Source organism: Geovibrio thiophilus (genome assembly GCF_004087915.1).
Taxonomy (GTDB): domain Bacteria; phylum Chrysiogenota; class Deferribacteres; order Deferribacterales; family Geovibrionaceae; genus Geovibrio; species Geovibrio thiophilus.
Map to the genome: position 1 here is coordinate 115,209 of NZ_CP035108.1, position 57,671 is coordinate 172,879.

The following is a 57,671-nucleotide window of genomic DNA, read 5'->3' on the forward strand; positions in this document are numbered from 1 at the left end:
CGAAGTGAAGCAATCTCATAACTCCACGGAGGGAGTTCCGCCGTGCGGAGCGAAGGCAGGTTTATCCTGCCGCGAGCGTGTATCCTGAATTTCCATGGAGGGAAATTCAGGATTATTAAATCAGGGCCAGCATGCTTCGTATTCAGTCCTGTCGGACTCGTTGCCGTCCGTGGCGGAGGAAACAGCAAACTTAACGCAGTCTATCGTGTTCTCCCCTACAGAATACATAAAGTAAGGCACATCAACCTTTGAAAGGAAAGAGTAGCTGTCGCCCTTCATTATATAAACATTATAAAGCCAAGCCCCCTCGGGCTCGTTCCATGATATAGTCAGAGTTCCCCTGCCGTAAACGCTTCTGAAACCGAAGGGCGCTCTGGGAACAACCTGCTTGACGGCGAGACGGATAATCTTCTCCTCACCGGCATTGCCGTATTTGTCAAAGGGGTACATGGTTACGGTGCGGTTCTCCTTCCCTTCCATGTTCACCTCGAAGCTTTCCCTTGAGGTGCGCAGTTCAAGTCCGCCGTCTATGAAAATCTCAAAGCGCTCAAAGGGCTTATCCGCCTTGAGTGTAAAGGCGAACCTGTCTCCTGTAAGTTCTTTTATCTGCACATCGGTTATCTTGACCGGTCGGGCATATATAACAGCCTTTTTCACAGGCTGGGATTTGTTGCTGTAAACCGGGTGCAGCGCTACTATGCTGTAAACATAACGCACGTCAGGCGTCACATTATCGTCCACGAAAGCGGCGGAAGGCGGAATTTCCGCTATGTCAGCATAATCGGTGAGGCAGCCGCAGGACGGATCGAAAACAGCTCTCTGAACATTCACGGCGAAGCGCTTGTCAGCATTGCGGATAACCACACCCTGATCATTATTGAAAATACGCAGGTTCTCACCCGGGGCGGGAACAGCCTCTGTGAGCACTACGGGGTCGGTCTTTTTGCCGCAGCCTGTAAACAGAGCCAGAACAGCAATAAGTGTCAGGATATACTTATAGAACCTCATCCAGAAACTTCCTCGCGCTTTCTATCTGCGCCTTTACGGATTCCCCTGCCGTGCCGCCCTTCGCCTTTCTGCTGCTTACGGACGCCTCGGGGGTTATATAGGAATATATATCATCATCTATCTTTTCGGAAAAGGATTTAAGCTCATCGATCGTCAGTTCGCTTATGTCAACTCTCTTATCCAGCGCAAATGCCACAGCGGAACCGACAATATGGTGCGCCTCCCTGAAAGGCATCCCCTTCCGCACGAGATAATCCGCCAAGTCCGTCGCGGTGGAGAAACCGAGCTTCGCAGCCTTCGTCATCTTCTCCGCGTTTATACCCATCTTCTCTATCATAGGAATGAATATGCGCAGGGAAGCCTTGATTGTGTCTACTGAGTCGAAAAGCGGCTCCTTATCTTCCTGCATATCCTTATTATAAGCCAGCGGAAGCCCCTTCATCGTGGTGAGAAGACTCACAAGGTTGCCGTACATGCGTCCGGTTTTGCCTCTGATCAACTCAGGCATGTCGGGATTCTTCTTCTGGGGCATTATGCTGCTGCCCGTGCAGAAATCGTCGCTTAAATCTATGAAAGCGAACTCCGATGTGGAGAAAATTATCAGTTCCTCGGAAAATCTCGAAAGGTGCATCTGACATATCGCCGCAGCGGAAAGAAACTCCAGAGCAAAATCACGGTCACTCACGGAATCCATGCTGTTTTCCGTCGGTGCCGTAAACCCCAGCTTTTCAGCGGTCATGTCACGGTTAACAGGAAATGTTGTTCCGGCAAGGGCGCCTGAACCGAGCGGAGAAAAATTCATCCTCTCCGCGCAGTCCGTCATTCTGCCGTAATCACGGCGGAACATCTGCACATACGCCATAAGCCAGTGGGAAACAAGCACAGGCTGCGCCGTCTGCAAATGCGTATATCCGGGCATCAGCACGCCCAGATGCTTCTCCGCCTTATCGGTCAGAGTCTTCACCAGCTCCGCCATATAACCCGCTATAACCTCTGTCTCCTCACGGAGATACATGCGCACATCCACAGCAACCTGATCGTTTCTGCTGCGCGCTGTATGGAGCTTGCCGCCCACAGAGCCCACTATCTCAGTCATGCGCTTCTCAACCGCCATGTGGATGTCCTCATCCTCCGTGCGGAAAACGAAACCGCCCGACTCAATCTCACCAAGCACGGCAAGAAGACCGTCCTTAATCGCCTCCGCCTCTTCAGCAGTAAGTATGCCGCATGAAGCAAGCATCTCAGCATGAGCTATGCTACCTCTTATATCATGACGATACAAACGCTTGTCGAAATGAATGGATGCGTTGAACTCGTCAACCAGACTGTCATTCTTTACCTTGAGCCTTGCCGCACTGAGTTTGGACATATAAATACCTCACTGCTGAATCTTTGCGAAGCAGTTTAAAATTTTTGAAGGGGTATGGGGAAAGCTTTTTATAAAAAGTTTCCCCATAAAGTTACAATACTCTTACTCTATTGATAAAAAACTCATGAGGAACCCTTTTTTAATGAAAAAAAACGGTTCCTCAAACTCTTCCCAAAAAACCAAACTTTTACCCGAGCATCTTCATCCGTGGAGATGTTTTATCCGAAAAAATCCTTTATTTTATCAACTTAATACCGGCGAACCTGCGTCCTGCGGTTCGCCTGAACCGCTCGCGCCTTGCGGGGCAAGTCTTCGCTCCGCACGGCGCATCTTCATCCGTGAAGATGTTTTATCCGAAAAAATCCTTTATTTTATCAAACAGGGATCTGTCGGTTTTGTAGGTGTCTTCGTTGGAATCCGCCTCGAATTTTGCCAGCAGGTCTTTCTGTTTTTTGGTGAGCTTGGTGGGTATGATTACTTTGAGCTCTATGTACTGGTTGCCCACGCCGTAGCCCTGAACATCTGCGATACCTTTGCCTTTGAGGGTTATGACATCGCCGGGCTGTGAGCCGGGTTTGATTTTTATTTCGTCCTTGCCCTCAAGGGTCGGGATCTCTATGGATTTACCGAGCATGGCGTCCACTGCGGAAAGCGGGAGCTCAAGATATATGTCACGTCCGTCACGGCGAAAGAATTTGTGTCCTTTGACAGAAACAGCAATATAGAGGTCGCCGGCGGGACCGCCGTTGCGTCCGTGGTTGCCTTCGCCGCTTATGCGTATTGTCATGCCGTCTTCGATTCCGGCGGGAACCTTAACGCTGAGTTTTTTGTGGATGCGTTTTGCGCCTTCACCCTTGCACTCCTTGCAGACATTCTTGATAACCTTGCCTGTACCGCCGCATGATGAACATGTGGTGGTGATGGCGAAAAGCCCCTGCCTGTTCTGGATAACGCCTGTTCCGCGGCATGTGGCGCAGGTTTCGATACCGCCGTCCTCTGCTCCTGTGCCGCCGCACTTGGTGCATTCCACTATACGGGGCACGCTTACTTCTATATCACAGCCGAAAACGGCCTGTTCAAATTCTATTTCATGGCGGAGCTTTATGTCTCCTCCTCTGGTGGGGCGGCTTTTCTTCCTTGAGCGCCCCGCGGAGCCGAAGAAATCGCCGAAAACATCGCCGAAAAATTCCTCGAATATAGTCTCCGCACCGGCTCCGCCGTAGCTTCCTGAGCCGCCGGAAAATCCGTTATTGTCGAAAACCCGCCCATACTGGTCGAACTGCGCCCTTTTCTGAGGATCGCTTAATACTTCATACGCTTCCGAGAGCTCTCTGAATTTGTCTTCGGCTTCTTTGTTGCCGGGGTTGCGGTCGGGATGGTACTCCATCGCCAGCTTGCGGTAAGCTTTTTTGATTTCTGCTTCCGAGGCGTTCTTATTTATGCCAAGGATTTCATAATAATCTCTGTTCAATGACTTATCCCCGTAAAAAGGTGTTATTTGGGAAGGAATTTAAAGGGAGCCTGTTACGGCTCCCTTCTTATAAGCAATGTTATTTCTTATCGTCTTTTACTTCTTCAAAGTCCGCGTCCACTACGTTTTCGTCCTTAGCGGACGCTGAGGGTTCCTCAGCCTGCTGCGCACCTTCGTCTGCCTGTGCGTTCTGCTGCTGGGCAGAGTTGTATATAACTTCCGCAAGCTTGTGAGAAGCTTCGGTGAGTTTTTCCACAGCGGCTTTAATCGCTTCAACGTCTTCTCCGCCCTGAACGGCTTTAAGTTCTTCCTTGGCGGATTCTATGTTCTTTTTGGTTGCTTCGTCAAGCTTATCCCCATAATCGGCGAGGGATTTTTCAGTGCTGTAGATCAGTGTGTCAGCCTGATTGCGGATTTCCACAAGCTCTTTTTTCTTTTTATCGGAATCAGCGTTAAGCTCGGCGTCTTTTACCATACGGTCTACTTCGTCATCGGAAAGACCGCTGCTGGGCGTTATCCTGATGGACTGTTCCTTGCCTGTGCCCTGATCCTTTGCGGCAACATTAAGAATGCCGTTTGCGTCAAGGTCGAATGTTACCTCGATCTGAGGCAGCCCTCTGGGAGCGGAGGGAAGACCCACAAGGTCGAAACGCCCGATGGACTTATTGTCCGCTGCCATTTCACGTTCACCCTGAAACACGCTGATGGTAACAGAAGTCTGGTTATCCGCCGCCGTTGTGAACACCTGACTTTTCCTTGTGGGGATTGTGGTATTTCTGGGGATGATTTTTGTCATCACGCCGCCAAGAGTTTCAATGCCGAGTGAAAGAGGTGTTACATCAAGGAGAAGAACATCCTTTACATCGCCTTTGAGAACCGCACCCTGAATTGCCGCACCGACAGCAACCACCTCATCGGGGTTTATCCCTTTGTGGGGCTCTTTTCCGAAGAAGGCTTTAACCTTCTGCTGTACAAGGGGCATTCTCGTCATACCGCCCACAAGGATAACCTCGTCTATGTCGGAGGCTTTGAGCCCTGCATCCGCAAGAGCTTTGCGGCAGGGCTCCAGAGAGTTGTCAACCAGATCCATAACAAGGGACTCCAGCTTGCTTCTGTTTATTTTAACCACAAGGTGCTTGGGTCCTGTCTGATCTGCGGTGATAAACGGAAGATTGATCTCCGTTTCGGTGGAGCTTGAAAGCTCGTGCTTGGCTTTTTCAGCGGCTTCCTTAAGCCTCTGAAGCGCCATTTTATCGTTTCTGAGGTCTATGCCGTTGTCTTTTTTGAACTGGTCAATGAGGAATTCCACTATACGCATGTCGAAGTCATCACCGCCGAGAAACGTATCGCCGTTGGTTGATTTTACTTCAAAAACGCCGTCGCCGAGTTCAAGGATCGATACATCAAATGTACCGCCGCCAAGGTCGTATACTGCGATTTTTTCATCGTGCTTCTTGTCCAGACCGTAAGCAAGAGCCGCTGCCGTGGGCTCGTTTATAATACGGAGAACGTTGAGACCGGCGATCTTGCCGGCATCCTTTGTTGCCTGACGCTGAGCGTCGTTAAAGTATGCGGGAACGGTTATCACCGCATCCGTTACAGTTTCGCCGAGGTAATCCTCCGCTGTTTTCTTAAGCTTCTGAAGTATCATCGCCGAAATTTCAGGCGGAGCGAATTTTTTATCCCTGACCTGCACCCATGCGTCACCGTTGTCAGAGGGTACTATGGAGTAAGGAAGAACTGTTTTCGCTTTTGCCACCTGAGGTGCGTCAACCTTGCGTCCGATCAGCCTTTTGATGCTGAAAACAGTGTTTTCCGGGTTTGTGATCGACTGTCTTTTCGCAAGAAGACCCACAAGCCTGTCCGAATCCGTAAACGCCACTACTGAGGGGGTTGTGTTCATGCCTTCCGCATTGGCGATAACTTTCGGCTGGCCGCCTTCCATTATGGCTACAACTGAGTTCGTCGTACCAAGGTCTATACCGATTACTTTACTCATAAAATGCCTCCTGAATATATCTTTTTCTTTTTAAATCCGTTCTTATCACCGTAATCTGAATGTCCTGTCAGATTACGGTACACGCGTCTGTCTTATTTATTGGTTCAAAAAAGACGCGTCCTGCGCTTTTTTTCACTCGCAGCCTGCGGAGTAAAACTCCTTGCTGCTCTCGTTACGTTTGCGCTGCTCGCATTCGCTGTGCTGCGCACTCCACGCACCCATCCATGGGTGTGCTCTCGTTATATTGCACGCATCTGTCTTATTTTGGTTCAAAAAAGACGCGTCCTGCGCTTTTTTTCACTCGCAGCCTGCGGAGTAAAACTCCTTGCCGCTCTCGTTACGTTTGCGCTGCTCGCATTCGCTGTGCTGCGCACTCCACGCACCCATCCATGGGTGTGCTCTCGTTATATTGCACGCATCTGTCTTATTTTGGTTCAAAAAAGACGCGTCCTGCGCTTCATACCATAACAAATTTGGTTTCTTTGGAAAGAGTCTGAGAAAACCTTTCTTTACCATAAAAGAAAGGTTTTTTCAGTTTATTTAAAAATATACCCCTCTTTAAAAAAACCGAATTTGCACCGAACTCTGATTTGTTATTACTTCTTATTTACCTTTACTTTAGCCGGACGTATCACTCTGCCGTTGAGAGTGTAGCCGTTTTGCAGAATCATGGTTACGCAGTTGTTGCCGTATTCATCCGTATTATCCAGCATAAGCGCTTCATGAAAAGCGGGATCAAATTCTGCCCCTACTTCCAGCATGATTTTCTCAAGCCCGTTTTTGCCGAGAGTCTCAAGCATCTGTTTCAAAGTGAGATCAACTCCCTGCTTCAGAGGGCTATCTTCTTCGGCATGAGCAAGAGCCATCTCAAGGTTGTCCAGCACGGGGAGCAGCCCTTCAAGAATCCGTGTGCCGGCGAATTTTATTCTGTCCTCTGCCTCTTTCGACATACGCTTGCGGAAGTTGTCTGCGTCTGCCACAGCCCTGAGGGCGTCATTCTTAGCCTCTTCCGCCTGCCTTATCAGCGCTTCGTTCTCTTCCTTCAGAAGCTCAAGCTCGCTTTTTTCCGCTGCGGGTATCTCTTCCGCGCAGATTTCGGCTTCCTGTTCATCCAAAGTCTTTTTCTCGTCCGAATTCATCTATATCCTCATTGTCGTTTATTACTTATTCGGAAAGCCTGTTGAGCATCTTGGTTATTATGTCCGACGTACAGTCAACTATAGACACAACCTTCGGGTAGCTCATCCTCTTGGGACCGATGATGCCGAGGCTGCCCACTATTTTGCCGCCTCTGGAATAGGTTTTGGAGACAAGACCGAGTTCGTTTATCTCCTCCTTGCCTATCTCTGAGCCGACAAAGATCTGAACTCCGCTTTCTGTCATGCACTTGTCCAGTATCTCGCTGATGAAATGTTTTTCCTCAAATATTCTGTATATCTCTTTTATCTTCTGCACGTCTTTGAACTCCGGCATATCCAGAACATTTGAGGTTCCCTCCAGATATATTTCATGACCGAAATTTTCCACGGCAAAAACCCTCTCGCCGAGGGTATACGCTCTTTCAAAAAGCCTGTCGAGATGCTCCTTTCTGTCCTCCATCTCGCTGAGGATGTGTGCTTTTATCTCTCCCAGAGATTTATCGCCGAAATGCTCGTTAAGATAGTTGCTGACCCTTGTGAGGTCGCTTTTATCCACCGGCTTTTCGGTTTCCAGCATGAGGTTGTGCACAATGCCGGACTTGGTGACAATCACCGCCAGCACCGTATATGCGTTAAACTGTAAGAATTCTATATGCTTCAGGTGCATTGTGTTCAGCTTGGGCGCAACAACAAAGCCCACGGCATTTGTGAGGGAGCCCATTTTACGGCTGAAATGCTGTAAGAAACTGTTAACGCTGGTGGTTTGGCAGCCTTCCTGAAGTGAGGAGATTATGTCATTGTCCGGTGAGCCGAAAACCACCAGCCTGTCTATATAATAGCGGTACCCGTTATCAGAGGGGATGCGCCCTGCGGAGGTGTGCGGCTGGGTGAGGTATCCCTTCTCTTCGAGATCGCTCATTATGTTGCGTATGGAGGCGGCACTCAGTTGGAGGGGTCCGCTTTTTGAGATATAGCGGGAGCCCACAGGCTCGCTGGTTTTTATGTATTCCTCAACTATAATTCTGAGAACCGACTCTTCCCTTTCGTTCAGCATTTTTGTTTTTTTACCTGCTTTATCAATGTCCGGCGCTTGCTGTTAGCACTCAATGCTAAAGAGTGCTAAATAAAGAATAAGAGTTGAGCTTCTCACTGTCAAGCAGTTTTTTAAGCTATACGCATAAGGAGTTTAAGCTGCGGAGAAAATGGCGTTTCGTGATTACGCGGGAAGGTAATATCAGCCAGATGCGGTTAAATGCAGGAAACGGGACTGCCGCGTCGCCTTGCTCCTCGCAGTGACGCTGAAAACAAAAACGCTCCCAAGGATGGGAGCGCACCGTGCGTAGTGAAGCCGCATTTCATGCGGCGCGAACGTGTATACGCCCCTGAAAACAAAAACGCTCCCAAGGATGGGAGCCCGCCGTGCGTAGTGAAGCCGCATTTCATGCGGCGCGAACGTGTATGCCAAATTCCCATGGATGGAGAATTTGGCATTGTTAAGTCGAGATTCCCCCCGAAAGCAGCCGACCGACTGCTTTCGGGTGATCTCTTAAATCCCCTGTGGTTTCAGTTCAAGCAGCGAACCGAATGCCGGAGTCTCCGGCTGTTCTATTATGGAATAGCAGTTAGTAGATTCAAGCAGTGTTCTTGCGAAAATATTATTGAGCATATGTCCTGATTTGTATGCCCTTACGTGACCGTAGAACCTGTAGCCTATAAGGGATATATCTCCGAGGAGATCGAGAATTTTGTGGCGCACGAACTCATCATCATACCTGAGACCTTCAGCGTTGAGAACTCCGCTTCCGTCAACAACGACAGCGTTTTCAAGGCTGCCGCCTTTGGCAAGCCCCATGGCGTGGAGAGCGTCAACATCCTTTTTGAAGCCGAAGGTTCTCGCCCTTGAAACATCCTCAATGAAGCCGCCGTCGGAGAAGTTAAAGTATGCCTTCTGCTCCTGCACGAAGTTATCGTCAAATGAGATGCCGAAAGTTACCTTAAAAAAGCGTGAGGGGATAAGCTCTATCCATTTGTCGCCTTTTTCGATGATGATTCTCTTTTTAAACTTGAGGTATTTCCTCTTTATATTGAGTTCTTTAATTCCTGCTTCTTTTATCATGCCGACGAAAGGATATGCGCTGCCGTCGAGTATGGGCACTTCCGTGCCGTAAACGTCAACGAGTGCGTTGTCCACACCGAGACCGTAAAGAGCGCTCATGAGATGCTCAATGGTGGAGATGCTTCCTTTCCCGCAGTTTATGCTTGTGGCGAGTTGTGTGGAGGTCACAGTATAGGGGCTGGCTTTTGTGTAAGAGGAACCCTGAATATCCGCACGGCGGAACATTACGCCTGTTTCGGAATATGAGGGGTTTACAACAACCTGAATTACTTCTCCGGAGTGGAGCCCTATGCCTTCAAATGAAATTTTATTATTGAGTGTAGTCTGAAACATTTATTCTGTCCTCCAACAACACAGGTTATTGAGCAATAACTGTGCCAATGGCTGGATCCCTTAATTTAAGGGATCCTCAGATCAGATCCTGTACACAATGTACAACAGATCAGAAAAAATGTATGATTTTTTATACATATCCCTGAACAACATCTCTGAACTTCATGTATTCGCCCACGAACTCAAGGTTCACCGTGCCGGTGGAGCCGTTCCTGTGCTTGGCGATGATAACTTCCGTTATACCGGTCTTCTTCTCTTTATTGTAAAAATCGTCTCTGTAAAGGAATACAATAATATCCGCATCCTGCTCTATGGCGCCCGATTCACGAAGATCGGAGATAAGCGGGCGTTTATCTATCCTGCTTTCCACACCCCTGTTAAGCTGTGAGAGGGCGATTATGGGAATATCCATCTCTTTTGCCAGCGCTTTAAGCGATCTGGAAATATCGGCGATCTGCTGCTCTCTGCTTTCGGTCTTGTGAGAACCCATGAGCTGGAGGTAGTCGATTATGACAAGGTCGATCCCGTGCTCCCTTTTCAGCCTGCGGCATTTGGCGCGCAGCTCCATGGCTGTGATAGCCGGAGTGTCATCCAGAAAAAGCCCCAGCTCGCTGAGTTCGCCCGCGGCCGCGGTGAGTCTTGTCCATTCGTCATAGGAGAACTTGCCGGAACGGAGCTTGTTTGAGTTTACACCGGCCTCGCCGGAAAGAAGACGCTGGATAAGCTGCTGAGAAGACATTTCAAGGGAGAAGAACGCCACGTTGAACTTATCCTTCCCCTCCCTGACGGATTTTGAGCTGTTGAGTGCTACATTCAGCGTGAAAGCCGTCTTACCCATACCGGGACGTCCGGCTATGACGATAAGGTCGGAGCGCTGAAAACCGTTTGTCATCTGATCCAAATCCATGAAGCCGGAGGGGATCCCTGTTGTATCCTCCTTCCGATGGTAGAGCTTTTCCAGCACCTCAAAGGTGCGGTGCATATGCTCGCCTATCGGGAGAATATCCGCCTTGAGTTTCTGCTCCGCAAGGGAGAATATCTTCTTTTCCGCCGCTTCCACAACCTCGGCTACATCGTCTGTCCGGGTGTAGCAGTCCTCCGTCATTTCAACGGCGACTCCGATAAGCTGGCGGAGGGTGGATTTATCCTTAACAATGTTGGCGTAGTACTCGGCATTGGCTGAATTGGGTATTATCTCCATCAGAGACGAGATATACTCCACGCCGCCCGCTCGGGGAAGTTCGTTTCTGTCATTTGCGTAATTAGCCAGAGATATTATATCCACGGGCTTTCCGCCTTCGTGCAGCTTGTAGATTATCGAATATATGTATTGATGGATCGGGGAATAAAAATCCCCCGGAGTCAGCATGTGCAGAACCTTATCCGCCGCCTTGTCGTCTATGAGGAGGGAGGCGAGAACCGCCTGCTCCGCGTCAAGACTGTGCGGCGGAATACGCTTTACATCACTCGCCATGAACCTCAACCTTGATTTCGGACTTGATGTCCATATATATATTGACTTTTACGGTATGCACGCCTGTTTCCTTAATGGGGTCATGCAGGTCAATGTCACGCTTATCAACTTCGAGACCTTCCGCTTTGAGGGCTTCGGCTATGTCGCCGGAAGTAATTGCGCCGTAAAGCTTTCCGGTTTCACCGCATTTTTTGCTCATTTTGATACCGACTTTTTTAAGTCTGTCGGCAAGCGCCCTCGCGTCATCCTTTCTTTTCTGTTCTTTCGCGGCTTCGTTTGCCTTCTGCTGCTCAAGCTTGCTCAGGTTCGCCTCGGTCGCCTCTATGGCAATATTCTGTTTAAAGAGGAAATTTTTGGCGTAGCCGTCCTTTGCTTCCTTTATGTCGCCTTTCTTCGCGACGCCTTTGACGTCTTTGAGAAATATCACTTTCATCCATCAACCTCCAATTTCCGTTAAGCACATTCAGTGCCTACCTGAAGTCATTCTCTTTGAGAATGGCTTCAAGACGTTTTTCCGCCTCATATATATCAAAACCGCGTCCCAGCATAAATCTGAGACACTTTGAACGGACAGATATTCTATCCTCATCCCCTGTTTTTGCAAGATACTTTTTCAGAGCGTTCTCCAGCAGGGCATCCGTGTCTATATCCCTCTTCTCCGCAACGGAGAGCACATAACCGCGGTTTACGTCCACGCCCTTCTCTCGGAGCTTTCTTATAACGGCATAGATCCCGAAGCCGGAAAGGAGTTTGGACACAACAAAATTTTCTGCGTAGCGGAGATCATCGATATAGCCCAGTTCCTTCAAGCGGCTGAGGGTTTCCTCCGCCTCCTCGCTGCTGAACCTTGAAATAAGCTTCTCCCGCATGCCGTACTCAGAGTAGTCCCGCATGGAAAGAATTCTGAAGGCGTAATCAAGGGGTGATCTATTCCTCTTCTTCTTTATTGAGCATTCCTCCGAGTTTCCACTCGTTTTCCTCGTTGTCGCTGGAGGACGATATGCCGCGCATCTTCAGCGCGAAATCGTCCGGCTTTTTCGCCCACTTCATAGCCTCCTCAAAGGTGACCTGCCCTGAGCGTACATGATCGATGAGCGACTGATCAAAGCTCTGCGAGCCGTAAACCGAGCGCCCCTGCTCTATGAAGTCTGTAATCTGGCGGGTTTTCATCTTATCCGTGATACATTCTCTGATTGTGGCGTTGGACACCATAACCTCAATGGCGGCAACACGCCCGTGTCCGTCTGATGTGGGAACAAGCCTCTGCGAAATAACGGCTTTTATGATGCCCGCGAGCTGTATCCTTATCTGCTCCTGCTGGTGCGGCGGGAAAACGGATATTATTCTGTTTATGGTCTCCGGAGCATCCAGAGTGTGGAGCGTGGACATAACAAGGTGTCCGGTCTCTGCGGCGTGCATCGCCGTTTCTATGGTTTCCAGATCACGCATCTCACCCACGAGGATAACGTCCGGGTCCTGCCTAAGGGCACGCTTGAGGGCTTCGGAGAACGAGTTGGTATCAGCGCCGACCTCCCTCTGAGCTATGATGCAGTTTTTATCCACGTGCATAAACTCTATGGGGTCTTCGACGGTAATTACGTTTACACGCTTGTGGGTGTTGATATAGTCGATCATCGCCGCCAGAGTGGTTGACTTCCCGCTCCCTGTGATGCCTGTCACAAGTACAAGTCCTCTGTTCTCCAAGGCGATCGTCTTTATGACTTCGGGGAGACTGAGCTTCTCTATGTCGGGAATATCTATGGGGATTGTCCTGAAAACCATGCTGATTACGCCGCGCTGGAGAAATGCGTTCACCCTGAAGCGCCCGACCTTCGGCACGGCATAGGCGAAGTCCGCCTCCTTGCCTTCCTTAAATCGGTTTTTGGCGCTCTGAGGCATTACGTCCGTGGCAATTTTGAGAGTGTCCTCCGCGTTGAGCTTGGGAAGCCCCTGAATGGACTCAAGTGAGCCGTGCAGCCTCACGGTGGGCGGTCTGCCGACTTTGAGGTGGAGATCTGACGCTCCCATTGCGACTGTTCTCTGAAGAATAGTATTAATGTCCACGGCATTAACCTCCGACTTAATAGTAAAAATTTGCCATCAATGGAAATTTTTACACACGCTCGCGCCTTGCAGAGCAAGGCTTCGCTGCGCACGGCTCAACTCCTTCCGTGGAGTTGTTATAGCATTATCATCATTGCGAACCCTGAGGTGTCATTCTGAGCAACTGCGTAGAATCTCTCAGTATTTATTCAGAGATCCTTCACCTCGTTCAGGAGACACATCAGCACCACTGACAGCAGCCCTCCTTATTACAAAGGAAGGGCAGGAAGGATTTAAGAATATCCCTTAAGCAAAAAGCCTATTTGAATTTTACCTTTATTCTTTTTCAGCGGCAACGGCGATTCCGTAGTGTCCCCTGATCTTAGCGTCTATTTCCTTAGTTATTTCCTGATTAGCGGTAAGAAAAGCCCTTGCGTTCTCCTTACCCTGTCCGAGTTTGGTGTCGCCGTAGCTGAACCACGCTCCGGCTTTGTTGATGATGTCAAGCTTAGCGCCGAGGTCTATAAGCACGCCGATTTTTGAAACGCCTTCACCGTAGAGAATGTCGAACTCGGCGACTTTGAACGGGGGAGCTACCTTGTTTTTGACAATCTTGGCGCTGCCCTGATTGCCTACCTGCTCCTCCTTCTCTTTGAGAGCGGTGCTTCTCTTAATCTCCATACGGATTGAGGCGTAGAACTTCAGCGCGTTGCCGCCTGTGGTTGTTTCGGGGTTGCCGTAAACAACGCCTATCTTCGAGCGGGTCTGATTTATAAAAACAAGTGATGTCTTCGATTTATTGACTATTCCGGCAAGCTTTCTCAGCGCCTGACTCATAAGCCTTGCCTGAAGACCCATGTGAGAGTCACCCATTTCACCCTCTATCTCCGCTCTGGGAGTGAGCGCCGCCACTGAGTCCACGACTATTATGTCGATTGCGCCTGAGCGCACAAGGGTTTCGCATATCTCAAGGGCAGCCTCTCCGCTGTCCGGCTGACTGACTATGAGGTTATCGGTATCGACACCGATTGCCTTGGCATACACAGGGTCAAGGGCATGCTCGGCATCTATGAACGCAGCTATGCCGCCCGCCTTCTGCGCTTCCGCTATTGTATGGAGCGCAATGGTTGTCTTGCCTGATGACTCACTGCCGTATATTTCGATTATGCGCCCTCTGGGTATTCCGCCCACACCGAGGGCTATATCTATGGACAGAACGCCCGTAGATATAACGGGAAGCTTCTCAACGGCACGGTCGCCGAGGCGCATCACCGCTCCCTTGCCGAAGTCTTTCTCTATCTTGCCCATGGCAAGGTCTAAGGCTTTCCTTTTCTCTGCATCCATTTTATAGGCTCCTTAAATTTATATTTTTTTCAAGTTTATAGTCTGACTTAAGTCGCACAATCTGAATCTGAACATCCTGTCAGATTCAGATTAACGCTCGCGGCTTGCAAAGCAACCCTTCGCTCCGCACGGCGCAACTCCCTCCATGGAGTCGTTTCAATGCTTTTACAGGCTTCTTAATTTATATTTTTTCAAGTTTATAGTCTGACTTACGTCGCACAATCTGAATCTGCGCAACTCTATTTCAGTAAATCTATGAGCCAGCCGAAGGCGGTTTTCACGCTGCGTTCTCTTATGGCGGATCTGTCGCCGGAGAAGCCGTAGCCTTTCACCTCTGTTTTTCCGTTCACACTTACAGCTATGAAAACAGTGCCCACAGGCTTTTCATCCGTTCCGCCGTCAGGTCCCGCTATGCCCGTTACAGCCGCGGCGCAGTCAGTACAGAGAACTCTTTTTGCTCCCTCAGCCATTGCGACGGCGCATTCGGCGCTCACAGCGCCGTAAGTTTCTATAACATCCGCCGGAACACCGAGGACATTTATTTTAACATCATTTGAGTATGACACCACGGAGCCCTTGAAGACTGCGGAGCTTCCTGAGACAGATGTAATATCCTCTCCCAGCATGCCTCCCGTGCAGCTTTCAGCGAAACCCACGGTAAGCCCTTTTTCCTTAAGCATACGCACAAGACGGACTTGGAAGGTTTCGTCTCCGTAACCTATGAAGTTACTCTCAAACGGTTTTCTTATTGCTTCGGCAAAGCTGTGGACTGCTTGCTCATCAAAGCCCCGCACCTTCACGAGAATGTCGCCTTTGCCTACATTGATTATGCAGTCCAGCCCGTCCGGTATGCCCAGCTCACGGATAACGTCATCCACTTCTGATTCAGGCTTGCCCGCTATTCGCAGGTCACGGATATGGCGCTCCCTGAGAGGAAAGAGCTCATGGAGCCAAGGCAGCACCTGTTCATCAAACATCGGCTTCATTTCATAGGGTATGCCCGGCATGGAGATTATTCTTGAATTTCCGCAGGATACGGAAAAACCGAACGCCGTCCCCATACGGTTAAAGAAGGTTTTACAGCCTTCAGGAAGTTTTGCCTGATGAAAATGGTTTTCCTTGAGGCTTATGCCGAACTTGGCAAGCCGTTTCCTGATATGCTCAAGCTGTTCTTCGTTCAGTGTGTAGCTACTGCCTGAAACACGGCTGACCACCTCAGCCGTGAGGTCGTCAAATGTGGGTCCGAGACCTCCGGTAGTGATGATCAGATCGTATTTTTCAGATGCTTCCAGAAAGAGTTCCGCCATTCTGTCCATATTGTCGGGCAGAAGGCGCACATCCTCCACGTTTATTCCGTGCTTAACCAGACGGGAGCCTATCCACGAAGAATTGGTATCGACAATGCTCCCCTCCAGCAGTTCGCTTCCGATGGCGAACACCGCCGCTGTTACAGTACAATCCACAGCAGACCTTTAAGCACGAGAAGCGCGCCGAGGGAGTAAACCGCGGCGCCTATGTCGTCCAGCATAACGGCTATTCCGCCGCCGATCTCCTCAAGCTTTCCTATGGGGTGAGGCTTAACTATGTCGAATATGCGGAAAAGCACAAACGCCCAGAAAAGGTTAAGAGCCGAGTTCTGGAAGAACAGCATGAGAAAGTAATAGGCGGCTATTTCGTCTATTACCACTTCAGGGGCATCCTTCTCCCCTGTGGTTCTCTCATGATATTCGGCGGCAAGGACACCTGCCGCGAACAGAAGGATAAACAGCATTATCTGGTAAAACAGGGAAAACCATCCCGTGAGAATAACCAGACCTACTCCTGCCAGCGTGCCTGCCGTGCCGGGAGCGTAGGGACTTCTGCCCGAATAGAAACCTGTAGCGATAAAGTAAAGAATGTTGTGGATCATGTTAGTCAGTACCCCAGAGCCTCATTAGTTAGTTTCAGAGGCGGCGCAATGCCGTCCTGAATGCTTTTATTGAATCACCCCGCGATGGAGGCAGCTTCTTTTAAATCTATTGTTCCTTCGTAAAAGGCTTTTCCGGCTATGGTTCCTTTTATGTTCGGGTGGTTAAGCTCCCTTAGGTTCTTAACGTCAGTTATGTCCTTCAGCCCGCCGGAGGCTATTATGCCCCACGGGCTCTTGTCCGCAAGGGCTGCTGTAGCTTCTATATTAAGCCCCTGAAGCATACCGTCACGGCTGATGTCGGTGTAGATTACGCTTTCGATGAAATATCCTGCGTAGGTTTTCAGCACATCCTCCGCCTTTGTTCCGCTGGTTTCATACCAGCCCTCGGTGGCGACATAGCCGTTCTTCGCGTCTACTCCCAGTATAATCCTGTTCGGATAAGTTTCAGCGGCTTTTTTCACAAAATCCGGATCTTTTATCACAACAGTACCCAGAATGGCGTACTTCACGCCAATATCGAAGTAAGCCTTTATCCTGTCCATGCTGCGGATTCCGCCGCCTACCTCTATCTCCATATCCGCTTTCGCTATAATCCGCTTTATAGTTTCAAAGTTAGTCATTTCGCCTTTTTTGGCTCCGTCCAGATCCACTATATGGAGCCTTTTTATCCCCAATTCACGGAACTGAGCGGCAGCTTCCGCCGGATCGTCAAAGTATATTTTATAATCATCCATATCCCCCTGACGGAGGCGCACAGCCTTTCCGCCGAGAAGGTCGATAGCGGGAATTATCAGCATTTCCACTCCCCGAAGTTTTTAAGCAGCCTAAGCCCTGTCGTCTGGGATTTTTCGGGATGAAACTGAGTGGCGAATATATTGTCCCTCGCCGCGGCTGCGGTGAATGTCACTCCATAGTCGCACTCAGCGGCAATTACCGCCGCATCCTCCGACTGAACATAGTAGGAATGCACGAAATACACCATATCTCCGTCATTTATCCCGTTCAGCACTGGGTGATTTTTCTGTTTTATGCTCAGGCTGTTCCAGCCCATGTGGGGAATCTTCATCCTTTGCTTTACTATTTCATCCGGAAACTTCTTCACCGAACCTCTGAAAATGCCCAAGCCGTCATGCTCGCCGAACTCATAGCTTTTGTCAAAGAGCATCTGCATGCCCACGCAAATGCCCAGAAAAGGTCTGCCGGAAGCTATCACGCCGAGAACTGTCTCCCTGAGCCCTGCTCTCTCCAGCCCGCTTACGCAGTCCCCGAAGGCGCCGACACCCGGCAGGACAACCTTGGCCGCGGATTTTATATCACCGGCGTCTGAAGTCACCGCGGCATCGTATCCGAGACTTTCAAATGCCTTCTGCACACTGCGGAGATTCCCCGCTTCGTAATCTATAATCGCGATCTTACTCACTCAAAGTACCCTTTGTGGACATTATCCTGTCCGATTCCACAACGACTGCGTCCTTTATCGATCTGGCAACTGCCTTGAATATTCCTTCTATAATGTGGTGGGTGTTGCGCCCGAACCTTTTTATTATATGCAGGTTCACCGCAGCGCGGTCAGCGAACGCCTTGAAAAATTCTTCGGCAAGCTCAGTCTCAAAGGTTCCCACACGCACAGCCTGAATATCAGCGGCGTAGTTAAGGTATGTTCTGCCGCTGAAGTCTATGGCGCATTCAATAAGTGTTTCATCCATGGGAAGGAGAAAGAAGCCGTAACGCCTTATCCCTTTTTTATCGCCGAGGGCTTTCTTAAACGCATCGCCAAGGCATATGCCTATATCCTCCACCGTATGGTGGTCGTCCACGTTTGTATCGCCCTTCGCTATCACCTCAAGGTCAAAGCCTCCGTGACGAGCGAAAAGCTCCAGCATGTGATTGAGAAAGCCCACGCCTGTGGTTATTTTACTCTCACCGGAACCGTCAATGTTCAGCTTGAGATAAATGTCCGTTTCGTTTGTTTTTCTGGTGATTTCCGCCGTGCGGCTGCGGTTCATTTCAGGTAAACCTCCGTAAGGCATTCTCCAAGCTGCCGGTCAGCGAAAAGAGAAGCATGTTATAAGAGTGTCAGGAATAGTGCGGGCAGTCTGTTTTCCCTTTATTTTTAACGGATTTTATCATACATTACCGAAAAATAAATAACTATTTTCCTTTATCGGAAAAGCTGCCGGAGTTCGTTTTTCCCCTGCGGAGCCCCACATGAAATACTTTAAAAATCTTCAGAAAAGCTATGATGTCACGGAAGATGATCTCCGCAATATTGCGTCTCTCAAAGAGATAATGGAAAACCATAAGGAAGACTTCGTAAGGGATGTCTTTGAAAACTTCACAAAAAAATTCCGCCTGCCGGACAATGTTTATCCCGTTGTTCTCGCCAAGCACAGGGAATTTCTTATCACATGGTACAACAGGTTTTTTGAAGCGAAACTCAGCAACGCCTATCTTGCCTATCTTGAAAAATTCGGCAACCTGCAAAAGAAATACGATATAGACTACGAATGGATAAACGCCATGATGAGCTATATACGCCTATGGATGCACGAGCGGATATTCCAGAGCCTTGACGATGACGTGTACAGAAAAAATATTCTCCTAAGTGTTCATAAATTTATGGATATTAATTTTGATGCGGTTAACTACGCATTTTGCGAAAACAAAATCAGGGAATATACATCTATATTCAGTGTGAGGAACTTTGTAGTTTCCGTTTCCGAGAAATTCTCATTCCTCATGCACGCGCTGATGGTGGTCATACTCATAGTAATGACAATCGCAGCGGCAGTGCTGTTCGGAGCGGAGATACTGGCTCTGCTGAAAGAAAACGCCGACAAGGTTCTCATAACCGCTCTCGGCTCTCTGCTTATGATATGGGTTCTGGTTGAGCTTCTCCATACAGAGGTCCAGATGCTCAAAGGGGGCAAGTTCAAGATAAGCATTTTCATCGGCGTGGCGCTCATAGCCTTCATCCGTGACTTGCTTATCATAACCCTCAAACATGAAACATCCAATCCGGTAACATACGGATTTGTTCTGGTATCGATAGCGGTACTGGGAGTAATATACTGGATGATTGCAAAAACAGAAAAATAAGGAAGGTCAAAGGATGATTAAAGATCTGGCGAAAAAACTGTTCGGCGACTTCAACCAGAGGTACCTCAAAAAGGTAGCCGGTGTTGTCGATAAAATAAACTCTCTTGAGAGCGTCTTTGAAAGACAATCCATTGAGGAGCTCAAGGCATGCACGGCGGAGTTCCGCAGGCGGCTTGAAAACGGAGAAAGCATTGACGACCTCCTTCCCGAAGCATTCGCTGCCGTAAGGGAAGTGAGCAAACGCAGAATGCACATGAGGCACTTTGACGCGCAGCTCATAGGCGGATACGCACTGCACAAAGGCAAAATATCAGAAATGAAAACCGGTGAAGGCAAGACCCTTGTGGCGACCCTTCCCCTTTATCTTAACGCTCTCGAAGGCAAAGGCGCTCACCTTGTAACCGTGAACGACTATCTCGCCAGACGTGATGCCCTCTGGATGAGCCCTGTTTACCTCACTCTCGGACTCAGTGTCGGCATTATCCAGCACGAAGCCTCATGGCTTGTGGAGTGGGAGGATGAGGAAACCTTCACCGCTAAAGCCGTTCCCTGCAACAGAAAACAGGCATATGCGGCAGACATTACCTACGGAACAAATAATGAGTTCGGATTCGACTATCTGCGTGACAACATGAAACTCTCCGTTAACGATATGGCGCAGAGAAAGCTCCATTACGCAATAGTGGATGAAGTGGACAGTATCCTTATAGATGAAGCGAGAACACCACTTATTATAAGCGGTCCGACTGAAAACTCCACTAATGTTTACTACAAAATAGATGAGGTAATCCGCCTGCTTAACCCTCAAACTGATTTCAAGATTGATGAAAAGCGCCGTGATGTCCAGCTTCTTGACTCCGGCATAAACTCCATAGAAAAAACTCTCGGGCTGGAAAACCTTTTTGATGTCGCCAATGTTGACACCCTTCATTATGTCAACAACTCGCTGAAGGCTCACGCGGTCTTCAAGCGGGACAAGGACTATGTGGTGGAAAACGGCAAGGTAATAATTGTCGATGAATTTACAGGCAGGCTCATGCCCGGCAGAAGATACTCAGACGGTCAGCATCAGGCGATAGAGGCAAAAGAACAGGTTGTGATCGAAAACGAAAACCAGACACTCGCATCCATAACCTTCCAGAACTACTTCCGCATGTACGCCAAGCTCGCAGGCATGACCGGTACCGCCGCAACGGAAGCAGGCGAATTCATGCAGATATACGGACTCGGCGTGGTGAGCATACCCACACACCGCAAAATGATAAGAAATGACAGAGCGGATGTTATATACAAGACCGCCCGTGAAAAATACGAGGCGATCGTAGCCGAAATAGAGGAAATGTTCAAATCAGGGCGCCCCGTCCTTGTGGGAACCTCATCCATTGAGAAGTCTGAGCTTGTAAGCAAAATGCTTGAGAAAAAGAAGATCAGACATGAGGTACTCAACGCCAAGCACCACGAACGTGAGGCTCAGATAGTAGCTCTCGCCGGGCAGAAAAGCGCGGTAACCATAGCAACCAACATGGCGGGACGCGGGACGGACATTAAGCTGGGCGAGGGAGTACTCGAACTCGGCGGTCTTCACATTCTCGGTACAGAGCGCAACGAATCCAGAAGGATAGACAACCAGCTCAGAGGACGTGCCGGACGTCAGGGAGACGCTGGCTCATCAAGATTCTTCCTCAGCCTTGAGGATGACCTCATGCGCATCTTCGGCTCCGAAAAGATCTCCTATATCATGAACAAACTCGGCATGAAGGACGGAGAACCGATTGAGCACAACATAATCTCCAAAGCCATAGAGAACGCACAGAAAAAAGTCGAAGCGATGAACTTTGAAGTGCGTAAATACCTGCTGGATTACGACAACGTAATGAATCAGCAGAGAACCATCGTCTACGGACTCCGCAACAGCATCCTAAACAAGGATCAGGTGGAAGAAGTAGCCAGAGAAACCATCAACAATACCATTAACTCCCTCTATGACGAATTTGTCACGGCGCAGGAGAAGCCTGATCTCGACGGCTTTATGAAGGCTCTGAAAGAAACCTTCGCCATTGATGATATATCAACTGACGTCAAGAAAGCCGATGACTTCCTTGACACCGCCGCTCTAAAGATCAGGGAAAAATTCGACGCCAAGAAGGCTGAGTTCGGCGAGCACTACAGAGGGCTTTTCAGCTACCTGATGATAAGCATGCTGGACGATAAATGGAAGGAGCACCTCCTCAGCATGGATCACCTCCGTGACAGTGTGCGCCTAAGAGGATACGGACAGAAGGATCCTCTCAACGAATACAAGCGAGAGGCGTTTAACCTCTTCGCCGCTCTCATGGACAGAGTTTACTCCAACACCTGCCGCATCCTCTTCAACGTCAGAATGGGGCAGAAGCAGGAAGACGTGGATCTTGAGAAGAAAGAGCAGGAACGGCAGAAAGCAGCCAGAATATCCGAAGAGCGCAGAGATGTTCTCTCCGCCGCTCCCAAAGATGAGAAAGCGAAACCGGTCAGAAGAGTTGTTCCCAAAGTTGGCAGAAACGATGACTGCCCCTGCGGAAGCGGCAAAAAATATAAAAAGTGCTGCGGTCAGAACGAAGCCGACAGTGATGATGTTTAAATCCTAAGTATTTTGCTATGCTGAGGAAACCCTTCTTTAAAGAAAAAGAAGAGTTTCCTCGGACTCCTTCACAAGGAGCCGGACTTTGTTTAAACTGTTTTTAAAACTCTGTATGTAATATTATTGTGTTTCTGAGACTTTTTTAACGGCAGAAAGATTCCCTGTATCTCCTCAAAAAACAGTCTTTTCGACTATATCCCGATATTATTTTCCAAGCTTAAGATTGTTTTGTCTTTTTCAAGCAACCCGATTTCCCTTAAACTTGAGTTTTTGAGGAGTGTAGGGGTACTTTGTTTCAAAAAGTTCCCCTTGCTTTAAATTATCAGAAGCAAAATGTAGACTGCCATAACGCCTGAGGCAAACACGGCAATGAGGCTTCTGCCCATGAAGGCAAGCACTGCTGAGGTTATGATTCCTCCTGCTGCCGCAAGCGGCGGGGTGACGGAGAACAGTGCTCCGGGGAATATAAGCGCGCCGAGGGACGCGTAAGGGATGAATCTGAGAAATCTGTTCAGCCAAGGAGCCAGACGCATATTTTTAAGAAAAACCATCGGGAGCATTCTCGGGATGTACGTCACCAGAGCCATGAGTATGATTATGTTAAGCTTGCTCATTCTCTTCTCCGTGCAGAACAGCGGCTGCGAAAGCACCGGCTATGGTGGCGCCGACTATCATCCATCCCGAACCCAACTCAAAAAACGGCTGAAAGTACAGAGCGCCGCTCACCGCCATTGAGCACAATGCGGCGGTCACAGCTGGTCTTGTTCTTTTAAGCTCCGGCACAAGCAGACCTATGAACAGTGCGTACAATCCGAATGTCAGGCTCTGTTTAAGGGTATCGCTCAGGATTGAGCCCGCCATGACTCCGACGAAAGTTCCCGACGCCCATGCGGAGTAAGCCGTGAAATTAAGCCCGTACAGATAGGAAGGAGTGAGCTTTTCCTCCCCGCTCATGCTGGCGACAGCGAACGTTTCATCCGTGACCCCGAAAGCCGCCAGCGCCGATTGAGACTTCGTTGTCGCTTCCGGCAGTCTTCTGGAGAGGGATGAACTCATAAGAAAATGGCGGAAGTTCAGCACAAAGGTTGTGAGAACAATCTCCCAGCCGCCTACCCCCATGCCGAACATGCCGGCACCGACAAACTGGGACGCTCCGGCAAAAACTATTAATGACATGAGAACGGCAAGCCAGCCGTCCAGCCCTGCGGAGACAGCGGTAAGACCAAACGAAACAGCCACAGGAAAATACCCGGCGGCTATGGGAAGCGCATATTTCAAGCCTTTGGAAAAATGATTAGGACTCAGGGGATCACCTATAAAGCAACAGTGCTGTGTACCGCTTTATTATATAGAATGTTTCATGTGAAACAACAGAAATTTCAGTCGAAGAGTTCCACTCCGGCGGCACTTTCACGCTCTTTTTCCTTCTCCGCCAGCCATTCGTCAGTGGAGAAGCGCTTAACATGAAACGCAGTGACAAAATACGCCGCACCGCCGCAAATGTCTCCCCTGCCACCGATAACCGCTATGCTCAAGGCTACCGCAGCGGGATAATCCGCCCTGTTTTCCTGTAATTTATGTTCGATGAGAGAGGCGAAATGTCCGCAGAGCTCATCAACCATACAGGCATCGGCAGAGGTGAACAGCACTTTCCCGTCCGGCTGCCTTTCGCCTCTGAAATTCGATGCGTGCAGCAGCACAAGTGTCTTCTTATCCAGATACTCTTCAGGCAGAGCAGGAGAAATAACCGCATGGCGGAATGTTTTCATCAATCACCGGCAGAATTTTATGAGTTAAAGAAAAGTTACTTTTTCCACTCTGTTGCGTCCTCTGCTTTTTGCCATGTAAAGGGCGTCATCAGCGGTTTTAATAATAAGATCCCTAGACTGGAGCAGGACATACTCGGTCACGCCGAAGCTGCATGTCACTCTGCCCACATGCGGGAACTGCTGGCGCTCTATCTTGCCCCGTATCTTGTCCGCAAGCTGGAAGCCGCCGTTTATATCTGTTTCGGGAGCGAGTATTATAAACTCCTCTCCGCCGTATCGGGCAAATGTGTCCACAACACGCACATTCTGTCTGACAAGCTGGGCTATCTCTTTGATAATACTGTCGCCGACCTGTCTTCCGTAGCGCTCGTTTATTTCGCTGAAGCCGTCTATGTCGAACAGAATAAGAGTAAGGGGACGGGTGTAGCGCTGCACCCTGTAAAGCTCACGATCCAGCTCCTCAAGAAACTTCTGCCTGTTCACTACTCCGGTCAGGGGATCAACCATCGCTGGTGTTTCCCCTATTGCTGAAGCTGTCTCAAGAGTGGATATATCAACCATTGAGACAAGGACGGAGTGCTCCTCCTCCACCCTGTTCAGGCGCACAAGGAAGTTCTTTGCCTCGCTTTTGAGCTTTCCGGCTCCCTGCATTTTGAGAACCGCCTCGTCCAGATTTCCGTCAACAGCTTTTTTCAGCCAGCTTTTCAGATCCGCTCCGCAGTATCCGCTGCCGTCCTTAAGTATATTGACACCTTCCAGAACAGCTGTCCTTGTACCGAGTTCCGCCATGTCCTCATAGCCGATGTAGCGGAGGAAGGCTGTATTCATGTAATATATTTTTTCAAGGTCTGTAATGAGGTAAAATTCCGCGGAATTTTCCATAACAAGACGGAGCAGTCTGTCCTTCTTGGCTTTTTCCTTCTGCTGAATAATATTGAGAGCAACTTCGCTGAGGAGGCTTCTGAGCTTCTTGATGTCCACAGGTTTCTTGATGTACTTCATTGCGCCTATGTCGATGGAACCGACGAGATATTTTTCATCATCGTACCCGGTGGTGATGATTATCGGTACATCCGCGTTCTCTTTTCTTATCTCTTCCGCCATCTCAAGCCCGTTCATAAGAGGCATCTGAATGTCGGTAATAATTATGTCCGGCTTCTCCGACTTGAATACCTCAAGCCCCTCTATACCGTCGGACGCGCTGTAGACCACACCGAAATTTTTGCCGAGAAAGCCGGAAAGCTTATCTCTGGCATCCGATTCGTCTTCAACGCAAAGTATCGTGATTTCCTTCATTGCTTCAGGAAAATCGTCCGTCCATTTATTCATCTCAACCTTCATGCGTTATATAATAATCTTTATCAAAAAAAATCACAGGGTATTATTACCCGCCGCTAACACTTTTCTCACTCGCTGCTTCCGCAATAGCCTTCAGGAGCGAGTACGCAAAGACAGGCTTCCTGAGAATTATTTTCCCTTCACTGCCGATCCCTTTTCCTTTCAGGGATTCGTCGTCATATCCGGTCATATAGATTATCGGCAGATTTCCGTATTTCTCAAGCAGTGCTTCAGCGGCAATTACACTGCCCGAATCCGCAAGCACCATATCAATCACAGCCAGAGAGACTTCACCAAGATGCTCAAGCTTATTGTACATGGACGGATACCCGTCAAAGCTCACAGCACGGTAGCCGAATTCCTCAAGCATAGTTTCTATTCCTTCCCTGACTCCCGGATCGTCGTCTATAACAACCACAGATCCCTTCAGCTTCACCAAACTGTCAGACGTTGCAGCCGCGCAGGAGATTTCATCTATATCCACAAACGGAAATTCCAGCGTGAAAACTGTCCCGTGACCCAAAATGCTGTCACAGACTATCTTTCCGCTGTTTGCGTCCATGAGGTCCTTTACTATAGCCAGCCCAAGCCCCGTCCCTTTTCCTTCGCTCTTAGTTGTGAAGAAGGGCTTGAAAATATTCGCCAGAACATCGGCGGGCATGCCTGTGCCTGTATCCCCTATACGGATCAGCACGCTCTTCCCTGAGGGGCTTTTAGAGCTTGCGACAGTAAGCAGCCCTCCGTCGGGCATTGCGTCCCTTGCGTTGTTAGCGAGGTTCAGCAGAATCTGCTCTATCTGAGACTCAACCGCTCTTATTCTCGCTCCTCCGCTGTTCATTTCAACATCTATTACAATATCCTCCGGAAAAACCAGAGAGATTATATCCGTAACCTTGCGAACAGTGCGCTCAAGCTCTATAATCCTGTACTCCTGCTCCTGCTTCCTGCTGTAGCCGAGAAGCCCCTGTGTGAGCGCCCTCCCTGATTCAGAGAGTTCAACAAGCTTATCCGCAAGGTAGCTCAGATCCTTCCTGTCCTTAAGCTTACGGCTTATCACACTCGCAAAACCGCCAATCGCAGTGAGTACATTGTTGAAGTCATGAGCTATCCCGCCAGCCAGCTCACCGAGGGTTTCCATCTTCTGCGCATGGATGAGCTGCATTTTCATCTCGTTAGCCAGCGTGGCGTCCTCATCAAAAAACGCCAGATTAGTTATCTCGCCTTTTGAGTTTCTGATTGGAGAAACAAATGAAAGTACCTCTACCTGCCCGCCGTCCTTAGTTATGCTCTTTGTCCGCCCTGCCCATCTGCGTCCGGAGAGAACTGTCGCCCAGATGCGGTCATACTCTTCGCTGTCTTCGATTATGTTTTTTATTATCTTTATATTCTGCCCTATTATATCCTTTTCGCCGAAGCCCGTCTGTCTGTGGAGCTTGGGGTTGGCATAGGTTACCGTGCCGTCCTTCTCTGTGACAAATATCCCAGAGGTGCTGTGCTCCACTACCTGCATCATACGCATTGCGTTTTCATGGGTGCGTATCTTCTCGCTGAGATCTTCAAGCCGCGCGTAGAAAAGGTTTTCGTTCTTTCGGTAAACCAGCTGCACGGTGGCTTCACTCTGGTGCACTTTGCCAGTTTTGGAGACTATTTCGGTGAAAAGCACGATTTTGTCCTGCTCCCCTTCCGAAACTCCCGTAAGCCTTTCCCTCAGCACTTCTGCGCTGAGGTTCCGCACCAGATCGACTGGTGTCATGCCCCGCAGCTCGCCGAAGCTGTACTCTGTTTTCTCTATCACCGCGCGGTTGACGTATCTGAACCTGAGGCTCTTCTCATCTATGAGAAAGATAAGATCCCTGCTCTCCTCAATCATATCGGTCAGCAGCTCTCTTTCGTACTCCTCATAATCCTCTCTGCGCACCTTTTTTCTGGACAGAGCGCCACTGACCGATTCCATCAGTCCGGCTATGTCGTCCTTGGTGCGAAAGTCCGCAGCACCCCGCCGCACGCACTCTACAGCGCCGCGTACATCGGAATAGGCGGAAAATACAAAAACAGGTATCTCCCTGCCGGAAGCGTTTATAATGTCCAGTATTTCAAAAGCATCGGTTTTGCTGAGATATTCTTCGGACACCACCATGTCCCAGTGGCGTCCGGTGAGAAGTTCGTGAAATTCGTCCGTTGTGGACGCCAGAGCGTGGATCTCTATTGTGAAATGCCTTTTGAGAGCTTCGAGAATTCTATTTTTTTCAACTCCTGAGTCTTCAACAAAAAGAACGCTGACTGAAGGCAACATAAATCACACCGCCCGGGAATTGAGGGAATACTGCGGATCAGTCCGCAGTCAGAACAGCGGCAACGAAACTGCCGAAACAGTTTCCGCAGGTCAAGGACTTCTCTTTTATCAGCCCCTGTAGCCGAACTTGATGGACAGCGCTTTTGCCGCTTCCTGAACTATATGCGCGATTTCCGTTTCGACACGTTCCATCGGAATGCGTTCCACAGGCGCGCTTACGCTTATTCCCGCTATAACATTGCCCATGAAGTCTCTCACGGGAGCACCCACACACCTTACCCCGATTTCGTATTCCTCATCGTCCATGGAGTAGCCTCTTTCCTTGATCAGTCTGAGGTCAGCTTTAAGGGCGTCCATTGAGCCAATTGTGTTTTTGGTGAAAGTCATCATTTCGCCCGGGTAAAGTTTTTCAACATCACGCATGTCATAGTATGCGAGCTGAGCTTTCCCCGTGGCAGTGGCGTAGGCGGGTCCGACATTGCCTATGCGGGGAAGCACCCTGACGGCGTGGTCGGTTTCTATAACATTAAGGTAGACGACATTACCGTCCCTCATTACGCTTATGTAAGCGGATTCCCCTGTCTGCTGTTTAAGCTGCTGGAGAACCTGAATGGAGATTTCGATTATGTTAAGCTTGTTTATATATGCCTGAGATATTTGGAATGTCTTCACGCCGAGCCTGAAGTTGCCGGTATAACGGTTGTATTCAACATAGCCGAACATCTCAAGTGTTGCCAGCAGCTTGTTTACGTTGCTTCTGGTAAGGTTGAGCTTTGTAACGACATCGCTTATGCTGAGCTCGTGCTCTCCGTCACCGAGCAGCTCAAGAATATCTATGGCGTTGTTCACCGCTTGGACGGCATATTCCGACTTATCTCTTTTCATTTTAGTCTCCGATAATAAATTAAAACCAAACGTTGTTACGAAAGACGGCAGCCAACGCATAGGTATCTAAATCTATTACATAATCTTATTTTTTGTCAATATAAATCATGTTTGAGGAAGAATGCCCCAGATCTCTCTTATAACAGCAGAACAGGGCAGCGGGCGCTTTCACGCCCGTTTTATCAATAATACCCTTAAAATATAAAATTAGCATTCAAATAAAACAGCAGATGTCCCCGATGCTTTTTCTTTTTTTGATTTCGTGCGCTGTTCCTGCGGCATAGCCGAGAGGAGTCATAATATAAGGCTTCTCATTCTCCGGCAGATTCAGCGCAGAGGCAAGCCTGCTTTCATCGAAAGCAGCTATCCAGCAGGTGCCTAGACCTCTTTCATGGGCGGCGTTTATGAAATGGTCTGCAATTATCGCAATATCGCACATAAGATAATCAGTGCCGCCCGCCCTCATCCAGTTTTCTCCCCGAAGCCCGCAGAAGACAGCGATCATCGGCGCGTCTTTCAGCCAGTCTCTCGGGTATGCTCCGCATACCGCTCCTCTGAGCTTTTCATCCCGTACTACGTATATTTTCCAAGGCTGGAGGTTGCATGCGCTGGGAGCAATGCGCGCGCACTCCAGAATGTATTCGAGATCATCGTGCCTTACTTCCGTGTTTTTGTAGCCACGACAGCTGTACCTGCCCTTGGCTGTCTCGCAGAAGCTCATATCAGCGCCCCAACATCTCTATTTTTTCCGCGGAAACTATCCTGAAACCCTTAACGCTTCTTACCGCTTTCCCGTTGTCCATATATTTAACGTCTGTGGCGAAAGTACTTACCGGCTCGCCTTTAAGAAAGGCTATCATATCATTGGCCATATATGCGGAAAGTGTCGGCTCCTCGCCGTACTGATCAATATATATTCTGCGAAATTCAGAGGCGTTAGCGTTGCCCGCAAGGTAAGCGGGGGTAAATATCATCGCCCTGCGGAAGTAGCCGACATAATCGTCGTTCAGGTATCTTTTGCCGAAGGAATCCGTGCCGATGAGCAGCTTCACCTTTTCGGGGTTCTTCACACTGTATCTCACAAGCGGAACAACCTTTATAAGCTTTATCTCAGAAGAGAAAATTACCACTGTGTAGCGGGTGTCCTGCTTATATTTGGCGGAAATGCTCTTCATTTCGTTCTGGAAGTTCCCCTTCTCAAAATTCATAACATGAACGGGAATATTCAGTGCTTTGAGTTCACTGGCGGCGATCTCCGCCTGAACAGCGTATTCGTTTGAAACGGCTATCACTGTCACTGCTTTCTCAAGAACCGCATAGCCTGTGGTTTCAGCCACTATATCATCCTTGCTGATGTCAAACCTGTATGTGTTCCCGTCCACCTGCACTGTCCTGTGGAACGGGTCCACCTTTGCCGAGTTGAACCCGATGCCGTCGCCCATTTCAAGCTTGAAAGACGCACGTTTATACGCGACAGCGGCAATTGCCGCCTGCATGAACTCAGCATGGCTTCCTCCAACGAGAAAGACCTTGTCCGCTTTCGGCTCCTCACTGATTATTACGGGAGCCGGTGCCGGATCCGGTTCTCCGGCTTCCGGTTTGACGGACTCCGCCGCAGGCTCTCCAGCCTTTTTACCGGACGGCGCAGGCTTAAGTCTGCTGTCCACACAGTCAGCGAACGGATCATCTCCGGCTTTTATCCCTTCAGTGCTGCAATATGTTTTTATAACAGAAGGAAAAGGCTCTTCATCCTTCCTGTTGCTTATCATTGTGTAAAATTCCAGTGCCTTGTCCTCTTTTCCCGTCTTGAGATATGCGTCGAAAAGCCAGAGCATTCCGGAAAAGCGCATATATCTGCTGAGATAAGTTTCTCTGTAACTGCGCTCAAGAAATTTCAATCCTTTATCATACTGCGCTTTCCGTATGTAGTGCCTGCCCATGATCAGTCCCGCCGCTGCGGACTGCTCCAGCGGAGCGTTGCTGTTTATTGTCTGAAGCTTTTCAAGATCTCTGAAATTAAGGTCTTTACCTGCGTAAAAAGTCTCCGAGAACGGTTCAACGGGAGCCGACATCTGAGGGCGTGCCGCGCAGGATACCGTCAGCAAAAGAGCCACAGCCGCCGATAATAGTGTAAGTCCTCGTAAATGGTTCTTCAACCCTGACATTTTCAAACCCCAATCTGTATTTTTTAAGCAAGTCTTCTGCCTGCTTCATTTCTTCTTCCAGTCTCTCGCCTTTATATAATAGCCACAAAGTGTCTTTGCGGGCAAGGTGCTTCGTCCATTTTAATATTTCTCTGACCTTTGCCACACCTCTTGCGGTGATAAGATCAAACTGCCCTTTGACCTCTTCCGCACGGCAGTTAAGAACCCTTACATTATTCAGACCTAGTTCAGATGCGGCATGTTCAAGAAATCTGCACTTTTTGGCTATGCTTTCCACCAGAGTTATCTTCATCTCCGGATGAAAAATTGCCGTCACAATCCCCGGAAAGCCGCCGCCGCTGCCTATATCCGCCATTGTTTCACGTAAAACATTTTTCAGGATGAATATGTAAATGCTGTCCAGATAATGCTTAAAATAAAACTCTTCCCTGTCTTTGATAGCTGTGAGATTCAGCCCTGCGTTCATATGGAGCTCATAAAACTTTTCAAGCATTGCGCTCTGCTCCTTGGAAACCTTTATATAATTACTCAGCATTCTGTTCACCGCTATTTTTTAACTTGCTGATGTGGACATGAAGCAGCGCAACCGCTGCGGGCGTCATCCCCTGTATTCTTGCCGCCTGCCCCAGAGTAGCGGGACGAATGGCACTCAGCTTATCAACATACTCTCTGCGCAGTCCAATTATTGAGGAATAATCTATTCCGGCAGGGATTTTTACAGACTCTGTTTTCCGGAATTTCTCTATCTCAGTTCCCTGCCGCTGAATATAGCCTTCATACTTGGCGTTTATCTCTACCTGCTCCCTGACACGCTCATTGACCTGACTTCCGCAAAGTTTCTCTATGGTGGAATAGTCAAACTCCGGACGCTTCATCAGCTCGAAGGCACTCACCGGATTCTTCAGTACCCCGCCGTATTCCGCCAAGACACTCAGCATTTCCGCAGAAGGAGTTATCCTGACAGACTTAAGCCTTTCTATTTCGTCTTCCTTTGCCTGTCTCTCGGCACAGAAACGCCCGTAACGGGATTCACTGATAAGCCCCAAGCTGTGACCTATATCGGAAAGCCTGTACTCGGCATTGTCCTCCCGAAGCTGCAACCTGTACTCCGCCCTTGAGGTGAACATGCGGTACGGCTCATCCACTCCTTTATTAACAAGGTCATCGATCATTACTCCAATGTAGCTCTGTTCACGTCCGACTATAAGCGGCTCTCTGCCGTCCAGAGCGAGAGCGGCGTTTATGCCTGCCACAAGCCCCTGAGCGGCTGCCTCTTCATAACCGCTGGTACCGTTAAGCTGACCTGCGAAATAAAGCCCTTTCACCGGCTTTGTTTCCAGTGTGGGGAACAGACCGGTCGGCTGAACAAAGTCATATTCGATGGCGTAAGCCGGACGGACAAACTCAACATTCTCCAGCCCCTCAACAGATCTGTACATGGAGATCTGAACATCAATGGGCAGAGAAGATGAAAATCCGTTCGCGTAGTACTCCCTTGAATTAAGCCCTTCCGGTTCGAGAAAAATCTGATGTCTAGTCTTCTCAGGGAACTTCTTCACCTTGTCCTCTATGGACGGACAGTATCTGGGTCCTATACCCTTTATAACCCCTCCGTAAAGAGGTGAGCGGTGAAGGTTATCTCTTATTATCTGATGTGTTTTTTCATTTGTATAAGTGACATAACAAGGAAGCTGCGGCAGGTGGATCTGCTCAGTCTCAAAGGAGAAGGGCTTCGCGAAGTCATCGCCGTGCTGTGCGTCAAGCTTAGAGAAATCTATGGTATTTACATCAAGCCGCGCCGGAGTGCCTGTCTTGAGTCTCTCAAGCTTAAAGCCAGCTTTAGTCAGTGAAGCCGACATACCGATTGACGCAAATTCATTCATTCGCCCCGCGGGATAGTTGCAGTCTCCAATGTGGATAAGCCCCCTGAGGAATGTTCCTGTACAGAGCACAACTTTTTTCGCCCTGTACAGCATTCCGGTATCGGCGACGATTCCGCGGATTTCTCCGTTTTCGATAGAGAGCCCTTCAACCATGCCCTGTTTGAGATCAAGACCCGACTGCTCCATTATCACACGCTGCATCCGCTGCTTATAAAGATCCTTATCCGCCTGTGCTCTGCTGCTGCGAACAGCGGGACCCTTCTTCATATTCAAAACACGGAACTGAATCCCTGTCTCGTCTATATTCCGCCCCATCTCGCCGCCGAGAGCGTCAATATCTTTAACGATATTGCCCTTCGCAAGCCCGCCGATGGCAGGATTACAGCTCATGTGCGCCACATTGTCCGCATTAATGGTAAAAAGTGCCGCAGAAGCGCCCATACGGGCAGCAGCAAGCGCAGCTTCACACCCCGCATGACCGGCACCGACGACAATCACATCATAAAACTTGTCATAAACAAGCATCTTTCACCTGTTTAATTATATATTTCGAGCAACTTTTAAAAGTTCCCCGAGTTCCCTCAAAACTTAACGTGAGAATTTAATCAGGTTTCAGAGGAGAGAGGAAACATCTTTTCAAAAAATGAGTTTCTCATAATCCAAAGTTTAATTATAAAAACTGTTTCACGTGAAACAATCAGTTTTTCCACAATTGCACATTATTTACCTATGCAGAAGCTATTGAAGATATTCGTCAATATTTCCTCGGTATAAGTTTCGCCCGTGATCTCGGAGAGGATGTTCAGGCTGTCTCGCAGTTCAAACGAAAGAGAGTCCAGATCATCACATCCTATAATTCTTATTTCTTCCAGAGAGGCAAGCATCCGCAGAAAACCGTTTTTCTGTCTCTCATTCACCGCTATGGAGTGTTCATGTATTTGTGAATCCTCTTCAGAGATCATCTGCTCAAGAATATTCATAAATTCATGGACGTTCGCCCCTGTTTTTACGGAAATTTCAACATCAGCGCCGTGGTCATGCTTTTTGACATCTGCCTTGCTGCCGACAATTATCCGCTTGGTTCCTTTTGTCTTCTCAAGGACTAAGCAGTCCTCAGCGGAGAGTTCCTCTGACAGGTCAAGAACAGTAATGACAATATGCGAGCTTTCCACACGCTCAAGGGAACGTTCTATCCCGGCTTTCTCCACAAAGTCCTCCGTGTGGCGGATACCTGCCGTATCAACTATTTTTACAGGATGTCCGGCTATGGTCATATCAGCGTCGATAAAGTCTCTTGTTGTGCCCGGAATATCAGAGACAATAGCCCTGTTCTCCTTCAAAAGGCAGTTGAGTATGGATGACTTCCCCACATTCGGGCGTCCCGCAATGGAGACATACACAGAGTCATTCACGGATTTCAGCATGGCATAGCTTTTCACCAAAACCTTCAGTTCCGCTTCAATATGATCATATTTGGCGGTGATGTAGTCAAGCTCCCTGTCTGACAGATCCTCCTCCGGAAAGTCAATATATGCCTCAACAACAGTGAGAACGTCCACATAGAGGTTTTTCAGACTCTCTATCTGCGTTTTGAGCCCGCCCTTAAGCTGATTGTAAGAGTAAAACAGTCCTGCCTCAGACTTCGCCGCTATCATCTCCTCCACCGCCTCAGCCTGAGAGAGATCCATTTTCCCGTTGACAAACGCCCTGCGGGTGAACTCTCCGGGTTCAGCAAAACGCATCCCGACAGACATAAAAGACCCCAGAGCGCTTCTGATGATGAGCGGATTACCGTGGAAGGAGATTTCCACAACATCTTCACCTGTATATGATTTAGGGGATTTAAAGTAGCTGAATATTACGTCGTCTCTGACTTTGCCGTCATCATAACATGCGTGGTAAACCCTGCGGGGCGCAGGGAGAGGGAGGCTTTCACCGCTCTGTTTTTTAAGAAATGTCAGTGCCTTGAGACTGTCGGAACCGGAAATACGCAGAACGGTGACGGCGGAACGGATAACGGGAGTTATAGGGGCAACTATCGTATCCATTCCGCATACCGTATTAAAATGTTTTTTCAAACGCTTTAAGCGTGTTGCTGAGCAGCATGGCAATGGTCATGGGACCCACGCCGCCGGGGACTGGGGTAATATATGAAGCCTTGCTGAAAACACCTTCATAGTCAACATCACCGACAAGCTTGTCCTCGACTCTGTTGATCCCGACGTCTATTATCACAGCTCCGTCGCTCACCATATCGGCAGTGACAAAGTTCGCCTTGCCGATGGCGGCGACTATAATATCTGAGCGGCGGCATATGTCTTTAATGTTTTTTGTGCGGGAGTGGCACACGGTCACTGTGGCGTTGGCTTTAATAAGCAGCGCAGCCATGGGCTTGCCGACTATATTGCTTCTGCCGAGAACCGCAACGTTTTTGCCGCTGAGCTCTATGCCGTATTCCTCGAACATCACCATGACACCCGCCGGCGTGCATGGAGCCAGCGCATCCTCACCTATGTTGAGAAGTCCGACATTAACAGGATGGAAGCCGTCAACATCCTTTTCAGACCTGATGGCGTAAAGCACCCTTTTCTCGTCTATCTGCTTGGGCAGGGGCAGCTGAACCAGTATTCCGTTTATGCTGCTGTCATTATTATACTGATCCACACGGGCGAGAAGCTCGTCTGTCGTGGTGGTGTCGGGCATCCTGTCCACGACGGACTTGAAGCCGGCTTCCTCACACGCCTTGTTCTTCATGCGGACATAAACCTGACTGGCAGGGTCTTCACCCACAAGGATAACGGCAAGACCGGGCACACGTCCGGTTTTGTCTTTGTACTCTGCGGCCTTCTCTTTCAGACCGTTTCTGATCTTCTGTGCCAGCTCTTTTCCGTCAATCTTCGTCGGCATCGTTAACTCCTATACTTTATAGCAAAAATTTGCCATCCTTGGAAATTTTTGCACACGCTCGCGCCGTGATAAACACGGCTTCGCTACTCACGGCGGAACTACTTCCTGTACTTCTCTCCCGTTTATAGCAAAATTTACCATTCTTTAGATACTTCTCAAGCCTATCATAAACCTGAGAAGGACTCGTTCTTGATTTGCTTTCTTTGGGAAGAGTTTGAGTAAACCTTTCTTTTCCATTAAAGAAAGAGTTCACTCAGCATCAAGCCCCGTGCAAAAAGCCTTTCCATAAAGCAGCTTTTATTCTACCTCTGCGTCGTCCTCTTTGACTATTGCAAAGGAGATTATTCTGTCTTCGTCAGTGGACATGAGCTTGACACCTTGAGTATCTCTGCCCATAACAGGGATCTCTTTAACAGAGAGTCTGATGATTTTGCCGCCTTTAGTGATCAGCATAACGTCATCCTCTTCGTTAACCTGTTTAGCACCGCAGACAAGACCTGTTTTCGGGCTTACTTTGCAGAGTTTTACCCCTTTTCCGCCTCTCGTCTGGAGTCTGTAGTCCGCAACGAGTGAGCATTTTCCGTAGCCGCACTCGGTTACGTTAAGAATATAGGGGTGTCCGGTGAGAACTTCCATGGAAACCACTTCATCGGCGTCTTCAAGGGAAACACCTCTTACGCCTGTTGCGGATCTGCCCATTGCTCTCACGTCCATTGAGCTGAACTGTATTGTTTTGCCGTTTCTGGTGGCAAGGAAGATGCTGTCATTATCAGTCGTAACGTCAGCTGCCATTATCTCGTCACCGTCACGGAGCTTAAGTGCTATCATGCCGCTTCTGCCGCTCTTAAAGTCCATAACGGGAGTCTTTTTGACAACACCGTGCTTGGTGGACATGAAGAGGTACTTATCGTTATCCGCTTCGCTGAGAGTGACAACTGAGGCAAGGTTCTCGTCCTTTTCAAAGGTGAGAAGGTTACTGAGGTGCCTGCCTTTGGTATCTCTGGCGCTTTCGGGTATATCGTACACCTTGAGGAAGTGTATTTTACCTGTGTTGGTAAAGAAGAACACCTTAGCATGGTTAGTGGTGACGAGCATCCTTTCGGCGAAGTCGTCTCCTTTGCTTTTGGCGCCGCTTTTGCCTTTTCCGCCGCGTCTCTGAGCCACGAAGTTGTCAAGAAGCGTACGCTTTATGTAACCGTTGTGGGTAATGGTTACCACCGTCTCACTGTCGGGGATGAGGTCTTCCATATTAAACTCGCCCGCGGCAGCGACAATTTCGGTTCTTCTTTCGTCACCGTATTTGTCATTAACCTCAGTGAGTTCGTCACGGATAACACCCATCATGACGGCTCTGTTTCCAAGAATGCTTTTGTAGTATTCTATATCCTTCAGGGTATCTTCGTATTCGCCCTGAAGCTTTTCGATCTCAAGCCCTGTGAGCTTGCTCAGTCTCATTTCGAGAATAGCCTGACTCTGAACATCGCTGAAGCTGAACGCTTCCTTCAGTTTGAGTTTGGCTTCGGGAGTATCCTTCGATGTTTTGATCAGTCTGATCACTTCATCAATGTTTTCAACTGCTCTTATAAGGCCTTCCAAAATGTGCAGGCGTCTCTCAGCCTTATCGAGGAGGTAGGCGGTTCTGCGGGTGACAACAACTATCCTGTGATCAAGGAAAGCCTCAAGAATGCGCAGCAAGGTAAGAGTCTGGGGTCTGCCGTCCACGATAGCAACCATGTTCATGCCGAAGGTAGTCTGCATCTGAGTGAACTTGTAGAGCTGGTTCAGCAGCACATCGGGCATTTGCTCACGCTTGAGCTCTATGACAACACGTATGCCGTCTCTGTCCGATTCGTCACGGAGATCGGAAATACCCGTAATAATCTTGTCACGCACCAGCTCAGCTATTTTCTCAATCAGCAGAGCCTTGTTTACCTGATAAGGCAGCTCATCGACAACGATCATTTCCTTGCCGGTTTTGGTCTCTTCTATGTGGGTTTTGGCTCTGATGGTTATGGAGCCTCTGCCCGTTTTGTATGCCTTATAGATGTCTTCCCTGCCGAGGATCATTCCTGCGGTAGGGAAGTCGGGTCCCTTAATCACTGAGAATATATCATCCTCAGTATATTCGGGATTGTCTATCATGAGAATGAGGGCGTCCACTGCCTCTGTGAGGTTGTGAGGCGGTATGTTGGTAGCCATGCCCACTGCGATGCCGCTTGTGCCGTTGACAAGAAGATTGGGGATTCTCGTGGGGAAAACCACAGGTTCCTGCATGGAGCCGTCATAGTTGTCCGTGTAATCCACAGTGTCTTTGTCAAGGTCGCTTACGAATTCATCGCTTATTCTGGAGAGTCTTACCTCTGTGTACCTCATTGCCGCCGCGCGGTCTCCGTCCACAGAGCCGAAGTTACCCTGACCGTCCACAAGAGGGTAGCGAAGGGAGAAATCCTGCGCCATACGCACAAGGGTATCATACACTGCCGAGTCGCCGTGAGGGTGATACTTACCTATAACGTCACCGACTATACGGGCGGATTTTTTATAAGCCTTATTGTAATAAACGCCCATTTCGTGCATGGCAAAAAGAGTACGTCTGTGAACGGGTTTCAGACCGTCCCGCACATCAGGCAGCGCACGCCCGACAATAACGCTCATGGCGTAATCGAGGTAACTGTCCTTAAGGGAGTCTTCAATATTAAGATTGATAATGCCTTTATTTTCCATCATTCACCTAAACGTCCAGATTTCTTACGTTGAGAGCGTTTGTTTCGATAAACTCACGCCGCGGAAGAACCACATCGCCCATAAGGAGGCTGAAAAGCTCATCCGCCGCCTCAGCGTCTTCAATTGTGACCTTGTACAGGGTTCTTCTTTCAGGATCTACAGTGGTTTCCCAGAGCTGTTCGGGGTTCATTTCACCAAGACCTTTGTAACGCTGAATGCCCAGACCTTTTTTACCCCTCTCTTCAACGAAATGGAGGAGATCTGTCAGCGAGGTAAAGGTATTTACATCCTCACCCAGCTTAACTTTATGGGGAGCGTCCCCGAGTTCCTTAAGATAAATACCCAGTCTTCTCAGCTCCTTAAATTCGGGTGAGCCGAGAAGGTCAGTATTGATTTTATAGCTCTGAGTGGAAGTTTCAAGCTTGAGGTTGTATCTGCTGAATTCTTCGTTATAGTTTATTTCCGTATTCACATAGCCGCTGAGAAGGTTTTTAGCCTGAAGAGCGCCGAAGAACTCCTCAACAAAAGCCTTCTCGCCGAGGTTCTGCGCAACAAGGTTGGGATACATTGCCATGAACTTAACAAGCTCTCTGGTGTAGCCCTTCTTAACGTATTTAATGATCATTTTGTTCAGCTTACCGAGGTTGAGCAGCAGTTCTTTGTACCTGTGCTTCTCGACATTTTCTATCTCCACATCCTCAAGACCGAGATCAAGCAGGAAATCCGCCATTACCTCTTCGTTCTGGATGTAGCGCTCGTTCTTGCCCTTTTTGACTTTATAGAGCGGGGGGCTGGCGATGTAGAGGTAGCCGCGCTCGATGATTGCCTTCATGTGGCGGAAGAAGAATGTGAGCAGCAGGGTTGAGATATGCGCGCCGTCCACATCGGCATCCGTCATGATGATTATTTTGTGATAACGGAGCTTCTCGACGTTGAAATCATCTTTACCGATCCCCGTGCCAAGAGCTGTGATTATTGTTCGTATCTCGTTGTTTGAGAGAAGCTTATCGTAACGAGCCTTCTCAACGTTGAGTATCTTGCCTTTAAGGGGAAGAATAGCCTGATGCCGCCTGTCACGCCCCTGTTTGGCTGAACCGCCCGCAGAGTCACCTTCCACTATGAAAAGCTCTGAGTGCTGAGGGTCTTTCTCCTGACAATCAGCGAGTTTGCCGGGAAGAGTAGAAATTTCCAGAGCGTTTTTACGGCGGGTGAGTTCCTTAGCTTTTCTCGCTGCTTCACGGGCACGGAAAGCCTGAAGCGCTTTTTCGTATATTTTTTTAATTACCGCGGGGTTTTCTTCAAAATAGTCGCCAAGGCTGCTGCCGAGTATTGATTCCACAGCGGTTTTAGCTGCGGATGAGCCGAGCTTGGTTTTTGTCTGTCCTTCAAAGACAGGCTCATTTATGCGTACTGAAATTATGGCGCTCATACCCTCACGGACATCGTCTCCGGTGAGATTTTCCTTCTCCTTGGAGAGGTTCTGTTTGGTTATGAAGCTGTTGAAAACCTTTGTATAGCCGGATTTAAAGCCGGATTCATGGGTTCCGCCCTCTTCAGTGTGAATGTTGTTTACGAAGGAGTATATGCTTTCGTTATAAGTATCGTTATAAGTAATCGCAACTTCGGCAGTTATCCCTTCGTACTCGCCTTTAAAGTACATAGGTTCTTCAAGAACCATTATCTTGTTTTTATTCAGATACTTAAGGTAGCTGACTATGCCGCCTTCAGCATGGTATTCCTGTTCCTGATCAAAGCGTTCGTCTATGATTTTGATTCTGATGCCGTTGTTCAGGTAGGCAAGCTCCCTGAGCCTTCTTGAAAGCGTATCAAAGGAATATTCCGTTGTTTCAAATATCTTAATATCCGGTCTGAAGGTTATCGTGGTTCCGGATCTTTCGGAATTTCCTATGCGAGCGAATTCGCAGGCAGGCTTACCCATTTCATATTTCTGGTAAAAGGTGCCTCCGTCACGCCTTACGGTGATCTCAAGGGATTCACTGAGCGCGTTCACAACCGAAACACCGACACCGTGCAGACCGCCCGAGGCGTAATATGAGCCGGAGTCGAACTTCCCTCCGGCGTGGAGGGTTGTCATGACAACCTCAACCGTGGGCTTACCGACCTTGGGGTGTATACCGACGGGGATGCCCCTTCCGTTATCCTCAACCGTGACCGAGCCGTCTACGTGCAGTGTGACGGTAATAATATCGCAGTAGCCTGCCATGGCTTCATCGATGGAGTTATCAACAACTTCGTAAACGAGGTGATGAAGACCCCTTGCACCGACAGAACCGATGTACATACCGGGTCTCTGTCTGACCGCTTCCAGCCCTTCCAGAACCTTAATACTGTCTTCACTGTAATTATTCTGCATTGCTCACCTGACTTTTTATTTCAAACCGCGGCTGAAAACCGCAAAAGCGGGACATAAGCCCGCAATGTATTAAAAGGCGTGTGAACACTCACAGCCTTATTGTTCGTATATCGCTGAATATACGGTTTTTTACCCCTGTCATAATGACCTGCCTCTTGCCTGAGAACATTGAGAAAAAGGCAGCCGAACGTTTTTCATCCAATCCTGCTTCAAAATCATCTAAAAGGGTTATTATATCAGTTTTGAGCATTTCTTCAACATCTAATAAAATTGCCGCTAAAACAAGAAGCTCAAATGTTTTTTTCTGACCGTAGGATGAGAACTTGTCATAAATTCTTCCGGTGTTCCTGCTGTAAAATCTGTCCCTGTGGACACCGTAAAGACACTTACCCGCCGAAGCCTCTTTCCGCATAATTTCAGTGTCGCCCGTATTTGTGACATAGTCCAGAGTAAAAAATTCGTCTTCGCCCCCGAAGCCTGCGTACATAGCTTCAAGCTTTGAGTTTATCATTCCTGCTGCGGATTTTCGTCTTAATGATATTTTATCACAAACTTCTGTAAGTTTCTCGTTTACGGTTTCGATGTAGTCTATGTCCGGTCTCTGCTTCTGAAGCTCAGCGGTTTTTTGTGCGACCAGCCTGTTGAAGTACCTGAGATCAAAGATATGCGCCCTCTCCCTGTAGAAACAGAGACGGTCAATGAAGTTTCTTCTTATCTTCTGCTCCTTCGCCAGAATTGTGCTTGTATCGGGAGAGTAGCAGAAAACAGGGTTGGAGGTGAGATAGTCGGGAATATCCAGTACACATACACCGTTCTTCTTCAGCGTTCTGACGTCGTCAAAGAAATAAATCAGGCTGCCCGAATCGTCTTCGGAAAAATACTCGGCTTCGATACGGAGAAATTCTTTGCCGAATCCGGTAACGCTTTTGGGAGAAGGTTCTTTGAAGCTCTTGAGGTTGAGGAGAAGATAAACGGCTTCGACAACGCTTGTTTTGCCGGAGCCGTTTTCGCCCTCTATGAAAGTTGCCTTGTCAAAACTGTAGTTTGAATCGGCATGGCATCTGAAATTCTGTAAGCGTATACTCTCTATCAGCATCAGAACTTATCGATGGAAATGGGAACCACCAGATATTTGTAAGATTCATCCTCAGGGAGGATAACCGCCGGGCTTCGCCTCCCCTGCATCTCAAGGGAAAAATACTCGGAATGTATATTGGAAACAATCTCAAGCATATGGCGGGCGTTGAAGATGATGTCCATGTCCTCGCCGTTGTAGATTATGTCGTCCATGGTCTCATGACCCTGACCGTACTCGGTCTCAAGGCTGTTTACCGAAAGATTGCCGTTGTTGAAGGAAAGAACCACGCCGTGAGTTATCTCACTGGTAATCGCGGATACCCTTCTGACCACTTCAACAAAGGATTTCGTGTTTATCTTAGCCTTTATCGGGTATTCAACCTCGAAAAGCTTGGTTATGCTTTTTATATATTTCTCTATCAGCTTGGAGTAGATGACTATATCACCGACTTTGAAGAGAACCTGCTTCTTGTCGGTTTCAACATCCACAAACTCGGTAATATCAAGGATCTTCATCAGCTCCATAATGGTCTTTTTGGGAATGTTTATGGTAAACTCGTCTGAAAATTCCTCTTCAAAACCTGCTTTTGAGGTGGCTATCCTCTGAAAATCCGCTGCGGATATTTCAAGCCTGTGACCGTAAACGCTGAAATGGGCTCCAGTGTACTCGATCTTGGATGAGTCGTTAGAGATGCAGAATGCCGTCCTCTTGAGGAGGGTCTGCAAAGTATCACTCTTCACCTTAATGAAGTACTCAGGTGTGATTTCAGACATGGTAGGGAACATCTCAGGGCTTATGGTAGACAGACGGAAGCTCGACTTGCCCGATTTGATGTTGAGCTTGGAGCCGTCGTGATAAAAATCCACCACTGCTCCTTCGGGAAGCTCCTTCAGAATGTCCATCAGCTTTTTGCCTGACACGGTGGCGGAGCCTATCTCTTCCACCGCCGCCTTTAGCGAGCCTGAAAAACCTATCTGCATGTTTGTTGAACGAAGGGTTACCGTATCGCTTTCAGCTTCGATTAGGATATTCTGAAGCACCGTATTCAGGTTCTTCGGGCTGGTGTAGCTGTTTGCATACTGGACGAAAGGGAAAATATCGTCCCTGACAACTTTAAACCTCATGGACTCCCCTGCTTTATATATTAATGTAATTTTAATAGTAAGTAATAATAGGGTATCTTGAAACTGTTTACAAGTGATATTTAGTCTTGTCTGTTAAGGTTTTCGGTGTTGAAAAGTTATGTGGTAAACTACTGATCATTTTTACACATTATACAGCAGGATGAATTATTATTGTTGAAATATCCGTCTAATGTTTATATCTATATGATTATTCCCAAGCAGATCACACGTGTTCAACACATTTTTGACATTCTTGATTTGTGTTGGTATATTTACGTTGAAGCCCGAAAAAGGGATATATTATTACTCTTTTGAGTTTACAAGGCAGGGAAAATGTCTATTTATGCCCAGATTGAATTTGTGTTCATGCACAATGCGAGGAATAAGAACGTTCCGTTGATGTTCATTATGCGCAACAAGGAACGGTTCAGGGGAAAGATTGTGGATTTCGATCAGTATCACTTCATTATAGACGATGCTGATATTAAGATTCTGCTCTCTAAGAGGGATATTGCGACGGTCGCTTCTGCGAAAACCGTTGTGGATATAGACTTCATCAGTAAAATTTATTACCACACGCATCAGGGCAAGCACCCGAGGCACACACGCCCGCCCATGCAGGATATTTTTCTGAACGAAGTGCGCAAATCCAAGTCTCCTATTATAAGCTTTCTGACCAACGGGGTTAAGATAAGAGGCTCTCTCATAGGGTTTGATAATTATACTATTCTCACATCCTTTGAAGGCAGGCAGCAGCTTCTTTACAAAAGCGCTATTTCAACTGTATTCCCCCTCTACCAGTACGGTGAGATAATAAAATACGATGACGAGAGATAAAGCATGAAAGATATTAAGATTCTTGTCGTGGACGATGAGGAGCACACGAGGCTCGGCTATGCCGAAGTTCTTGAGATGGAAAACTTCAAGGTGAGCACGGCGGAAGACGCGTTTAAGGCGATAGAGCTTCTTAAACAGGACAAATTCGACATAGTTGTGACAGACCTTCGTATGCCGGAAATGGACGGTCTGGCGTTTCTTGAAAGGCTTAAGCAGATAGATAAGAATACCAAGGCGATTATGATAACCGCCTTCGGCTCATTCAAAACATATAAAAAAGCCAGCGACAGCGGAGTGGTTATCTACCTGAACAAGCCTGTGCGTGCGGCTGAGCTCATGGAAGCGGTGCACGCAGTGGTTGCTATGAACGACTGAGCTTAAAAGCCTGCCGAAAGCCAAGCCCCTTTCCGTTGAGAGAGCAGGGGCTTTTTCTTTATCCCTCGCCTTCAAATTCAGACTTAACCTTCTCAAAGATTCCTTCAAATATTTCGTCCTCTTCCAGCGATATGTCCTCACCCATCTTAAGTGTGCTTTCAATGTATGAAAGAACCGTGGACTTGTGGAAAAAATTGATCGCGAACAGTGTGGGATCTTCAGAGAATGTGCGTATAACCTCATGGTACCTTTTGGGAACCATCTCAAGTGTTATCATACTGTCCGCCAGCTCCTTCACGGGGAAGAGAGAGTAGAAAATGACCGTGTCCGGCTTGCCGCACCGTTTCTCCGCATATTTTATGGCGGCATGGATGAAGTTCCGCAGAACAAAAAGATCATCAAGGGCAGCCTGAGGGATAAGCATTTCGTGACCGGAGTCAATTTTGAATGACTGACCGCTGAACTTGGCTATGAGGCGTATGTGGTGACCGCCCTCAAGCCCGTCACCGACGAGAGACATCTTGTCCGCCAGCTTGAACTGCCTTGAGAGCAGCCCCTTGCTGTAAAGCAGCGCCGCTGTCTTAAACAGCACCGAGAGCGATATTGAATCCGGCGGAAGATCAGCGTTCTTCTTCTCATAGCTCATGAGGTCATCCGCGATTTTTGTCACAGGGTTCCTGCCGCCTGTCTTTATATGCTCAAAAAGAAAGTCGCTCCTGAGGGATGCGTCCATTCCCATTATGGTTCCGCTGTTGAAAAAGTAAATTTTCTCTAATGCGTCAAGGGGTATTATCATTTTGCGTCCGGATGTCTGGTTGAGGAAGCGGAAGAATTTCAGAATATCCTTCGGTGAGCCCGCCGGCTGTATGACCTCGCAGAAAAGACCGTTGTCGGTGAAGGAGCAGTAATTTATCAGCCCGAAGACGTTTTCGCCCTCGAAATGCTTCTCACTGAGGATCAGTATAGCTCTCTCATAACCGCTGTAGCGGAGGCTAGAGTCAAGAAACTGCTTCAGCTCGCCCTGACGGAGAAGTTCAGCTATGGTTCTGTCGGTCTCTATGAAATCCTTTGAGGATATTCCGCCTATGCCCGCTGAATAGTGGAAGTAGGTTATGCCTCTTGGTGCCTGAATGAGAAGCAAACCGTCCGTGCTGTAGTCCACGTCTCTTTCCTCCGGCTCCTCCTCAGGTTCAGGCTCCGGCTCTGGTTCCGTGTATTTCACGATAACAGGCTCCTGCTCCTCTTCCTGCGCTGGTTCTTCCCCGGGTTCATGTTCTGCTGCGGATTCTTCCTCGTACTCCGGCTCATCCTGCTGAGAATGGAACATTCCGCCTGAGAGGACAGACTTAAACTCGTTTTCGTCCTCCTCGGAGTTCTCGTGCTCCTCTTCTTCCGTGTGTTCCTGCTCAGGCTCTGCCATGCCGGACATTAGCGGAAGTTCGTCAGCTCCGTACACGTCTGCGGCTTCCTCAAGCTTGGCAAGGGTCTGCACCGAGAGCACGCAGGGATCGTCATTCGCTCTTTTGGCAAGTTCGTCCGTATCTATGACTATATCGCTTTTCACCGCATATTCGCACGCAAGGCGTATGCCCATGCTGATGCTGAGCTCGGAGAGTGATCTCCGTTCAAGACGTGTGGGCTTGTTGATATTTTTAGTCTCTATCCTTATTTTGCATTTGCCGCACTGACCGTTGCCGCGGCAAAGGCTCGAAATTTTTATTCCGTTCTCCTCCAGCGCCGTGAAAAGGTTCTTGCCGGATTTGACCTCAAAGCTTATATCCATGTTCTTGACATAAACCGTGTGTTTTTTTGAAAGGAACATATATACCCGCCGAAATAGTGTTAATACATAATTATACTTCTAAAATACCAAACATACCTATACACGTTTTTTCGGCAAATGTGCAGTTAAGTTTAGCCTGCGAAAGACAAAGACGTCATATTTCTGAAAATTGTTGCTTATCTGTTTCGTTTGTCATATTTTGACGCAATGCAGGTAATCCGAAACATTGAAGGCTTTTTTACCGAAAAACCCCATGCCGTTGTTCTGGGAAACTTTGACGGCTTTCATCTGGGGCATAAGGCAATAACAGACAGACTCTGTCATATTTCCGAAACCAAAGGGCTTGTTCCCTCCGTGGTAACCTTCCAGCCGCATCCGATGAAATTTTTCGGTGCCGATCTCAAGCTGATCATGACAGAGGAATCAAAGATAAAAGCGTTCGCCGAAGCCGGGGTGGAGAGCATGTTCATTCTGGAGTTCAGCCGCAAATTCGCGGACATTGACCCGGAAGTTTTTGTGAGAGAGTTTCTGGTAAAGAAATTCCGCGCGGTCGTCGTCATTGTCGGTTATGACTACCGCTTCGGCAGAGCAAGGAGCGGAGATTATAACCTGCTTGTCACCCTCGGCAGCAAATACGGCTTCACAGCCGTTCGTGTACCGAAGGTCACCTGCGGGGGCGTCACCGTTTCCAGCACGAATATCCGCAATTTTCTCCTTGAGGGAGATATGGAAAAAGCCGCCGAATTTCTCGGACGCCCGTTTTTTATCGAGGGAAAAGTCGTTGACGGAAACAAGGTGGGCAGACAATTGGGCTACCCGACGGCGAATATAGACTTCCGTAATGAACTGATCCCCAAGGCGGGAATCTATATCAGCATGGCGGTAATCGGCGGAGTGCGGCACAGGTCTGTCACAAACATAGGCAGAAGACCCACCTTCAGTTTTCCTGATCAGATGAAGGTGGAAACGCACATCTTCGATTTCGGCAGAGACATTTACGGGGAGGATACGGAAATTGAGCTGCTTAAATACATCCGTCCAGAAGAGAAATTCCCGGATGTGGAAACACTCATAAAAGCAATAGACAACGACTGCGTAATTGCGAAGAAATGGTTTGAGGACGAAGGGTACTGAACAGAAAAAAAAGTGTTTCTCAAACTCTTCTCAGAAAACTGAGCCTGCTTCGCTGATAAAAATACAAAAGAAAAGGACAACATGAAGATTTCTTACATAAGTTTAGGATGCTCAAAAAACAAAGTCGATCTTGAGTATCTCATGGGTTCGCTTCAGGAAGGCGGGCATGAGATAAGCCTTGAGATGGCCGACGCGGACGCGATAATAATCAACACATGCGGATTTATTGAACCTGCGGTGAACGAGGCTGTGGAGGCTGTGCTTGAGGCGGCGCAGGTGAAAAAGCCTGATGCGAAGCTGATAGTCACCGGCTGCATGACAGAGAGATTCAAGAACGATGTGGCAGGCGAGCTGCCGGAGATAGATTTTCATACGGGCGTAGGCAAAATGAGCGATGTCATAGCCTATCTGGAAGGGGTCGAGCCTGTGAGGAAGGAGCGTGATTTCCTTTACGGCGGCGCGCGCGTACTCACCGGAGTGCCCTTCAGCGCATACATCAAAATATCCGAAGGGTGCAACAACCGCTGCACATACTGCACCATCCCCTCCATCAGAGGAAACCTTACCGGAAGGCGCATTGAGGACATAGTGAACGAGATAACCGCCCTGAAGGATCAGGGAGTCAAGGAGTTTGTGCTTGTTTCTCAGGATAATACCAAATACGGAACAGATATTTACAAAAAGCCGATGCTTTGCAGGCTTCTGCGGGAGATAGATAAAATCGGGGGCGACTTCTACGTGAGGATCATGTACCTCAACCCCGACGGAGTGACGGAGGAACTTGTAAAACTCGTCAAAAACTCAGAGAAGATTCTAAGCTACTACGATATTCCGGTTCAGCACATCAATAAACGTGTGCTGAAGGATATGCACAGGAAATCCACACCGGACGGCATAAAACATGTTTTCAGCATGATAAGGGAAATCGATCCTGAAGCGTTCATCCGTACGACAATGATAGTCGGCTTCCCCGGGGAAACAGATGAGGAGTTCGCAGAACTCCTTGAATTTGTGAAGGAGTACAAGCCGGATTATGCAGGCTTCTTCCCGTTCTACCCCGAGGAAGGCACAAAAGCCACCGCGATGGGCATGAGGGTGGACGGCAGGACGGTTCGGGGAAGGATCGGCGCGCTCCGTAAGGCGCAGATAAAAAACACCCGTGAACGCTTGAAAAAAGTTAAGAAAAATGACATCATCTGCTTTGCCGAAAAGCCTAACGATGAGTTCGGGTTTCTGATGGAAGGAAGAGCCCTGTTTCAGGCTCCGGAGGTGGACGGGAAAGTCCTCTTCACCGATTCCGAAGCGATCAGCGGCTATGGTCCGTATGTCTGCCGGATAGAAAAAATAAGCTATCCGGATATAGTGTGCGAGGTCATAAGACCGCTTTAAGAATTTTGGTTTGTATGCTGAGATAATAACAATAAAAAATAAATTTCTCATAAAAACAGCAGAGGTAAAACTGATGCGTAAATTAATTATCACACTGATGGCTATGGTTATTGCGGTTTCCTGCGCCAAGCAGCCCCCTAAAGAGATTCCCGCCGAAGTGAGCATGAAGAAAGGCATGCAGTACTTTGAGCGCAAGAAGTATAAAGACGCTGCGGAGCAGTTTGAAGCGGCAATAAGAAACGCCGGAGATCCCGACATGGCGGGCAATGCGCAGATTTTCCTTGCGGACAGCCATTTCCTTGCGAAGGATTACGAACTCGCCATTCCAAGCTATGAGACATATCTGCGGATTTATCCCTATTCATCCGATGCTCCGAGGGCAAAGCTGAGGCTCGGGCTCTGCTATTACAGGCAGATAGGCGCTCCGGACAGGGATATGAAAAACGCTGAGGAGGCTCTTCGTATTTTCAGCGAACTGAGGAACGAAAACCCGGGATATGCGAAAGAGTATGAGCTTGCGGATAAAATACGTGAGCTCAGGGGTCTTATGGGCGAGCGTGAGCTTCTTGTGGCTAAGTTTTACCTCCGTACGGACAAGGAACGCCCCGCTGTTAAAAGATTGCAGTACATTGTGGAAAACTATCCGGACACAGTTGTTTACCCTGAGAGCCTGACTATGCTGGGTGATTACTACGCAGGGAAAGAGGGGTACGAGGCGGAAGCCATAAAGTATTACAGGGCGCTTATCAGGGAGTTTCCGAACAGCAAATACTCGTCGGACATAACATCCAAGCTTTCAAAACTGCTGACGAGAATTACCGATAATCTGGGCGGAACGGAGAATAATTAAATGATTGATATTAAATATATAACTGCCAATCTGGAATTGGTTAAGGAAAAAACGGCGAAGAGGGGCGCAGAGTTCGACTTCGATACCCTGCTTCGGCTGGATGATGAAAGAAAGAAGCTTATCTTTGAAGCGGAAGAGCTTAAGAAAAAAAGGAACGATTTTTCCAAGTCATTCCCTCTCATAAAGCAGCAGGGCGGCGATGTTGACGCCGCTCAGAAAGAAATGAAGCAGGTTTCAGAGCGCATAGCGGAGATGGACAGAGAGCTTACGGATATTCAGGAGCGCCAGAGGATGATGCTCCTCACTCTGCCGAACCTTGTGGATGACTCACTCCCGCTTGGCAGAAGCGAGGAGGATAATGTTCTCTACCGTGAATGGGGGGCGAAGCCTTCGTTGGATTTTGAAGCAAAGCCTCACTGGGATATAGCGGAAAACCTCAAGCTTGTGGATTTCGAGCGGGGTACAAAGGTTGCCGCTGCCCGCTTTTCCGCATATACCGGAATGGGTGCCAAGCTTGAGAGAGCGCTTATCAACTTCATGCTGGATACTCAGTCCTCAAGGGGATACACGGAGGTAATGACACCGTTTCTGGTGAACGCCGCGTCCATGACCGGAACAGGTCAGCTTCCCAAGTTTGAGGAGGACGCTTTCAAGTGCGAGCGTGACGGGCTTTATCTCATACCCACTGCGGAAGTACCCGTGACAAACCTTTACGCCGGTGAAATTCTTGATGAGTCGGCTCTGCCCATAAAACACTGCGCATATTCACCCTGCTTCCGGAGAGAAGCGGGTTCACACGGCAAGGATGTTCGGGGTCTTATCCGCCAGCACCAGTTCAATAAAGTGGAGCTTGTGAAGCTTGTGAAGCCGGAGGACGGCTGGGCAGAGCTTGAACTTCTGCTCCGTGACGCCGAGAACATCCTCCAGCTTCTGGGTATCCACTACAGAGTAATGACCCTCTCCACGGGGGATATAGGTTTTGCTTCTGCAAAAACCTACGATATAGAAGTATGGCTGCCCGGGCAGAACTGCTACAGGGAGATCTCCTCATGCAGCTGCTTTACGGACTTTCAGGCACGCAGAGCCAATATCCGCTTCAGAAAGGCGGGGGATAAACGGCTGGATTTCGTATATACGCTCAACGGTTCAGGACTCGCCGTGGGCAGAACCTTCCTGTCCGTGCTTGAAAACTATCAGCTGCCGGACGGGCGTGTGAAAGTTCCCGAAGTTCTCCGCCCTTATCTCGGCGGAGTGGAGATAATAGGCTGATGGCTCTTTTAAAAATACTCGCATCACCCATAAGCGGAAACTATTCGCAGCTCCCCGCTTATGCGCTAGATGAAATAAAGAACGCGGATCTCATAATAGGCGAGGAGCGCAAGACTACCCTGCGTTTTCTTGCCGCCGTGGGCTGCCGTGAACACTCATACAGGCTTCTTAACGAGCATTCAACGGATGAGGAGAAGAAGGAGCTGATCGCCGCCGTCTCCTCATGCGGCACTGCGATACTTTTTTCGGATGCCGGAACGCCCTGTGTGGCTGATCCCGGGTATGACTTTGTGGATATGTGCATAAACGCAGGTGCTGAGGTACGTTCACTGAACGCTGTCTCGGCTGTGACAGCCGCCCTCTCTGTGAGCGGCTTTTATGCCGAATCCTTCCTTTTTGCGGGCTTTCCGCCGAAGGATAAGCAGGAGCGCGCCAAGTTTTTCAACCATATGAAGAATACCAAGCAGACTGCGGTTATCTTTGAACGCCCCTACGCCCTTGTCCGCACCCTTGAGGAGCTTAAAGGCATAGGCAAACGGGTATCCCTTTCCATAAACCTCTCCATGCCTGATGAAAAAAATTACAGAGGCACCGCCACCGATATACTCGGCTTACTTCCCGAAGGGATCAAGGCTCCGTTTGCCGTTGTGATTGAGGGGAAAAAGTAGGAGTTTCGCCTGTACCGATTGTAGCTGTCCCTGCTTGCGGGGGCAGCTTTTTGATCAAGCATTTCCAATGCCCTTTTAAAGATTCTTAATTATTTTGCGTCCTTTAACAGCGTTGTGCCCGCAATTGTTTCCCGTGAAACATTTTTATTATTATCTTTGAAAAAATCTGTTTTTAGTCTTATAATATGCAGTTCAGGGCGCGGGTTGATCCTTGCCTCCGTCATTCTGAGATCCTTCGCTTTGCTCAGGATGACGAAGTAACGCACAGCTCCATGGATGGAAGCTGCGCCGTGCGGAGCGAAGACGGACGAAGTCCGGCGCGAGCGTGTGCGGTTTTCTGACAGGATGTTCTGAAAACCGCTGTTAAGCAGCCAAAACGTAAGTAACAGAATCTAATATATATATTTCAGAATTTTAAGGAGAATTAAACATGAACATTCAGATGATGATGAAGCAGGCACAGAAGATGCAGAAAAAGATCGAGGAAGCCCAAGCCGAGGCAGCGCAGGAGGTTGTAGAGGCTTCCGCGGGCGGCGGAATGGTGACGGTTCAGGTAAACGGCAAGAACGAGCTTCTCGGCATAAAAATCGAGAAGGATGTTGTAGACCCCGAAGATATTGAAATGCTTCAGGATCTTGTTGTGGCTGCTGTTAATGAAGGCATGGGCAAGGCTCAGGCTAAGATGCAGGAAAAACTTTCCAAGATTACGGGAAATCTGGGCATTAATCTGCCCGGAATGTTTTAAGGCGTTTTTTGCCTCTGTTGCGGCATGATAAAGAACAGAATATTTGAAAACTGCCTTAATGAGCTTTCCCGTCTGCCCGGTATAGGGCGGAAAACAGCGGGACGCCTTGCCCTCCACGTGCTCAAGATGAAGCCGGAGGATGTAAAGCGCCTTGCGGAAAGCATTGTATACCTTAAGGAAAAAACCGTCTTCTGCTCAGTCTGCGGCGGCATATCCGAGGCTCCGGTCTGCTCGGTCTGTGAGGATCGGTACCGTGTGCGCTCTCAGATATGCGTTGTTGAGGAACCGAAGGATATTTTCATCATAGAAAACACAGGAAGCTTCAGGGGACTGTACCATGTTCTCGGCGGGAGAATTTCCCCCCTTGACGGCATAGGACCCGACGAGCTGCGCATAGCCTCCCTGCTGGAAAGGCTTGAGGGCGGCGAGGTAACGGAAGTTATAATGGCGATGAACACAGATGTTGAGGGTGAAACCACAGCAATCTACATCGCCCGTCTTCTGAAACGTTTTCCTGAAATAAGCGTGACGAAAATAGCAAGCGGAGTCCCCATAGGCTCCAATCTTGAACACACGGACGAGGTAACACTGCTGAAGGCTCTGGAGGGCAGAATCAGGCTTTAAGGTGAGCTGATTTATGTCCAGAGAGATAATAATAAATTCAACGGTAAATGAATGCCGTGTGGCTGTGCTGGAAAACGGAAGCACGGCTGAAATATTCATAGAACGCGCCCACAGCAAAAATGTTGCGGGCAATATATACAAAGGCAGGGTGGTTAAGGTGCTTCCGGGCATACAGTCCGCCTTCGTTGATATTGGCTTAAGCAAGGCAGCCTTTCTTCCCGTCGCGGATATTTATGTGGAAAACGGGGATAAGGTGGCTTTTTTTGAAAAAAGCGTGGACGGCACAATCGAGTTTGATGATCTTGAGGCTGAGCGCCGCGTTCAGGAATTCCCCCCCATTCAGGATCTTCTGCGTGAAGGGCAGGAGATAATCGTTCAGGTCGCCAAGGAAGCCATAGGGCAGAAAGGCGCCCGCCTTACCACGCATATAACCGTTCCCGGGCGCTATATCGTCCTCATGCCCGGTTATGAGCATGTGGGTGTTTCCCGCAAGATAGAGCAGGATGAGGAGCGTGAGCGCCTCCGCCAGATACTCAAGGATACCAAGCCGAAGGGCATGGGGCTGATCGCCCGCACGGTCTCCGCTGACCGCAGCTACGAAGAGATAAAGAGCGATTTTGAGTATCTCCTGCGTCTCTGGACGAAGATTCAGGAGCGGATGACCCGCTCCGGCGCGCCCGCCCTTGTATATGAGGATCATGATCTTATCTTCCGCATACTCCGTGATGTGGTTAATGAGAAGGTCAGCCGCATCATCATAGACAACAAGGCGGACTATCTGAAAATGAAGACCTTCCTGCGGGAATATATGCCGGATCTCCATGTCGAAGTGGCGCTCTATGAACATGAGCTGCCCGTTTTTGACCATTACAACATAGAGATAGAGATCAACCGCATACTGGACAAAAAAGTATGGCTGAAATCCGGCGGTTATATCGTAATAGATCAGGCGGAAGCGCTCACCGTGATAGACGTGAACACCGGACGTTTTGTGGGCAAGCGCAACTTTGAGGAAACCATACTGAAAACCAACCTTGAGGCGGCAAAAGAGATAGCATGGCAGCTTCGGCTCCGCAATATCGGCGGTATAATAATCGTGGATTTCATAGATATGAGCAGGGACGAGAACAAAGAAAAAGTCCTTGTCTCTCTGGAAGGCGAGCTTAAGGGCGACAGGGCGAAATGCTCCGTGGTGAACATCTCCCCTCTCGGCTTGGTGGAGGTCACAAGAAAGCGTGTGCAGGAAAGCCTCACACGCACCCTCAGCGAGCCGTGCCCCTACTGTGAAGGGCGGGGGATAGTGAAGTCCAAGCTCACTGTCTGCTATGACATACTCCGTGAAATACGCCGCATAGCGCCCTACTTCAAAAATAAAAGGATTCTCGTTGAGGCGCATCCCGATGTTGTCGACCTGATACTAAACGACGAAAAGGAAAGCCTTGATGAAATAGAGCTCATGATGAGCGTGACAATAGAGGTCAATCCCAGTGAGGACTTCCACATAGAGCATTATGACGTGGTTCCGGTCAGCAAGGAATAAGTCAGCCTTATCCGGCTTCAGGGAGAGAACCTGAGAACTTAAAAAAAGCTGCTCACGGCTAAGATGTTCAGCAAGAGAGAAATGATAAATGTATAACAGAAAAGACGCTTTTTACAGAAAAGCGAAGAAGGAAGGCTACAAATCCCGTGCTGCGTACAAGCTGACGGAGCTTAACAAGAAGTACGCCCTTTATAATCCGAACAGCCGTGTTCTGGATGCGGGATGCTCCCCGGGCGGCTGGAGCCAGATTGTGCTTGAGACGGTGAAAAAGCAGCCTGTGGTGGGAGTTGATCTCATTCAGGTCGAGGGGATGGGGCATCCGAATTTTCATTTTGTTCTGGGCGATCTGACCGACAATGAGGTGCTGCTCAGGGTGCTTGCCGTATGCCCCGAGTTTGACACTGTTCTCTCGGACGCGGCGCCGAACACATCTGGAACGAAGCTTCTGGATCATGTAAACAGTTGTGATCTGGTGAAGATAATTTTTGATTTCACTAAAAAGGTTCTGAGGAAAAACGGCAATTTCTGCTTCAAGCTGTTCGACGGCGAGGACACGCAGGAGCTCCTCAAGGCGGTTCGCAAGTGCTTCAGTATGGTGAAGGTTATCAGACCCTCAGCCACAAGGAAGAGCTCCTTTGAGATTTATGTGGTCTGCAAGGGCTACACCGGAGAAAAAGAATAGACATTTTTAACGAACTTTACATACCTTAATCGGATCGGAATGGTATAATAGTCCATGACGAGGTGAAACATGGAAACCATTCAGACCATTATTACCCGCAGATCAGTGAATTTCTTCGATCCGTCCTTCAAAATTTCCGATAATGAGCTTACGGAGCTTCTGAGGCTTGCGGCTCTTGCTCCGTCCTCTTACAACATCCAGCCTTGGGAGGTTGTGGTTGTGCGTTCGCCGGAGCGCAAGAAGGCTCTCCGTGAGTGCGCCTTTAACCAGCCTAAGGCTGAGGAGGCTTCCGCAGTGCTGATAATCATAGGCAATACGGACGCGGTGGAGGAAAATCTGGACGCAGTGGCAAGCGACCTTGTGGACAAGGGTTATGCGGACGCGGCGGCGGCAGAGAGTGTGAAGAAGACAGCAGGCGGCTTTTACGGTCTGCCTGACAGCGAGCGCAGAAAGGTTTTCTCCGCTAAGAACGCGGGTCTTTTCGCCATGAATTTTATGACAGCGGCGGAAGGACTCGGCTATGTTACCCACCCCATGGACGGTTTCGACGAGGGTAAGATAAAAGAAGCCTTCGGCATAAAAGCGGACAAGGTTGTGCCGATGCTCATAGCAGTCGGCAGATTTAAGGACGGCGTATCGCTTCCTGACAGAAAAATGAGGTTTTCTCCCGAAAGGTTCGCAAGATTTGAATAGCGGAGCTGCGCTCCTGAGTCTTCGGGTTCAGGTTAGCACCGGTGTTCAGTCTGTTTTTAGCTATAGTATGCGGAATCGCACCAGTGTAAAGTATAAGTAAATGTAAATGGTCAGACATCTGAACAATTTTTAAAATAATTTCAGAGTATAAATTATTTGTGATTAAGCTAAAAATGGGCTCCTTATTAAGGGGCTAACAATTTAATTGTTGACAAATGCGCTAAATGATGATTTTACATACCGAAACGGTAGTAATAACAGCTATTACGTTTTTTAATTTGTGCAACCATCGTTAGTTTTTTCATTGGAGGACGTGTACTATGCCCAGACCATTAAAACCACGCACAGTAGGTGTTGTGCCGGAAATTTGTCATTTCAAACCCCGGGGGGTTCCGGCTAAGAAGCTGAAAACTGTGGGAATCACTCTTGACGAGTTTGAAGCTATAAGACTCGCAGACTATGAAGGACTCTCCCACGAGGAAGCCGCCGTGCTTATGAACGTTTCACGCCCCACTTTCAGCAGGCTTGTTGAAAAAGCCAGAGTAAAGGTGGCGGGATTTCTTGTGAACGGAACCCAGCTTGTGATTGACGGCGGAAATATCGAGTTTGACCCCGACAGAGCATGTGTTAAATGCAAGGAAAACATGCCTGAAAAACGTATGGAGCGGAGAAAACGCTCATGCGGGATAATCACCGGATGCGTTGAAGAGGAAACAGAGCTTACAGATGCGCAGGTCTGAGAGAGAGATAAAAGATTATAAATTATTGGAAAATCTGCTGAAGCAGGGTGAAGTGATTCACCTTGCTCTGGCGGACGCCCCCTACCCTTACCTTGTGACCGTGAACTACGGCTACAGGGATGACGCGCTGTATTTCCACTGTGCGTCACAGGGGCGTAAGATAGATCTTCTTAAGCAAGACCCGAAGGTATATTTCCAGATAATTCTGAGAAATGAGCTTGTAAGGGCAGAAAGCGCATGCAGGTGGACAACAAAGTTTACCTCTGTCTGCGGCGAGGCAGATGCTGTTATTCAGGAGAGCCATGCGGAAAAGCGTAAGGCGCTGCAAATAATAATGGGCCACTACGGTCTGCATGATTCCGAATTTACCGAAAACATGACCAAAAACATGCTCACGGTGAAGCTGAACATTGTTTCCCTTTCCGCCAAAAGCAATGAGGAATAAACGGGCAACTTATCACGGTGCCATTCTTAACTGAAGCGAAGGGTCTACGTTTTATCACATCAAACTGTACATCATGTCAGTTTGACTTACACGCCCGCACCGTGATAAACACGGCTTCGCTTCAACGCATCCCCAAAAAAACAGCTTGTGTCTATAAAAATATCTTCAGTCCGGCATATCTTTTCATAACATTCTCAGCATAGCGCATCCAATCAGCGGGTATTGCGGCGCATCCGTAGATTGCCCCTGCCACGGCTCCGGTTACGGCGCCGACCGTGTCTGTGTCTCCGCCTATGTTAACTGCCTTCAGGAGCGCCTCCTCGAATGAAGCGGATTCCATATTCAGCCAGATTGCCGTCTCAAGTGTTGTCACGCAGTACGGTGTGGTCTGGTAGACCTCCGGCTCAAGGAATATATCCCTCAGGTCATCCATAAGCCCTTCGTATTCATCCCGCAGGGACATCACTGCCTGTTCCGGCTCAAAACCCGAAATGAGCTTCTTGAGGAGCAGGTTGTAGACAACGTTCGTGAATTTGGCTATGGGGTGAGCGTGGGTGACCGAGCAGGAGAGACCGGAGGCGTCAATGAGGTTTTTATCCGCGGAGCTGATGTACCAAGCCGTGATAACTGACGAGCGCATGAGGGCTCCGTTTCCGTTGGATTCCCTGTCGGAAGGGGCGGTGCCTGTCGTGAGCGCCTCCCTTGTGGTGCGCCCTATGTCAAAGGCTTCTCCGGACGGTGTATATGCGCCTTCGATAAACCATTTCATGTAGTGTCTGCGTTCATTTTCCGGATTGACGCATCCTTTTTCAAGGAGGCTTTCAGCAAGGGCTATAAGCATTGAAGTGTCATCCGTCCAGCTTCCGGCGGGCAGTCCATATATTCCGCCTCCGGTTATATCCTTCTGATATTTTCCCTTAAGCTGAACCGGGCGGACCGGCGTAAGCGTGCCCTCTCCCGACATCTGGGTGAGACCGAGCATATCGCCTATGATATTTCCGGCAATCATCCCCTTGATGCGGTCTTTGAAGTTCTCTTCGGTTTCCGTCAGCACATGCTGAACCCTTGGCGAATGCAGGCAGTCTGAGACGTTTTCAAAGTTTTCTTCCATAGGGCATCAGTCCTTTATTTCTATTTTGTCTCCGTAAAGCTTTATTCTTTTACCGTTTCCGATGAGTCCGGCGAAGCGCACTCCGGAGTACAGCGGCGTTTCAGTGCGTATGCAGTATTCCGTGAGGTATGCAAACAGCGGAGCCGTGTCTGTCACCACTGCGTGGCACCCGTCCAGACAGCTCAGCATCACGGGGGAGAGATTGCGCACAAGGGCAATGTCCGTGAGTCTGTCACCAATGCGGACAGGAGCGCAGCCCACACCCTCATAATCCTTATGACCGAACGACACGCAGGGGATTTCCGTCTGCTTTTTTGTCAGCATT

At 48.7% G+C, this 57,671-nt stretch carries 52 protein-coding genes (1 of these 52 only partly in view); 16 read left to right on the top strand and 36 right to left on the bottom strand.

Annotation, left to right across the window (positions count from 1 at the left end; genetic code table 11):
• Window positions 1-120 precede the first annotated feature (120 nt).
• The 17 genes from EP073_RS00555 to hisB form a co-directional block, all read right to left on the bottom strand.
• Window positions 121-1,008 (bottom strand): hypothetical protein, encoded by an 888-nt coding sequence (locus tag EP073_RS00555; protein WP_128465229.1) that lies wholly within the window; start codon window positions 1,006-1,008, stop codon window positions 121-123.
• Window positions 995-2,383, bottom strand: coding sequence for an argininosuccinate lyase (gene argH / locus EP073_RS00560; RefSeq protein ID WP_430654681.1), 1,389 nt, complete (start codon window positions 2,381-2,383; stop codon window positions 995-997). The genes EP073_RS00555 and argH overlap by 14 nt, the downstream gene beginning before the upstream one ends.
• 343 nt (window positions 2,384-2,726) lie before the next feature.
• On the bottom strand, window positions 2,727-3,848 hold the full coding sequence (gene dnaJ, locus EP073_RS00565) for a molecular chaperone DnaJ (protein ID WP_128465231.1): 1,122 nt from the start codon (window positions 3,846-3,848) through the stop codon (window positions 2,727-2,729).
• A gap of 79 nt (window positions 3,849-3,927) precedes the next feature.
• A complete protein-coding gene (gene dnaK / locus EP073_RS00570; RefSeq protein WP_128465232.1) occupies window positions 3,928-5,847 on the bottom strand; it encodes a molecular chaperone DnaK in 1,920 nt (639 codons plus the stop codon).
• 596 nt (window positions 5,848-6,443) lie between these two features.
• Complete coding sequence (grpE, locus tag EP073_RS00575) at window positions 6,444-6,986, bottom strand: nucleotide exchange factor GrpE (RefSeq protein ID WP_128465233.1); 543 nt, start codon at window positions 6,984-6,986, stop codon at window positions 6,444-6,446.
• A gap of 25 nt (window positions 6,987-7,011) precedes the next feature.
• Window positions 7,012-8,040 (bottom strand): heat-inducible transcriptional repressor HrcA, encoded by a 1,029-nt coding sequence (hrcA, locus tag EP073_RS00580; RefSeq protein WP_128465234.1) that lies wholly within the window; start codon window positions 8,038-8,040, stop codon window positions 7,012-7,014.
• Window positions 8,041-8,532: 492 nt separating this feature from the next.
• A complete protein-coding gene (gene lpxC, locus EP073_RS00585) occupies window positions 8,533-9,435 on the bottom strand; it encodes a UDP-3-O-acyl-N-acetylglucosamine deacetylase (RefSeq protein WP_128465235.1) in 903 nt (300 codons plus the stop codon).
• Window positions 9,436-9,565: 130 nt separating this feature from the next.
• Window positions 9,566-10,909, bottom strand: a complete 1,344-nt coding sequence (dnaB, locus tag EP073_RS00590) for a replicative DNA helicase (protein ID WP_128465236.1) — start codon at window positions 10,907-10,909, stop codon at window positions 9,566-9,568.
• Window positions 10,899-11,342 (bottom strand): 50S ribosomal protein L9, encoded by a 444-nt coding sequence (gene rplI, locus EP073_RS00595; RefSeq protein WP_128465237.1) that lies wholly within the window; start codon window positions 11,340-11,342, stop codon window positions 10,899-10,901. The genes dnaB and rplI overlap by 11 nt, the downstream gene beginning before the upstream one ends.
• Before the next feature lie 37 nt (window positions 11,343-11,379).
• On the bottom strand, window positions 11,380-11,856 hold the full coding sequence (locus EP073_RS00600) for a regulatory protein RecX (RefSeq protein WP_430654682.1): 477 nt from the start codon (window positions 11,854-11,856) through the stop codon (window positions 11,380-11,382).
• Window positions 11,837-12,973: a type IV pilus twitching motility protein PilT gene (locus tag EP073_RS00605; RefSeq protein ID WP_128465239.1), complete on the bottom strand. Its 1,137-nt coding sequence runs from the start codon at window positions 12,971-12,973 to the stop codon at window positions 11,837-11,839. Before EP073_RS00605 ends, EP073_RS00600 begins: the two co-directional genes overlap by 20 nt.
• A gap of 315 nt (window positions 12,974-13,288) precedes the next feature.
• Window positions 13,289-14,296 (bottom strand): recombinase RecA, encoded by a 1,008-nt coding sequence (recA, locus tag EP073_RS00610; RefSeq protein ID WP_128465240.1) that lies wholly within the window; start codon window positions 14,294-14,296, stop codon window positions 13,289-13,291.
• Between the two features lie 239 nt (window positions 14,297-14,535).
• Window positions 14,536-15,759 (bottom strand): CinA family nicotinamide mononucleotide deamidase-related protein, encoded by a 1,224-nt coding sequence (locus tag EP073_RS00615; protein WP_128465241.1) that lies wholly within the window; start codon window positions 15,757-15,759, stop codon window positions 14,536-14,538.
• Complete coding sequence (locus EP073_RS00620; protein ID WP_128465242.1) at window positions 15,744-16,205, bottom strand: phosphatidylglycerophosphatase A family protein; 462 nt, start codon at window positions 16,203-16,205, stop codon at window positions 15,744-15,746. The genes EP073_RS00615 and EP073_RS00620 overlap by 16 nt, the downstream gene beginning before the upstream one ends.
• A 74-nt stretch (window positions 16,206-16,279) precedes the next feature.
• A complete protein-coding gene (hisA, locus tag EP073_RS00625) occupies window positions 16,280-17,002 on the bottom strand; it encodes a 1-(5-phosphoribosyl)-5-[(5-phosphoribosylamino)methylideneamino]imidazole-4-carboxamide isomerase (RefSeq protein WP_128465243.1) in 723 nt (240 codons plus the stop codon).
• A complete protein-coding gene (gene hisH, locus EP073_RS00630; RefSeq protein WP_128465244.1) occupies window positions 16,996-17,625 on the bottom strand; it encodes an imidazole glycerol phosphate synthase subunit HisH in 630 nt (209 codons plus the stop codon). Before hisH ends, hisA begins: the two co-directional genes overlap by 7 nt.
• Window positions 17,618-18,211, bottom strand: a complete 594-nt coding sequence (gene hisB, locus EP073_RS00635) for an imidazoleglycerol-phosphate dehydratase HisB (protein WP_128465245.1) — start codon at window positions 18,209-18,211, stop codon at window positions 17,618-17,620. Before hisB ends, hisH begins: the two co-directional genes overlap by 8 nt.
• A gap of 202 nt (window positions 18,212-18,413) precedes the next feature.
• Here hisB and EP073_RS00640 point away from each other — a divergent pair, with 202 nt between their 5' ends.
• Together EP073_RS00640 and secA are read left to right on the top strand one after the other, a co-directional pair.
• Entirely contained in the window at window positions 18,414-19,304 is an 891-nt protein-coding gene (locus tag EP073_RS00640) for a phosphate-starvation-inducible PsiE family protein (protein WP_128465246.1), read from the top strand.
• A 13-nt stretch (window positions 19,305-19,317) separates the two neighbouring features.
• Entirely contained in the window at window positions 19,318-21,921 is a 2,604-nt protein-coding gene (secA, locus tag EP073_RS00645; RefSeq protein WP_128465247.1) for a preprotein translocase subunit SecA, read from the top strand.
• A gap of 314 nt (window positions 21,922-22,235) precedes the next feature.
• Here secA and EP073_RS00650 read toward each other — a convergent pair whose 3' ends face one another.
• The 16 genes from EP073_RS00650 to dnaN all read right to left on the bottom strand — a co-directional run bounded on the left by EP073_RS00650 (window position 22,236) and on the right by dnaN (window position 42,461).
• The gene (locus EP073_RS00650; protein ID WP_128465248.1) at window positions 22,236-22,535 is read right to left on the bottom strand and encodes an AzlD domain-containing protein; all 300 of its coding nucleotides are present in this window, start codon (window positions 22,533-22,535) and stop codon (window positions 22,236-22,238) included.
• Complete coding sequence (locus tag EP073_RS00655) at window positions 22,522-23,199, bottom strand: AzlC family ABC transporter permease (RefSeq protein WP_164885227.1); 678 nt, start codon at window positions 23,197-23,199, stop codon at window positions 22,522-22,524. Before EP073_RS00655 ends, EP073_RS00650 begins: the two co-directional genes overlap by 14 nt.
• Window positions 23,200-23,300: 101 nt before the next feature.
• The gene (locus EP073_RS00660; RefSeq protein ID WP_128465250.1) at window positions 23,301-23,690 is read right to left on the bottom strand and encodes a hypothetical protein; all 390 of its coding nucleotides are present in this window, start codon (window positions 23,688-23,690) and stop codon (window positions 23,301-23,303) included.
• A gap of 24 nt (window positions 23,691-23,714) precedes the next feature.
• A complete protein-coding gene (locus tag EP073_RS00665; RefSeq protein ID WP_164885228.1) occupies window positions 23,715-25,019 on the bottom strand; it encodes a GGDEF domain-containing response regulator in 1,305 nt (434 codons plus the stop codon).
• 55 nt (window positions 25,020-25,074) lie between these two features.
• Window positions 25,075-27,321 (bottom strand): hybrid sensor histidine kinase/response regulator, encoded by a 2,247-nt coding sequence (locus EP073_RS00670; protein ID WP_128465252.1) that lies wholly within the window; start codon window positions 27,319-27,321, stop codon window positions 25,075-25,077.
• Between the two features lie 108 nt (window positions 27,322-27,429).
• Entirely contained in the window at window positions 27,430-28,206 is a 777-nt protein-coding gene (locus tag EP073_RS00675) for an IclR family transcriptional regulator (protein ID WP_128465253.1), read from the bottom strand.
• Between the two features lie 214 nt (window positions 28,207-28,420).
• Complete coding sequence (locus EP073_RS00680; RefSeq protein WP_128465254.1) at window positions 28,421-28,927, bottom strand: nitroreductase family protein; 507 nt, start codon at window positions 28,925-28,927, stop codon at window positions 28,421-28,423.
• Window position 28,928: 1 nt separating this feature from the next.
• On the bottom strand, window positions 28,929-30,320 hold the full coding sequence (locus EP073_RS00685) for a hypothetical protein (RefSeq protein ID WP_128465255.1): 1,392 nt from the start codon (window positions 30,318-30,320) through the stop codon (window positions 28,929-28,931).
• On the bottom strand, window positions 30,262-30,906 hold the full coding sequence (gene rsmG / locus EP073_RS00690; protein ID WP_128465256.1) for a 16S rRNA (guanine(527)-N(7))-methyltransferase RsmG: 645 nt from the start codon (window positions 30,904-30,906) through the stop codon (window positions 30,262-30,264). The genes EP073_RS00685 and rsmG overlap by 59 nt, the downstream gene beginning before the upstream one ends.
• Complete coding sequence (gene mnmG, locus EP073_RS00695) at window positions 30,896-32,779, bottom strand: tRNA uridine-5-carboxymethylaminomethyl(34) synthesis enzyme MnmG (RefSeq protein WP_128465257.1); 1,884 nt, start codon at window positions 32,777-32,779, stop codon at window positions 30,896-30,898. The genes rsmG and mnmG overlap by 11 nt, the downstream gene beginning before the upstream one ends.
• Before the next feature lie 194 nt (window positions 32,780-32,973).
• On the bottom strand, window positions 32,974-34,302 hold the full coding sequence (gene mnmE, locus EP073_RS00700; protein WP_128465258.1) for a tRNA uridine-5-carboxymethylaminomethyl(34) synthesis GTPase MnmE: 1,329 nt from the start codon (window positions 34,300-34,302) through the stop codon (window positions 32,974-32,976).
• Window positions 34,303-34,315: 13 nt separating this feature from the next.
• The gene (gene folD / locus EP073_RS00705; protein ID WP_128465259.1) at window positions 34,316-35,161 is read right to left on the bottom strand and encodes a bifunctional methylenetetrahydrofolate dehydrogenase/methenyltetrahydrofolate cyclohydrolase FolD; all 846 of its coding nucleotides are present in this window, start codon (window positions 35,159-35,161) and stop codon (window positions 34,316-34,318) included.
• A gap of 297 nt (window positions 35,162-35,458) precedes the next feature.
• A complete protein-coding gene (gene gyrA / locus EP073_RS00710; protein WP_241654020.1) occupies window positions 35,459-37,888 on the bottom strand; it encodes a DNA gyrase subunit A in 2,430 nt (809 codons plus the stop codon).
• 4 nt (window positions 37,889-37,892) lie between these two features.
• Window positions 37,893-40,259, bottom strand: coding sequence for a DNA topoisomerase (ATP-hydrolyzing) subunit B (gyrB, locus tag EP073_RS00715; protein WP_128465260.1), 2,367 nt, complete (start codon window positions 40,257-40,259; stop codon window positions 37,893-37,895).
• A gap of 88 nt (window positions 40,260-40,347) precedes the next feature.
• Window positions 40,348-41,355 (bottom strand): DNA replication/repair protein RecF, encoded by a 1,008-nt coding sequence (recF, locus tag EP073_RS00720; protein WP_128465261.1) that lies wholly within the window; start codon window positions 41,353-41,355, stop codon window positions 40,348-40,350.
• Window positions 41,355-42,461 (bottom strand): DNA polymerase III subunit beta, encoded by a 1,107-nt coding sequence (gene dnaN, locus EP073_RS00725; protein ID WP_128465262.1) that lies wholly within the window; start codon window positions 42,459-42,461, stop codon window positions 41,355-41,357. The genes recF and dnaN overlap by 1 nt, the downstream gene beginning before the upstream one ends.
• Window positions 42,462-42,794: 333 nt before the next feature.
• Here dnaN and hfq point away from each other — a divergent pair, with 333 nt between their 5' ends.
• Window positions 42,795-43,298 (top strand): RNA chaperone Hfq, encoded by a 504-nt coding sequence (gene hfq, locus EP073_RS14050; protein WP_128465263.1) that lies wholly within the window; start codon window positions 42,795-42,797, stop codon window positions 43,296-43,298.
• A gap of 3 nt (window positions 43,299-43,301) precedes the next feature.
• Window positions 43,302-43,673, top strand: a complete 372-nt coding sequence (locus EP073_RS00735; protein WP_128465264.1) for a response regulator — start codon at window positions 43,302-43,304, stop codon at window positions 43,671-43,673.
• Between the two features lie 58 nt (window positions 43,674-43,731).
• Here EP073_RS00735 and EP073_RS00740 read toward each other — a convergent pair whose 3' ends face one another.
• The gene (locus tag EP073_RS00740) at window positions 43,732-45,495 is read right to left on the bottom strand and encodes a 2Fe-2S iron-sulfur cluster-binding protein (protein ID WP_128465265.1); all 1,764 of its coding nucleotides are present in this window, start codon (window positions 45,493-45,495) and stop codon (window positions 43,732-43,734) included.
• A gap of 150 nt (window positions 45,496-45,645) precedes the next feature.
• Here EP073_RS00740 and EP073_RS00745 point away from each other — a divergent pair, with 150 nt between their 5' ends.
• From EP073_RS00745 to EP073_RS00800, 12 genes are all read left to right on the top strand, one after another.
• Window positions 45,646-46,590, top strand: coding sequence for a bifunctional riboflavin kinase/FAD synthetase (locus EP073_RS00745; RefSeq protein ID WP_241654021.1), 945 nt, complete (start codon window positions 45,646-45,648; stop codon window positions 46,588-46,590).
• An 81-nt stretch (window positions 46,591-46,671) separates the two neighbouring features.
• Window positions 46,672-47,979, top strand: a complete 1,308-nt coding sequence (gene rimO, locus EP073_RS00750) for a 30S ribosomal protein S12 methylthiotransferase RimO (RefSeq protein WP_128465266.1) — start codon at window positions 46,672-46,674, stop codon at window positions 47,977-47,979.
• Between the two features lie 73 nt (window positions 47,980-48,052).
• Window positions 48,053-48,829: an outer membrane protein assembly factor BamD gene (locus EP073_RS00755; RefSeq protein ID WP_128465267.1), complete on the top strand. Its 777-nt coding sequence runs from the start codon at window positions 48,053-48,055 to the stop codon at window positions 48,827-48,829.
• Window positions 48,830-50,098: a serine--tRNA ligase gene (serS, locus tag EP073_RS00760; protein ID WP_128465268.1), complete on the top strand. Its 1,269-nt coding sequence runs from the start codon at window positions 48,830-48,832 to the stop codon at window positions 50,096-50,098. It abuts the gene before it with no gap.
• Entirely contained in the window at window positions 50,098-50,766 is a 669-nt protein-coding gene (rsmI, locus tag EP073_RS00765; protein WP_128465269.1) for a 16S rRNA (cytidine(1402)-2'-O)-methyltransferase, read from the top strand. The genes serS and rsmI overlap by 1 nt, the downstream gene beginning before the upstream one ends.
• A gap of 430 nt (window positions 50,767-51,196) precedes the next feature.
• The gene (locus EP073_RS00770; RefSeq protein ID WP_128465270.1) at window positions 51,197-51,511 is read left to right on the top strand and encodes a YbaB/EbfC family nucleoid-associated protein; all 315 of its coding nucleotides are present in this window, start codon (window positions 51,197-51,199) and stop codon (window positions 51,509-51,511) included.
• Window positions 51,512-51,535: 24 nt separating this feature from the next.
• On the top strand, window positions 51,536-52,135 hold the full coding sequence (gene recR / locus EP073_RS00775; protein ID WP_128465271.1) for a recombination mediator RecR: 600 nt from the start codon (window positions 51,536-51,538) through the stop codon (window positions 52,133-52,135).
• 13 nt (window positions 52,136-52,148) lie between these two features.
• Window positions 52,149-53,675 carry an Rne/Rng family ribonuclease gene (locus EP073_RS00780; protein ID WP_128465272.1) on the top strand — a complete coding sequence of 509 codons (1,527 nt, stop codon included), beginning with the start codon at window positions 52,149-52,151 and terminating at the stop codon, window positions 53,673-53,675.
• A gap of 88 nt (window positions 53,676-53,763) precedes the next feature.
• Window positions 53,764-54,357, top strand: a complete 594-nt coding sequence (locus EP073_RS00785) for an RlmE family RNA methyltransferase (protein WP_128465273.1) — start codon at window positions 53,764-53,766, stop codon at window positions 54,355-54,357.
• A gap of 69 nt (window positions 54,358-54,426) precedes the next feature.
• The gene (locus tag EP073_RS00790; RefSeq protein WP_128465274.1) at window positions 54,427-55,050 is read left to right on the top strand and encodes a nitroreductase family protein; all 624 of its coding nucleotides are present in this window, start codon (window positions 54,427-54,429) and stop codon (window positions 55,048-55,050) included.
• A gap of 320 nt (window positions 55,051-55,370) precedes the next feature.
• On the top strand, window positions 55,371-55,790 hold the full coding sequence (locus tag EP073_RS00795; protein ID WP_128465275.1) for a DUF134 domain-containing protein: 420 nt from the start codon (window positions 55,371-55,373) through the stop codon (window positions 55,788-55,790).
• Window positions 55,777-56,235, top strand: a complete 459-nt coding sequence (locus EP073_RS00800; protein ID WP_128465276.1) for a pyridoxamine 5'-phosphate oxidase family protein — start codon at window positions 55,777-55,779, stop codon at window positions 56,233-56,235. The genes EP073_RS00795 and EP073_RS00800 overlap by 14 nt, the downstream gene beginning before the upstream one ends.
• Before the next feature lie 151 nt (window positions 56,236-56,386).
• Here EP073_RS00800 and EP073_RS00805 read toward each other — a convergent pair whose 3' ends face one another.
• Both EP073_RS00805 and EP073_RS00810 read right to left on the bottom strand, forming a co-directional pair.
• Complete coding sequence (locus tag EP073_RS00805; protein WP_128465277.1) at window positions 56,387-57,346, bottom strand: ADP-ribosylglycohydrolase family protein; 960 nt, start codon at window positions 57,344-57,346, stop codon at window positions 56,387-56,389.
• Window positions 57,347-57,352: 6 nt separating this feature from the next.
• Window positions 57,353-57,671, bottom strand: partial view of a hypothetical protein gene (locus EP073_RS00810; protein ID WP_128465278.1) — the final stretch only. 1,484 nt of this gene lie beyond the right edge of the window; the window shows 319 of its 1,803 coding nt (coding positions 1,485-1,803); the start codon falls outside the window, past its right edge; it ends in the stop codon at window positions 57,353-57,355.

Coding starts and splice junctions, on each gene's coding strand:
- grpE (WP_128465233.1), bottom strand. CDS start 6,986: ATGAATTCGGACGAGAAAAAGACTTTGGATGAACAGGAAGCCGAAATC.
- recA (WP_128465240.1), bottom strand. CDS start 14,296: ATGGATGCAGAGAAAAGGAAAGCCTTAGACCTTGCCATGGGCAAGATA.
- EP073_RS00755 (WP_128465267.1), top strand. CDS start 48,053: ATGCGTAAATTAATTATCACACTGATGGCTATGGTTATTGCGGTTTCC.
- hisA (WP_128465243.1), bottom strand. CDS start 17,002: ATGCTGATAATTCCCGCTATCGACCTTCTCGGCGGAAAGGCTGTGCGC.
- EP073_RS00795 (WP_128465275.1), top strand. CDS start 55,371: ATGCCCAGACCATTAAAACCACGCACAGTAGGTGTTGTGCCGGAAATT.
- rsmI (WP_128465269.1), top strand. CDS start 50,098: ATGGCTCTTTTAAAAATACTCGCATCACCCATAAGCGGAAACTATTCG.
- EP073_RS00640 (WP_128465246.1), top strand. CDS start 18,414: ATGAAATACTTTAAAAATCTTCAGAAAAGCTATGATGTCACGGAAGAT.
- recF (WP_128465261.1), bottom strand. CDS start 41,355: ATGCTGATAGAGAGTATACGCTTACAGAATTTCAGATGCCATGCCGAT.
- gyrA (WP_241654020.1), bottom strand. CDS start 37,888: ATGATGGAAAATAAAGGCATTATCAATCTTAATATTGAAGACTCCCTT.
- rimO (WP_128465266.1), top strand. CDS start 46,672: ATGAAGATTTCTTACATAAGTTTAGGATGCTCAAAAAACAAAGTCGAT.
- secA (WP_128465247.1), top strand. CDS start 19,318: ATGATTAAAGATCTGGCGAAAAAACTGTTCGGCGACTTCAACCAGAGG.
- EP073_RS00665 (WP_164885228.1), bottom strand. CDS start 25,019: ATGAATAAATGGACGGACGATTTTCCTGAAGCAATGAAGGAAATCACG.
- hfq (WP_128465263.1), top strand. CDS start 42,795: ATGTCTATTTATGCCCAGATTGAATTTGTGTTCATGCACAATGCGAGG.
- recR (WP_128465271.1), top strand. CDS start 51,536: ATGATAAAGAACAGAATATTTGAAAACTGCCTTAATGAGCTTTCCCGT.
- EP073_RS00670 (WP_128465252.1), bottom strand. CDS start 27,321: ATGTTGCCTTCAGTCAGCGTTCTTTTTGTTGAAGACTCAGGAGTTGAA.
- folD (WP_128465259.1), bottom strand. CDS start 35,161: ATGCCGACGAAGATTGACGGAAAAGAGCTGGCACAGAAGATCAGAAAC.
- EP073_RS00770 (WP_128465270.1), top strand. CDS start 51,197: ATGAACATTCAGATGATGATGAAGCAGGCACAGAAGATGCAGAAAAAG.
- EP073_RS00660 (WP_128465250.1), bottom strand. CDS start 23,690: ATGAAAACATTCCGCCATGCGGTTATTTCTCCTGCTCTGCCTGAAGAG.
- hisB (WP_128465245.1), bottom strand. CDS start 18,211: ATGAACCGCAGCCGCACGGCGGAAATCACCAGAAAAACAAACGAAACG.
- rplI (WP_128465237.1), bottom strand. CDS start 11,342: ATGAAAGTGATATTTCTCAAAGACGTCAAAGGCGTCGCGAAGAAAGGC.
- EP073_RS00780 (WP_128465272.1), top strand. CDS start 52,149: ATGTCCAGAGAGATAATAATAAATTCAACGGTAAATGAATGCCGTGTG.
- hrcA (WP_128465234.1), bottom strand. CDS start 8,040: ATGCTGAACGAAAGGGAAGAGTCGGTTCTCAGAATTATAGTTGAGGAA.
- EP073_RS00790 (WP_128465274.1), top strand. CDS start 54,427: ATGGAAACCATTCAGACCATTATTACCCGCAGATCAGTGAATTTCTTC.
- rsmG (WP_128465256.1), bottom strand. CDS start 30,906: ATGCTGAGTAATTATATAAAGGTTTCCAAGGAGCAGAGCGCAATGCTT.
- gyrB (WP_128465260.1), bottom strand. CDS start 40,259: ATGCAGAATAATTACAGTGAAGACAGTATTAAGGTTCTGGAAGGGCTG.
- EP073_RS00800 (WP_128465276.1), top strand. CDS start 55,777: ATGCGCAGGTCTGAGAGAGAGATAAAAGATTATAAATTATTGGAAAAT.
- mnmG (WP_128465257.1), bottom strand. CDS start 32,779: ATGCTTGTTTATGACAAGTTTTATGATGTGATTGTCGTCGGTGCCGGT.
- dnaK (WP_128465232.1), bottom strand. CDS start 5,847: ATGAGTAAAGTAATCGGTATAGACCTTGGTACGACGAACTCAGTTGTA.
- dnaB (WP_128465236.1), bottom strand. CDS start 10,909: ATGGCGAGTGATGTAAAGCGTATTCCGCCGCACAGTCTTGACGCGGAG.
- lpxC (WP_128465235.1), bottom strand. CDS start 9,435: ATGTTTCAGACTACACTCAATAATAAAATTTCATTTGAAGGCATAGGG.
- EP073_RS00740 (WP_128465265.1), bottom strand. CDS start 45,495: ATGTTCCTTTCAAAAAAACACACGGTTTATGTCAAGAACATGGATATA.
- EP073_RS00680 (WP_128465254.1), bottom strand. CDS start 28,927: ATGAGCTTCTGCGAGACAGCCAAGGGCAGGTACAGCTGTCGTGGCTAC.
- dnaN (WP_128465262.1), bottom strand. CDS start 42,461: ATGAGGTTTAAAGTTGTCAGGGACGATATTTTCCCTTTCGTCCAGTAT.
- EP073_RS00675 (WP_128465253.1), bottom strand. CDS start 28,206: ATGAAAAGAGATAAGTCGGAATATGCCGTCCAAGCGGTGAACAACGCC.
- EP073_RS00555 (WP_128465229.1), bottom strand. CDS start 1,008: ATGAGGTTCTATAAGTATATCCTGACACTTATTGCTGTTCTGGCTCTG.
- EP073_RS00620 (WP_128465242.1), bottom strand. CDS start 16,205: ATGATCCACAACATTCTTTACTTTATCGCTACAGGTTTCTATTCGGGC.
- EP073_RS00735 (WP_128465264.1), top strand. CDS start 43,302: ATGAAAGATATTAAGATTCTTGTCGTGGACGATGAGGAGCACACGAGG.
- EP073_RS00650 (WP_128465248.1), bottom strand. CDS start 22,535: ATGAGCAAGCTTAACATAATCATACTCATGGCTCTGGTGACGTACATC.
- EP073_RS00805 (WP_128465277.1), bottom strand. CDS start 57,346: ATGGAAGAAAACTTTGAAAACGTCTCAGACTGCCTGCATTCGCCAAGG.
- mnmE (WP_128465258.1), bottom strand. CDS start 34,302: ATGGATACGATAGTTGCCCCTATAACTCCCGTTATCCGTTCCGCCGTC.
- EP073_RS00785 (WP_128465273.1), top strand. CDS start 53,764: ATGTATAACAGAAAAGACGCTTTTTACAGAAAAGCGAAGAAGGAAGGC.
- serS (WP_128465268.1), top strand. CDS start 48,830: ATGATTGATATTAAATATATAACTGCCAATCTGGAATTGGTTAAGGAA.